This window comes from Candidatus Accumulibacter contiguus, from assembly GCF_012940005.1.
Taxonomy (GTDB): Bacteria; Pseudomonadota; Gammaproteobacteria; order Burkholderiales; family Rhodocyclaceae; genus Accumulibacter; species Accumulibacter contiguus.
Genome location: NZ_SPMX01000016.1, coordinates 1 through 55,686, shown reverse-complemented (window position 1 = coordinate 55,686; position 55,686 = coordinate 1). Strand labels below are relative to the sequence as shown.

The window sequence follows — 55,686 nt, the reverse complement described above, 5'->3', positions numbered from 1 at the left end:
GCGCTGGCTGTGCGACAGCTATGTCTGGCTGATCCGCGGTACGCCTTTGCTGTTGCAGATTCTGTTCGTCTGGCTGGCGTTTCCGGAGATCATGCCGGAGGGCGTCGAGCTGTCCGACTTTGCCTGTGCCGCGATTGCCCTGTCGCTGAACATCGGGGCGTACAACACCGAATGCGTCCGCGCCGGCATTCTCGCGGTGCCGCATGGCCAGGTCGAAGCCGCGCGGGCACTCGGCCTGACGCCCTTTCAGACCTTCATGGACGTGGTGTTGCCGCAGAGCATGCGCGTCGCGCTGCCGGCGCTGGCCAACAACCTGGCGTCGCTGGTCAAGGATTCGTCGCTGGCTTACGCGATCAGCGTCGTCGAACTGACCATGGTCGGCTACCGGATCCAGGCCGAGAGCTATCAGCCGATCCCGGTGTTCATCACCATTGCCGCCATTTACCTGATCCTGACCACCGCGTTTACGACGCTCACGGCGGCGCTCGAAGCGCAGCTCGATGTTGGCCAGAAGCGTTAGCAAGGGCGATGACATGAACAGCGAGGCCACACTCCGACCAATCATCGAAACGCGCAAGGTCGACAAGCGATTCGGTGCCTTCCATGCGCTCAAGGACGTTTCGGCGACCTTCTACGAGGGGCAGGTCACGGCCATTGTCGGGCCGTCCGGTTCGGGGAAGTCGACTTTCCTGCGCACGCTGAATCGCCTCGAAACGCATGATTCCGGCGAGATCATCATCGATGGCATCGTTCTCAACGACAATCTGAAGAATCTCGATGCCATTCGCCGCGAGGTAGGAATGGTTTTCCAGAGTTTCAATCTGTTCTCGCATCTGACGATCCTGCGCAACGTCGCGCTGGCGCCGATGCGCGTCCGCAAGATGCCCAGGGCAGCCGCCGAGGCCAAGGCGATGAACCTGCTCGAACGGGTTGGTCTGAAGACCCAGGCCAGCAAGTACCCGGTCCAGCTCTCCGGCGGCCAGCAGCAACGGGTGGCGATTGCGCGTGCCCTGGCGATGGACCCCAAGGTCCTGCTGTTTGACGAGCCGACCTCGGCGCTCGACCCGGAAATGGTCAACGAGGTTCTCGCCGTGATGCGCGAACTGGCTTATAGCGGCATTACCATGCTGGTCGTCACCCACGAGATGGGCTTCGCGCGCGAAGTCGCCGATCGGATCATCTTCTTCGACGAAGGCGTGATTCTCGAAGACACCACCCCCGACAGCTTTTTTTCGAATCCCGACCACGATCGTGCCAAGGCCTTCCTGTCGCAGGTTCGGCACGGCTATTAATGCGAAAGTCGCGTCAGCGACGCACAAATTGCCCAGCGGGAGTCAGTGGCGCGATCTGGACGACGACGATGCACACCAGAATCAGCGCGCAGCCCGCCATACCGCTGGCGTTGAGGCGATCTCCCATGAGCAGGAAACCGAACAGCGCCGCGAAAACGGTTTCCGCCGAGAGGATGATCGCCGCGTCGGCCGGCTGTGAATAGCGCTGCCCGACCACCTGTGCGGTGAAACCGATGGCCACTGAAATCACGCCGGCATAGACGATCGGCAGCCCTGCCTGGCGAATCCCGCTCAGGGTGATCGTCTCGCTCAGGCCAGCGGCAAGCAGGCTGATCACTCCGCAGATCAGGAACTGCCCGCAGGCAACCAGGAAAGGAGCGGCGATGCGCTCGGCGACGCGTCCGACAAAAAGCACATGCAAGGCCCAGAAGACGCTGCTGGCAATCACCCATAGGTCCCCGACCACCGGATCGATCCCCTGCGCGCCGGATAGCAGCCAGGTCCCGGCCAGGCAGCCGAGCGATGTCGGCCAGACCGACCAGTGCGGGCGGGTCCTGAGAATCAGCCACGCCAGCAGCGGCACCAGCGGCACGTAGAGGGCGGTGAGAAAGCCGGCGTTGGTCACCGTGGTGCTGGTGATGCCGATCTGCTGCAGCACCGCGCCGAGCATCAGCAACACGCCGAGGGCACTGACACCGAGGACATCGCCGGCCTGCGGTCGAGCGCCGCGCACCGACAGCAATCGCCATTCGCGCCAGGCCAGCGGCAGAACGATGCTGGCCCCGAGCAGGAAGCGAATGCCGGTGAAGGTCAGAGGCCCGACCCCCAACATTCCCTCTGCCTGGGCGACAAACGCCGAACCCCAGATGACGGCGACGGCGAGCAGCAACAGATTGGCTTGCGAGCGGTTCAAGTGGGCGTGTCCGTGAGCAATCGAAGGGGATGGCTCTGATCGGAAGAACTGCTCACGGTTGCACCTGGTCGATCAGCACGCGCAGATTCCGGCTGCCGGGCTTGACGCCGCTGAGGGTGCCGAAGAGGTCGCCGCTCGAACTCTGCGCCTGGCCCGCCCTGGCGACCCGCGCTTCGATGCGGATCGTGGCGAAATCCGAAATCTTCTTGCCGCCGGCGAGTGCCATCGAATCGTCGAACTGGAAGCGCAGCGGCAGGTCGGCAACGCTGGCGCGTTTGGCGGCGAGCGGCATGCGCGGTCCTTCCTCGGCGCGCGCAAAGACGAACAGCACGTCGCCGGGCTGGACCATGCCGGCGAGCTTGCCGCTCAGCGTCACCTCGCCACTGACTACGCCGGCGCTGGCGCCGGGTTTTGCGGTGCCGCTGGCCTGGGTGGCGGCGAACTCGCGCGCCTTGCCGATCGCGGCGGTGAGGGCATTGGCTTCCTCGGAGCCGGGTTCGACCAGTTCCAGGAGGCGCGACCAGTACTCGGCGGCGGCTGCGAACTGCTGGCGGTCGGTGGCCGCAGCGCCAGCCAGCAGCAGCGCTTGCGGTTCCCTGGGGTTGATCCGGAGGGCACGTTCGATCAGTTCGCTCGGCCTGCCCTGCAGGCTGCCGCCCTGGGTCTGCGCGAGGACATCGGCGTAGTCGGCGAGCAGGGCCGGGTCCTGGTCGACCAGGGGAGCGGCGCGTTCATAGGCCTTCGTTGCTTCCGGGAAACGTTCGAGCACCTTGTACGACCGGGCCAGCATCACCCATCCCTGGTGGTCGTCGGGGTTCTTCCGCAGCTTGTCGACGAGGCCGTTGAGCATGGCCTCGATCTGTTCGGGAGCGATGCGCGCCTGCCGCTGCAGCGGGTCGAGCGCGCGCGGCTCGCCGAGCAGCGCATAGCCGGCAGCAGCAGCGAGCGGGATGAGCACCAGCAAGGCCAGCGCGGTCTTGCGACTGCCGCCGTCGGCGGTCACCGGCGCGGCCGGCGTGGACACTTCTTCGAGCAGACGGCGTTGCAGTTCGCTTTTCGCCTGGGCGAAATCGGCCTCGGCGAGAGAACCATCGCGGCGCTCGCGTTCGAGTTCGGCAAGCTGGTCACGGAATATCGCCAGGTTCGCTTCGCTCTGGCCGGTGTTGCCCGAAAACCGTGGCGTGCGCAGCAGCGGTGGCAAGAGGAGGGCGATGACGGCGACGACCAGCAGGGCCGCGGCGATGAGGAAGGCGGTCATGCTTGTCCTTGCCGTGAATCCTGTTCGTGCAGCAGCGCTTCAGCGCGGCCTTGCTCGTCGGCGCTCAGAGGATGGTCGCTGATCGCCCGGTCGCGTCGGCGCAAGTAGAGCAGCAATGCCGTCAGGCCAGCGATGAACAGCAGGCCCGGGCCGAACCACAGCAGCAGCGTCGTTCCCTTCAATGGAGGCCGATAGCGGACGAAGTCGCCGTAGCGGCTGACCATGAATTCCATGATTTCGGCGTCGCTCCTGCCGTCCTGGATCAGCGTGCGAATTTCGCGGCGCAGGTCGTTGGCGAGTTCGGCATGCGAGCCGGCGAGCGACTCATTCTGGCAGACCAGGCAGCGCAATTCGGAAGAAATCGCGATCAGGCGCTTTTCGGTCAGCTCGTCTGCGGCGAGCGGCCGGGCTTCGCCAGCGTGCAGGGGGGGGCATGTGCAGGTTGAACACGGCGAGCAGCAGAAGCATCAGGAAGGGTCTCATTTCGACAGTTCCGAAAGCAGCGGCAGGATCCTGCCGGAGAAGACCTCGGGGGTGATCGGGCCAGTGTGCTTCATGCGGATGATTCCTGCCCGGTCGATGACGTAGGTTTCCGGTACGCCATAGACGCCGTAGTCGATGCCGGCACGGCCATCCATGTCGAGCACCGACAGCGTGTACGGATTGCCGTGCTTGGCGAGCCAGTCGGAGGCGCGTTCAATGGCCATTTTCCGTTCGCTGCCGGGGGGCAACTGGTCGATATCGATGCCGCCGTCGCCGCGCACTTCCTTGTAATTGAGGCCGATCAGCGGTACTGTCTGGCGCTTCGCCAGTTCGACCAGCAGTGGATGTTCCTGCCGGCACGATACGCACCACGATGCCCAGACATTGAGCAGCCAGACCTTGCCGAGCATCTCCTGCGGCGAGAACGACTGCGCGGGCGCGTCTAGGCGCGACAGCGAAAACTGCGGGGCCGGCTTGCCAAGCAGCGGCGAAGGCAGGTCGCGCGGGTTGAGCCGGAGGCCGACGGCGAGCAGCGCGACGAGTACGACGAAGCCGATCAGCGGCCAGAGAAATCGGTTCATGGTCCGTTCCCTACGCTTTCTGGGCGAGCACCGCGGCGGCGGCCGCAGCGGCGTGCGCGCCGGCGCGCGCCTGGACACGGTAGCGGCGGTCGCTGATGGCCAGCAGTCCGCCGATGCTCATCAGCACGCAACCGCCCCAGATCCAGTCGACGAAGGGCTTGTGGTAGACGCGCACCGCCCAGGCGGCATCCGGCCTGGCCTTGTCGATCGGCTCACCGAGCGAGACATAGACGTCGCGCAGGAAGCCGGTATCGATCGCCGCTTCGGTCATCGGCATCGATGACGCGACGTAGAAACGCTTCTCCGGGAACATCTTGCGCACCGCCACGCCGTCCTTGAAGAGGTCGATGTCGCCGACCAGCGCGCGGTAGTTCGGTCCCTGCTGCTGGCGAACGCCGTTGAAGAGAAAGCGGTAGCCGCCGACGCCGACGCTGTCCCCGACCTCCATTTTGACATCCTTCTCGGACTGATAGGCGCCAACCAGGGTGACGCCGACGACGAAGACGGCAATGCCGAGATGCGCCAGATGCATGCCGAAGAAGCTGCGCGGCTGCCGCAGTGCGGTGGCCAGGAAAGAGCGGCCGGCACGCGTCGCCTGCACGCGTTCGACACCATTGAGCAGGGCGCAAAGAACGATCCATGCCGACAGCAGCAGGCTCAGGGCGACCAGCGGCTTCCATTCGCCAAAAAGGAAGGGGGCGCCGCAGCCGACCAGGGCCGCCGCGAGAAAAGCCCAGCGCAGCGTGCGCGCGAGTTCGCCGACGCTGGCATGCTTCCAGCGCGCAAAGGGCGCAACGCCGATCAGGAACAGCGCCGGCAGCATCAGCGGCACGAATACCGCGTCGAAGTAGGGCGGACCGACCGAGAGCTTGCCGGCGCCGAGGGCATCGATCAGGAGCGGGTAGAGCGTGCCGAGCAGGACCGAGGCGCAGGCGACGACCAGCAGCACGTTGTTGGTAAGCAGCAGCGATTCGCGCGAGAGCAGGCCGAAGCGTCCGCCGAGACCAACCTTCGGCGCCCGCCAGGCGAACAGTGCCAGCGAACTGCCGATGACCGTTCCCAGGAAGGCGAGGATGAAGATGCCGCGGGTCGGGTCGGTGGCGAACGCATGCACCGAAGTCAGTACGCCGGAACGGACCAGGAAGGTTCCGAGCAGCGACAGCGAGAACGCCGAGATCGCCAGCAGTACCGTCCAGTTCTTGAAACTGCCGCGTTTCTCGGTCACCGCCAGCGAGTGCATCAGCGCCGTGCCGACCAGCCAGGGCATGAAGGAAGCGTTTTCCACCGGATCCCAGAACCACCAGCCGCCCCAGCCGAGTTCGTAGTACGCCCACCACGACCCGAGAGCGATCCCGAGCGTCAGAAAAATCCATGCCGCCGTGGTCCAGGGCCGCGACCAGCGTGCCCAGGCAGCGTCGAGCTGACCCGAGAGCAGGGCGGCGATGGCGAAGGCAAAAGCCACCGAGAAACCGACGTAGCCCATGTACAGCATCGGCGGGTGAATGATCAGGCCGGGGTCCTGCAGCAGCGGGTTGAGGTCGCGCCCCTCTTCGGCAGCCGGCAGCAGGCGCTCGAAGGGGTTCGAGGTGAGCAGGATGAAGCACAGGAAACCGGCGCTGACCAGGCCGAGAACGCCGAGCACACGCGCCACCATGGGCATGGGCAACGGCTTCGACAGCAGCGCCACGGCCAGCGACCACAGCACCAGCATCAGCATCCACAGCAGCAGCGAACCTTCGTGCCCGCCCCAGACGGCCGCGACACGGTACTGCAGCGGCAGCAGCGTGTTCGAGTGCTGTGCGACATAGAGCACCGAAAAATCGTTGTCGACGAAAGCGCTGCTCAGGCAGGCGAAAGCCGTCACCAGCAGCAGTGCCTGCGCGATCGCCGCCGGGCGGGCCAGGGCCATCCATGGCTGGCGGTTGAGGTGGGCACCGAGCAGCGGCAGCGTTCCCTGCGTCAGGGCGACGCAGAGCGCGAGGATGAGGGCGAAGTGGCCGATTTCCGGGATCATGGTCTTGTCGTCCTACGGTTTGAGGGTCCTGGCGGTGGCTTCCGCCGCTGCCTTGTTGGTTGCCGCGCGTTCGTGGGCATCGCTGACGGCCTTGGCGGCTTCCGGCGGCATGTAGTTCTCGTCGTGCTTGGCGAGCACCTCGGTGGCTGCAAAGACGCCATCCTCGGCGAGCTTGCCCTGCGCGACGACGCCCTTTCCCTCGCGGAAAAGATCCGGCAGGATGCCCTTGTAGGCGACGGTCATGTCCTGGTCGGTGTCGGTGACGACGAAGCGCAGGGTCACGCCGTCGGGCTGGCGCTGCAGCGATCCCTCCTTGACCATGCCGCCGATACGGAAGCTCTTGCCCCTGGGCGCTTCGCCGGCGGCCACCTGCGAGGGGGAAAAGAAGAACACCAGATTGCTCTGGAAGGCATTGAGCACCAGCGTTGCGACCAGGGCGAGAATCGCCAGACCGCCAACGATCAGAGCCATGCGTTTGTGACGTGGTTTCAATCCGGACTCCTGCGGGGACTGGCGCTGCTGCGCCGGGCTTCGGTTCGCTCGGCACGGTACTGGCGCTTGAGACGAGAGACGAGTTTCTTCCGACCCTGCAGCAGCAGGATCGGTTCCGCCAGCATCAGCAGCGCCATCACTGCCAGAGATCCCCAGACGTAGACGCCATGGTTGCCCATTGCCAGAAAGTCGGCGAGACTGTTCCAGTGTATGTTGAGCATTCTTCTACTCCTGCTCGGCGAGCAACTCGCGCACCCAGTCGGTGTGCCGCTCGCGCTCGAGCATGATGATGCGGACGCGCATCAGGGCGATGGCAATGCTGTACATCCAGCATGCCAGGGCGCACAGCAGCATGCCCCAGAGCATCAGCGTGGCCATGCTGGGTGCTCTGCTCAGGCTGACCGAAGCCCCCTGATGCAGGGTGTTCCACCACTTGACCGAAAAATAGATGATCGGAATATTGACCACGCCGACCAGCGCGAGGATCGCGCCGGCCTTGTCGGCGCGGCGGGGATCGTCGATCGAGGCCTGCAGGGCGATGAAACCGATATAGAGGAAGAGCAGGATCAGTTCGGAAGTCAGGCGCGCATCCCAGACCCACCAGGTGCCCCACATCGGCTTCCCCCACAGTGCGCCGGTCCATAGCGAGAGGAAGGCAAAAAGGGCGCCGGTCGGCGCCAGTGCCGAGGCCATCATCCCGGACAGGCGGAAGTTGAAAGCCAGCCCGATGGCAGCCCAGAAAGCCATCACCAGATAGATGAACATCGACATCCACGACGCCGGGACATGCAGGAAGATGATTCGATACCCTTCGCCCTGCTGCGCGTCGGTCGGCGCCAGCAGAAAGCCGATCATCAGCCCGAGCACGCCGAAGATCGCAGCGAGCGTCCAGAACCAGGGAATCAGCTTGCCAGCGAGCGGGTAAAAAGTCTGTGGGCTGGCGTATCTGAACCAGTTGATTACGCGCTTACTCATCTATTCCAGGGCTACTCTCAGGGCCGCGGCAGTCGGCCACGGCGCAAAAAACACGCCGCCCAGCGCGAGCGCGCCAAGCAGCGACAAATGGGCCTGCGGTCCGAGTCCGCTCAGCGTCGCATCCACTGCCCCGGCACCGAAGATCAGCACCGGGATATACAGCGGCAGGACCAGCAAAGACAGCAGCACGCCGCCGCCGCGCACGCCGAGCGTCAGCGCTGCGCCGATCGCCCCGATCCCGGACAGGGCCGGGGTGCCGATCAGCAGCGACAGGGTCAGCACTGCCAGCGCGTCGCCGGCCAGGTCGAACTGAATACCCAGCAGCGGTGCCAGCAGGACCAGTGGCAGGCCGGCCACCAGCCAGTGCGCGACGACCTTGCCGAGCACGATCAGCGCCAGAGGCTGCGGTGCCAGCGCCAGTTGTTCAAGCGTGCCGTCGCGGTGATCGTCGGCAAACAGGCGCGGCAGCGAGAGCATCGTCGCCAGCAGTGCGGCGACCCACAACACGCCTGGCGCAAGCCGGCGCAGTTGCTCCGCTTCGGGTCCGACGCCAAGCGGGAACAGACTGACGACGATGATGAAAAAAAACATCGCCGCGACGATGTCGGCCTGCCTTCGCATTGCCAGCCGCAGGTCGCGACCGATGACGGCGCGGATCGATTGTAGCATCAAGGACAACCGCTATTGTGCTGTGTCATCGGCGCCGAGCCACAACTCGCGCAGCGCAGCGGCCGGTACGGCAACCGCCTGGTGGGTGGTCAGGACAGCCAGACCGCCGCGCTGCAGATGCGCACCGATCAGGCCGGCGACCAGTTCGATCGCGGCCGCGTCGAGCGCCACATAAGGTTCATCGAGCACCCACAGCGCGCGCCTTTCATGTACCAGACGGGCGAGCGCGGCGCGGCGCTTCTGCCCTTGTGAAAGGTAGCGGCAGGCGAGGTCGGCGCGGCTGCGCAGTCCGAGCTGTTCGAGGGCATCGAGCGCCGCGTCCTCGTCGAGCGTTTCCTGCGCCAGTGTGGCCGACGACCGGATATTCTCCAGCGGCGTCAGTTCCTCCTTGATCGCGTTCTGATGGCCGAGGTAGCACAGTTCGCTGCGGAACTCGTCGCCGAGCTTGCCGATCGGCTGGCCGCGCCAGTGAATGTCGCCGCTGGCCGCTGGCGTCAGACCGCACAGCATGCGCAGCAGGCTGGTTTTTCCCGAACCGTTCTTTCCCTGTAAATAAAGCATCTCGCCGCCTGCGAGCCGAAAGCTGACGCCGGCGAAGAGGCGACGTTCGCCGCGTACGCATTCCAGATTTGAAGCTTCGAGCATGCAGAGGGTGATCCGGGAAGTGGTCAAGACCGGCGAGGGCATATTGTGAAGGCGGGAGTTTAGCCCCGGATTGATGAAAATCAAAATCGATTCAGTGGCTTTGGGTATTGTTCACTGGGTTCTTCCGGGAGCGTGGCAGTGGAACAGGGTGTTCTGCAGTTGACACTGGCGTGGGACGGCAAAGAAATCGTCTCGGCCGAGATCGTTTCCACCCGGCCCATGCTCGCCGGAGCCCTGCGTGGGCTGCCGGTGGCGCGAGTTTCCGAGATCATTCCGCGCGTTTTCAGTCTCTGCCGCAATGCTCAGGATGCTGCTGCGCGCTTGTGCGTGCAGGCGGCGCGCGGTGAGCGGGCCGCGGTCGATGACGCCCGTGATCCGACTTTGGCGGTTGCCATCGAGGCGATCGTCGAACACCTGTACCATTTGTTGATGGTCTGGCCGCCACTGCTGCAGAAACCCTATCGAGCCAACCGGATCCAGGAGTTCGGCGCCTGGCGCAAGCGCCTGCAGGCGGTCGTCGATGCCGCTGCGGCTGCGGCACTCGGTGTCGATCTCTCGAACTGGCTAAACGAGCTGGAAGCGCCGCCGTTTGCCGATCGGGTGGCCGCCGCCGCGGTCGCGCTGCTGCCACAACTCTCTGCCGCCGAGTGGGCAGCGCTGATCGATCATGAGGATTTCGCCACGCAGCCGACCTTTGCCGGCCAGGCCGTGGAGACCGGGGTTCTGGCTCGACACGCCGGCGAACCCGGGGTGGCCCTCCTGCTTGCCGGTGGCCAGCGCGTCCAGGCCCGCCTGGCAGCGCGCCTGCTCGAACTGCGCTGGCTGACGGCAGGTCTCGTCGAACCGTCGCGCCTGTCGGCCCTTGTCGATGCCACGGCCATCGCGGTCGGTTGCGGTCTGGCGCGCGTCGAAACTGCGCGGGGTACCTTGCTGCACCGCATCGAGATCGCTGCTGACTGCGTCGAGCGCTATCGGATCATCGCGCCGACCGAATGGAATTTTCATCCGCAAGGCGCTTTTGTCCGCGAGATGTCTGGCTGTCCGGCACAGACCCGTGACGATGCGCGGATCCGGGCTACTTGCCTGGCCCTGTCACTCGATCCGTGCGTTCCCTTCGAAATCAGGATCGTCGATGCATGAAATGTCACTGGCCATGAGTGTGTTGCAGATCGTCGAGGACGCTGCGCGCGCACAGTCGTTTCAGCGCGTCCGCCTGGTGCAACTCGAAATCGGTGCGCTGGCTGCTGTGGAAGCCGAAGCGATGCGCTTCTGCTTTGCTGCGGTCAGCCGCGGGACGCTGGCCGAAGGCGCCACCCTGGAGGTAATCGAGGTGCCCGGCCAAGGTTTATGCTTTAATTGTAATATGACGGTGCCACTTGCGGCACTGTACGACCCCTGTCCAGCCTGCGGCGGGCATCCGGTTCAAGCAACCGGGGGTACCGAGATGCGGGTGAAGGAACTGGAAGTCGAATAACAATGAGGAGACAGCAAAGATGTGTACCACTTGCGGTTGTGGCACCGGCGAGATCCATGTCGATGGCAAGGCTTTGTCCGAGCCCGAGAATACACAAGCAGCCCACCCGGCACACGCTTCACCGCCGCTTCGCGAGGGCGCCGAGCAGCTTCCTGCCGGGATGAGCTACAGCGCCGCTGGCGCTCGGCATGGGCAGGCCCATTCCCACGCCGATGGCCGGCGGCATGTTCATGCGCATGACCATGAGCACGCAGCTTCCCACATGCATGTGCACGGCCATGCGCACGCCTCGGCAGCGGCGCAGGCGCCGGCAACGACGCCGTCGCGGCTGATACAGATCGAACGCGACATTCTCGCCAGGAACGATGGCTATGCCGCCGAAAACCGCCGGCGCTTCGACGAGCAGGGGATATTCGCGCTCAATCTGGTATCCAGCCCCGGCTCGGGAAAAACCAGCCTGCTCTGCCGCACCATCGAGGCACTTCAGGAACAACTGCCGATCGCCGTCATCGAGGGCGACCAGCAGACCAGTCGCGACGCTGAACGCATCCGTGCCACCGGCGTTGCCGCGCTGCAGATCAATACCGGCAAAGGCTGCCATCTCGACGCCCATATGGTCGGCCATGCCTTGCACGAACTGGCTCCAGCCGACGATTCGCTGCTGTTGATCGAGAATGTCGGCAATCTCGTCTGTCCGGCGGCTTTCGATCTGGGTGAAGCCTGCAAGGTCGTGATCCTGTCGGTCACCGAAGGCGAAGATAAACCGCTCAAATATCCGAACCTATTTCATGCGGCCTCACTGATGCTGCTCAACAAGATCGATCTGCTGCCCTACGTTTCCTTCGATAGCGATCTGGCGATCGCTTATGCCCGGCAGGTCAATCCGGCATTGCAGGTGATCCCTTTGTCGGCGACGACGGGGGAGGGCTTGGAGCAGTGGCTGGCCTGGCTGCGGGCCGGCTGCAGCGCACGCCGGCAGCAGAAACGGGTGACGATGGCATCGCTGCAGCGCCGTATCGCCGAACTCGAAGCACGGCTGGCTGCAGGAGGCTGAGATGTCCGAGCCCATCGTTTGCCAGAACATCCGCGTCAGCGGTGTCGTTCAGGGCGTCGGTTTCCGCCCCTTTGTCTGGCGGCTGGCCAGGGAACTGGGTCTTGTGGGCTGGGTCCGCAACGATTCACGCGGTGTCGAGATCGAGGTTCGCGGCGCGGCCGCACAGGTGCAGAGTCTCGTCGATCGACTGGAGCAGGACGCGCCGCCGCTGGCCCGGGTCAACTCGGTGACCGCCCGCGATACGGCACCGGCACGCATCGGCAAAGATTTCGTGATCATCGACAGCCGCAGTGGCCGGGCCGCGACGATGATCGGACACGACACGGCGGTCTGTCGCGAGTGCCTGACCGAGATGTTCGACCCCGGCAGCGCGCGCTGGCGTTATGCCTTCACCAATTGCACCAATTGCGGACCACGCTACACCATCAGCCGCGGCCTGCCCTACGACCGCGTACGCACCAGCCTCAAACCTTTTGCGATGTGTCACCGTTGTCAGTGTGAGTACCGGCGGCCCGAGGACCGGCGTTTTCATGCCGAGGCCAATTGCTGTCCGAAGTGCGGACCACAGATGTTCCTGCTCGACGGCGAGGGACACCGCCTGCCCGATGACCCGATCAGCACGGCCCTGACCCTGCTGCTGCAGGGAAAGATTCTCGCCATCAAGGGCCTGGGCGGTTTCCATCTGGCCTGCGACGCGCGCAACGCGGTCGCCGTCGCTTTGCTGCGTGAGCGCAAGCAACGTGACGAGAAGCCCTTTGTGGTGATGCTGGCGAATGCCGCTTCGGCCGCTCCGCTCGTCCAGATCGGCGTCGGCGAACCGGGTCTGATGGCCCTGCCTACACGCCCGGCGATCCTGCTCCGCAAACGCGGCAGTTGTGACGAGGCGCTGCCCGGTGTCGCCCCAGGCCTTGCCTGGCTTGGCGTCATGCTGCCATACACGCCGGTGCAGTTTCTGCTCTTCCACGAAGCGGCAAAACGTCCAGCGGGTGTCGGCTGGCTGGAACGATCACAGGACCTCGCGCTGGTGATGACCAGTGCCAACCCCGGTGGCGAACCGCTGGTGATCGGCAACGGCGAAGCCCTGCTGCGTCTCTACGGGATCGCCGATGCTTTTCTGATGCACGACCGCGACATCGTCACACGTTGTGACGACAGCGTCGCGAGGATCACCACCGGCGGTCTGCAATTCATCCGTCGCGCACGCGGCTACACGCCACGCGCGATCAAGTTGCCGGTCTCTGGTCCCTCGGTACTGGCAGTCGGCGCCTGGTTCAAGAACACCGTCTGTGTGACTCGCGGCGATGAAGCCTTCGTTTCGCAGCATATCGGCGACCTCGACAATGCCGCCGTTTGCGATTTCCTCGAGGAAAGCGTCGCGCAGTTGCTGAAACTGCTGGGCGTCGAACCGGCGATCGTGGCGCACGACCTGCACCCGGATTTCCACTCGACGCGTTTTGCCGCCGATTTCGCCATGCAGCGTCGCCTGCCGCTGTTGGGCATCCAGCACCATCATGCGCATGCGGCGGCAGTGCTCGCCGAACACGGCATGCAAGGCGCGAACCTGGCGCTGTCGCTCGATGGCGTCGGCCTGGGTACCGATGGCGCGGCTTGGGGCGGCGAATTGTTGCGCGTCGACGGCGCCCGCTTCGAGCGTCTCGGCCATCTCTCGCCACTCGCGCTGCCGGGTGGTGACCGCGCGGCCAACGAGCCGTGGCGGATGGCGGCGGCGGTGCTGCACCAACTCGGTCGCAACAGCGAAATCGGCGAACGTTTTGTCGGTCAGCAGGCCGCACCGGCCGTCGCGCAGATGCTGGCCGGCGACATCCATTGTCCGCTGACGACGAGCATGGGCCGGATTTTCGATGCCGCCGCCGGCTTGCTCGGCATCCGGTCGGTGATGGCCTACGAAGGGCAGGCGGCGATGTTCATGGAAGGCCTGGCGCAGTGTTACGGCGACATTCTGCCGCTCGATCAGGGTTGGCGGATCGAACGGGGCCGCCTCGACCTGTTGCCGCTGCTGGCGGCGCTGGCGGATGAGAAGAGCGCCGAGCGTGGCGCCGCGCTGTTCCACGCCACGCTGGCCGCGGCCATCGCCGACTGGGTGCGAGTCCTGGCGCCTGACGAAAAGACGGTGGTCGGCAGCGGCGGCTGTTTCCTCAACCAGGTCTTCGTGCGTGGCCTGCGCGCTCGCCTCGGCGCGCAAGGGATAAAACTCGTTGAAGCGCGCCAGGTACCGCCCAACGATGGCGGACTGTCGGTCGGTCAGGCGTGGATCGCCCTGCAGCATCTGCTGGGTCGTTAATGTGAAAGGCGCGTATGCGACTCACGAATCTCCCTCCCCCTCGCGGGGGAGGGGTCGGGGGGAGAGGGAAACGGTCATGACTTTCATGATCGGGGGTGCCTGGAAAAGTCATGACCGTTAGAGGAGTAGAGCATGTGTCTTGCCCTGCCCTGCCGGATCGTCGAACTGCGACCCGATGACCAGGCGCTGATCGACATTGCCGGAGTGAGCAAGGAGATTTCGCTGGCGCTCGTCGAAGACGTCGCAGTCGGTGACTACGTCATCGTACACGTTGGCTACGCGCTGACCCGGCTCGACCCCGAAGAAGCAGAAAAGACCCTGGCGCTGTTTGCCGAATTTGGCGAGGCAGCTTTGCGGGAGGCTGGTGTTAAGATGGCCTCGCCGATGTGATGTTCTCACGATCCGTGCGGAAGCACTTCATGGTCATCGCCCGCTTCCTGCAGCGCGTATCAGGCCGAGGCGCTGAATTGAATCGCATCAGGCCTCGAAAACGATACGCCCGCCGACCAGCGTCATGCGTGTCCGGCCGCTCACTTCGTAACCCAGGAAGGGCGTGTTCTTCCCCTGGCTGCGCAGCGCTTCCGGGGTGACACGCCAGGACTCGTCGGGGTCGAAGAGGCAAATGTCGGCCGCACTGCCGATGGCCAGCGAGCCGGCCTCGATACCGAGAATGGCGGCCGGATCACAGGTGATGCGGGCCAGCGCCAGCACCAGCGGCAGCTTCGCCTGTTTTGCCCAGAGCAGTGTCAGCGGCAGCAGGAGCTCGAGTCCGCTAGCCCCGGGCAGTGCTTCGGCAAACGGCAGTTGCTTACCATCCGCGTCGACCGGCGTGTGGTCCGAACAGATCGCCGCCAGTCCGTCCCGGACGGCGACGCGCAGCGCGTCACGGTCGCTTGACGCGCGTAATGGCGGGTCAAAGCGTGCATTGCTGTCGAAGTAGCCGATGTCCATTTCCGACAGATGCAGGTGATGGATCGAGACGTCGCAGGAGACCGGCATGCCGGCATGTCTCGCGGTACGGATCAGGGCGACGCCGGCGGCCGACGACAGCCGCGAAAGATGCAGGCGAACATTGGTTTGCGCTGCCAGTTGCAGTGCCGTGGCGATGGCGACGGTTTCCGCAGACACCGGGATGCCGGTCAGCCCCAGCCTGGACGCGACCTCGCCATCGTGGGCCACTCCTTCGCGTGCGAGAAACTGGTCCTGTGGCCGCAGGCGCACCTTGTAGCCGAAAGTGGCGGCGTACTGCATGGCACGCAGCAGCAACTGCGTGTCGACGATCGGATGCTTGGCCTGTGAGAAGCCGATACAGCCAGCGCGCGTCAGGCTGTTCATTTCGGCGAGCTTCTCGCCCGCCAGTTGCTGAGTCAGCGCACCGATCGGATAGACCCGCGCCAGGCCAAGCGTTTCGCTGCGCCGGACGAGGCGCTCGACGAGTCCCGGTTCATCGAGCGGCGGCTTGGTGTCGGGCGGGCAGGCGAGTGAGGTCACGCCACCGGCGACCGCTGCGGCAAGTTCGGTTTCGATGCCGCCTAGGCGGGTGGATAGATCGACCAGGCCGGGGCAGGCAATCAGCCCTTTGGCGTCGATCTGACGTTCCGCAGCGAAGCCTGTCGGCGGCTGTCCGATCGCGGCAATGCGTCCATCGACGATGAACAGATCGAGGCAGGCATCCAGGCCGTTTTTCGGGTCGATCAGATGGGCGTTCCGGAGGTGGAGGAGTTGCTCGTTCATCGTTCAGTTTCCCGCCAGAATGCCCATCACCGCCATGCGCACCGCAATGCCGAAGGTGACCTGCGGCAGGATCACCGCCTGCGGCCCGTCGGCGACATCGGAGTCGATTTCGACGCCACGATTCATCGGCCCCGGATGCATCACGATGGCATCGGGTTTGGCCAGCGCCAGCATCGCCGGTGTCAGTCCGTAGCAGTGGAAGTATTCGCGCGCCGACGGCAGCAGCGCACCATTCATGCGTTCGTTCTGCAGGCGCAGCATGATCACCACATCGCAATCGCGAAGTCCTGTCCGCAGATCATGGCAGACCCGCAGTCCCATCTTGTCCATGGCCGTCGGTAACAGCGTTTGCGGGCCGATGGCGCGCACCTCGGCAGCACCGAGCGTGGTCAGCGCGTGAATATCCGAACGCGCTACACGGGAATGCAGGATGTCGCCGACAATCGCCACCACCAGATTGTTGAAGTCCTGTTTGTAGTGACGGATGGTGTACATGTCGAGCAGGCCCTGCGTCGGGTGGGCGTGGCGCCCGTCGCCGGCATTGACCACATGTACATCATTCCGCCCGAGGCGGCGCAGGTGGTCGGCGATCAGGTGTGGTGCACCGCTGGCGGCGTGCCGGACGACGAACATGTCGGCGTGCATGGCCACCAGATTGTCCACCGTGTCGAGCAAGGTCTCGCCCTTGGCGGTCGAGGAGCGCGTCACGTCGAGGTTGATGACGTCAGCGGAAAGTCGCTTGGCGGCAATTTCGAAGGTAGTGCGCGTGCGCGTGGAATTCTCGAAGAACACATTGAAGACGCTTTTGCCGCGCAACAAGGGAACCTTCTTGACGTCGCGGTGCGAGACCTTGAGAAAGCTCGATGCGGTGTCGAGAATGTGATTGATCACTTCGCGAGGCAGGCCCTCGGTCGACAGCAGGTGTGTCAACTCGCCATTGGCGTTGAGTTGTGGATTACGCATGCGCATTCTCGGCCAGGCTCCACTGCAGGCGACCACTGGCGTCGGTCGAGAGCACCAGTTCCAGTGCTGGATCGAGATCGACTTTCCAGGGACAGAAATCGGCGCAGATCGGGAGTTGACGGCGACCGCGGTCGGCGAGAACAGCGAGCTGGATGCTGGCCGGGCGACCGTAGTCGAAAAGTTCGTTGATCGCCGCGCGCGTCGTGCGGCCGGTATACAGCACGTCATCGACGAGGATCAGTGGCCGGCCTTCGACATCGAAGGGAATCGAACTCGGCCGGACGCGTGCATGCAGACCCCTTGCGCCGTAATCGTCACGATAGAACGAGACGTCGATCAGGCCGATTTCATTGCGCAGCTCCAGGATTTCGCGCAGGCGCCTGGCCACCCAGGCGCCGCCACTGTGAATGCCGACCAGGACCGTGTCCGGTCGCAAGCGGGGTCGGATCAGTTCGGCCAGTTGGGCGCACTGCGCTTCGGCATCGGGGGAGGTCAATGGGAGGCATCGGTTTCGCGGTCATCCGAGTAATTTTGAAAGTCGCTTCAGCGACTCGGGAATCTCCCCTGGGTGCGGGAGATGGGAAGGGGGAAGAAATCGTTCATCAGCGTCTGGCGTTCACCATGGGTGTTCGTGGCCCGCTTCGGCCATGCCGTCAAAATAGCTCTGCAGAATCAGCTGGGCAGCCAAGGCGTCGAGACGCTGTTTTGCCCTGCGGGTGTCGTGCCCGGCGGCATGCAGGAGTTCCTGCGCAGCGCATGAGGAGAGCCGTTCCTCGGCATAATCGACGCGCAGTCCGAAGCGGCCACGCAGCTGGTTGGCGAAGCGAGTACAGCGAGCGGTCATGGCGTGTGGCGTGCCGTCGAGTGCGAGCGGCCGGCCAACGACCAGGCTGGCTGGTTGCCATTCCCGGATCAGGGTGGCGATGGCGGCGAATCGCTCGGCGTTGGCCTCGCCGTGCAGGGTGGTCAGGGGATGCGCCTGCAGCAGTTGCCATTCGCCAACGGCGACGCCGATGCGTTTTTCGCCGAAGTCGAAAGCGAGTACCGTGCCCGTGGTTTTTCTGGCTGGTTCAGGCATGGCCGGCGGCATCGGCGAGGTTGGCGAGATTGACGCCAAGCAGCTCGAGTGCCGACGCGAGTCTTTCCTCGTAGGGAGATTCAAAAAGGATGTCGAGCTTGGCGCGCACGGTCAACCAGGCGTTCTGTGCCAATTCGTGTTCAAGCTGGCCGGCAGCCCAACCGGCGTAGCCCAGTGTCACCAGCACATCCACCGGCTGGCCGCTACGGGCGACGGCCTGCAGGATGTCGCGTGAACTGGTGAGGCCGATGTGCTCGTTGATCACCAGCGTGGACTGCCATTTTCCGACCGGCCGATGCAGGACGAAGCCACGGTCGGTCTGTACCGGCCCACCGAAGAAGACCGGCAACTGGGCGAAGCCCTCGGCCTGCAGGGGAATGTCAATTTTTTCGAGGAGCGTTCCCAGGCTCATGTCGATCGGTCGATTGACAATCACGCCAAGCGCGCCGCGATTGTTGTGTTCGGCGATATAGACCAGGGTCTTGGAAAAAAAAAGAGTCCACCAGTGCCGGCATGGCAATGAGAAAATGGTCCGTGAGATTGATGCTGTACATGGCCCTATTCTAATCGGCAGCGGCGCCTGACACAAAGGTAATCCATGATGGGGAATGCGATTCTGGTCTGGTTTCGGCGCGATCTGCGGGATTTTGATCACGCGGCGCTCTGCGAAGCGCTGCGGCGTGGCTGCCGCGTCTATTGCGCTTTCGTCTTCGATCGCGAGATCCTCGATGCGCTGGAGCCGCGCCGCGATCGCCGCGTCGAGTTCATTCGCGAGTCGCTGGTCGAGCTGGATCTGGCGCTGCGCGTCCGCGGCGGCGCCCTGATCGTACGCCATGGCTGGCCGGTCAGCGAAATTCCGAGCCTGGCAAAGGCGCTGGCCGTGACTGCGGTGTTTACCAATCGCGATTATGAACCGCAGGCGAAGAAACGCGATGCCGCGGTCAGGGCGGCCTTGCAGGCGCAAGGAATTGCCTTCGAGTCGTTCAAGGATCAGGCGCTGCTCGACGGTGACGAAGTGCTGACCCAGGCCGGGCGGCCCTACACCGTGTTCACCCCTTACAGGAAAGCCTGGCTGAAGCGTCTCAGCGACGATGACTGGCAGCCCTACGCAGCCGGAGACGGGAGGCTGGCAGCGCTGCCGGGCGCCGGCGGTGTACCGACGTTGGCGGAAATCGGCTTTTCCGGCAGCGATCTGCGAGCGCTGGGCATCGTGCCGGGGATGTCCGGCGGCCGGCAGCTCCTGGCCGATTTTCGTCTGCGTATGGCGCGTTACCACCAGCAGCGTGATTTTCCGGCACTGCAAGGGGGTTCGTATCTCTCGGTTCATCTACGCTTCGGGACCGTCTCGGTTCGCGATCTGGTGGCCCAGGCGATGGCTGCCGGTGCCTTGCGCGCCGCTGCCGAAGGGGCTGCGACCTGGCTTTCCGAACTCATCTGGCGCGACTTCTACTTCATGATTCTTGACCGTTTTCCGCAGGTTTGCGAGCGCGCGTTCAAGCCGGCGTACGACGCGATTCGCTGGGAACAGGGGCCATCGGCGGATGCGGCCTTTGCTGCCTGGTGTATGGGACGCACCGGTTTTCCGCTGGTCGATGCCGCGATGCGGCAGCTCAACGGTACAGGCTACATGCATAACCGCCTGCGCATGCTGACCGCTTCGTTTCTGATCAAGGATCTGGGCATCGACTGGCGGCGCGGTGAGGCCTATTTTGCGCGCCAGCTCAACGATTTCGATCTGTCGGCCAACAACGGGGGTTGGCAATGGGTGGCGTCCAGCGGCTGCGATGCACAACCCTATTTCCGCATCTTCAACCCGGTGACGCAATCGCAACGCTTTGACCCTGCCGGCAGGTTCATTCGCCGCTACCTGCCGGAGCTGGCCGCTGTCCCCGACCAGTTCCTGCATGCGCCATGGCGGATGAGTCTGCCCGAGCAGGAGGCTTGCGGCGTGCGGATTGGCCGCGATTTCCCGGCGCCGCTGGTCGAGCACGCGCAGGCGCGGCTGCGGACCCTGCAACGCTACGCCGTGGTCAAGCCTGGCGCTGCTCCCTGACATGTCCGGCCACCAGGCGCAGTAACTCCTCTTCCTGATAGGGCTTGCCGAGATAGTGATTGACTCCCAGCTCGATGGCGTATTGACGGTGTTTGTCTGCCGTTCGCGAGGTGATCATGATGATCGGGACCATGCACAGGCGGTTGTCGGCACGCACGTTGCGGGTGAACTCGAAACCATCCATGCGCGGCATTTCGATGTCGACCAGCAGGACGTCCGGGACCAGAGCAAGCAGTTGTTCGAGCGCATCGACGCCGTCCTTGGCGGTCATCACCTGGTAGCCTTCACGTGCCAGCAGACGACTGGTGATCTTGCGCACAGTCAGCGAATCGTCCACGATCATGACCGTCGGCACGGTGGCGGTGACGCTGTCCGTGGCCACCGGTTGACGAACGGTTGGCACCGGCGAGACCGCGCTCACCGTGCGATCGCGGCTGGCCAGGGCAATCGGGTTCAGGATCAGCACCACCTGGCCATTCCCGAGAACGGTCGCGCCATCGACGCCGATCACCCGTGCCAGTTGGGGTCCGATGTTCTTGACGACGATTTCCTGATTGCCCAGCAGTTCGTCGACCTGCATCGCGATTCGCTTGCTGCCGCTGCGTAGCAGCAGAACCCAGTACTGGGAATGTTTCTCCGGTAGCGCACGGGTTTCGCCGAGAAGGTGAGGCAGGTAGCTGAAAGGATAATGGTTTCCGGTCCAGACGGCTTCCCTAGCGTCACGAATGCGGGCCAGCATCTGCTCCTTGAGATCGAGTACCTGCTCGATCATGGCCGAGGGGATCGCGTACTGCCGATTGCCGGAGCGTACCAGCAAGGCCTTGGTGACTGCCAGGGTGAGCGGCAGGTACAGGCGGAAGGTCGTTCCCTGGCCTGGGCTCGACAGCACTTCAATGCGGCCGCCCAGGCTGCTCACTTCGCTCTTCAGTACATCCATGCCGATGCCACGCCCGGAGAGACGCGACACCTCGCTGGCCGTCGATATTCCCGGCGCAAAAATCAGGTCCACCACGCGCGTCGGATCGCGGGCTTCTTCCTCGGTCAGCAGACCGGCGAGCAGACCGCGTTCGCGCAGCCGGTCGAGATCGAGGCCGGCGCCGTCATCGGCGAAAGAGAGAATGATCTCGTTGCCTTCCTGTGTCAGCTTCAACGAGATCTCGCCAATCTCGGGCTTGCTCCTGGCCAGGCGCGTGGGCGTGTCTTCGAGGCCATGCACGACGGCGTTGCGCAGCATGTGTTCAAGCGGCGCCAACATTTTTTCGAGAACCGTTCGGTCGAGTTCGAGTTGGGCACCCTGGATTTCCAGGTTCGCCCGTTTGCCGATTTCCTTGCCGGCCTGCCGGACGATCCGGTAGAGACGATCGGTAATGCTGCTGAATGGCACCATGCGCACCGACATCAGTTCCTGCTGCACTTCGCGGTTCAGACGCGCCTGCGAGACGATGGCCGCGTTGGCGTCGTCCAGATTCTTGAGCAGATTCTGCTGCACCGTGGCGACGTCGTTGACGGATTCGGCCATCATTCGCGTCAGTTCCTGGAAACGCGTGAAGCGGTCGAATTCCAGGGGATCAAAATCGGCGTGCTGTTCAGCGCTCTGCCCGACACGTGACTGCATTTGCAGTTCGGCCTGGATTTCGATGTCGCGCAACTGCCGGCGCAGACGGATGACATTCTCGGTCAGGTCGAGCAGCGATCCCTTGATGGCTCGCATCTCGCCTTCAATCCGCGAGCGGGCGATCGACAACTCGCCGGCTTCGTTGACCAGCCGGTCGATCAGGTCGGCACGCACCCGCAGGGTGGCCCGTTGTGCGGCCGCTTCGCTGTCGACTTCCTGCGGGCCGGCGGCAGCACCCTGTTCGGAAGCCGGGACCGGCTGGTCGGCGGCGTGTTCGGCAGCCAGTTCCGATGCCGCCGCGTCGGATATCTCGACGGGCGCATCTGCAGATTCACCATGCTGCAGGCGCTCGACAATCTGCACGATCACGTCGAAGGCATTGTCGATGTCGTCGATCAGTTGCAGCGGCGCACTGCTGGCCTCCTGTGCTTCCTGCATGCGCGTTTCAATGGCGTGTGTGAGTTCGCCAAGATTCATCGCGCCGGCCATGCGCGCGCTACCTTTGAGCGTATGGAACAGTCGCGCCAGTCGGCGCACGGCTTCACCGTCAGAGGGATTGCTGCGCCAGGCGTGTAACTGTGTGGCAATGTTCTGGTTGAGATCGAGCGCTTCCTCAAGAAACAGTGGCAGCAGTTGCTCGTCCAGTTCGTCGTGCAGTTGCGGGGCTTCGACCGCGGTGCTCGTCGGGCTGGCGCCAGGCGCTACGGCTGCGGTACCCTTTCCGGCAGCGACTGATTGCGGCTCGCTGGTCGCTTCCAGAGCTTCCGGTTTTTCGACGACCAACTCCGGATACAGCGTGTCGAGCATCTCGACCAGGGTGGGTGCCGCTTCGGGCTCATGTTGGCGAACCACATCCGACAGCATCAAGGTGAGTGCGGCGATTGCCTGCTGGACGCAGGCAATCGCTTCGAGGCTGTCGGGGTGTGCGGTGTGATTGCGGCGCAACAGCGCCATTTCGAGTGCGTGCGCCAGGATCTTGACCGGTGCTATGCCGACGGTTCCGGAGATGCCGGCAAGGGTATGCGCAGCCCGGTACATTTCGTGCGTTGTCGGGGCGGCCAGGTCTGTTTCCAGGACCGCGAACTCGCGCTGCAAAGTAGCCAGGTGAGCACTGGCTTCTTCGTTAAAGATCTCGGCCAGTGCCGGAGCGATCGAAAGCTGTGTGCGGGTTTCCTGTACAGCGAGGTGGACCGCTGCCGATGTCGCCTGGCTGGTTTCCTCTGGAAGAGCGGCTGGCGCAGCCTCCGCAAGGCTTTCGCTCGGCGCTGCTGCAGCGGCCTCGCCGGGCAGCGGCAACAGGACGCCGGTTTCGCTGCCGTCGCGAAGGGAATTGGCCAAAGCGACCATGCTCGTTACATCAGGTGCGTGGCCGCGCCTGGTCTTGAGATGCTCGACCCACGCGAGAAAGACGCGGTAGGCCTGTTCAAGCAGGTCCAGGAGGATTGGCGTGACTTCCTGTTCCTGTCTTAACCAGAGGTTGAGAACCTGTTCTATCGACCACGCCGCTTCGCCGAAATCCTTGAGCCCGACCATCCGGCCGCTGCCTTTGAGGGTGTGCGCGGAACGACGGATGGCAGTCAGCAATTCCACGTCATGGGGTTGCTCATGCAGCTGGCGCAGGTTTTCATGAGTCCTGGCCAGGACTTCGTCGGCTTCCTCAAGAAAGATTTCGACCAGCTCGGCATCGACTTCCTCGGTGGTGGCCTGTGCGAGCTGGATGGTTTCTGCCGATGGCGGGGGAGCTTCCGGTGTCTGCGGCTTGAGCTTCGCCATGGCCGCGTCAATCTGCTGTGCGGCGTCACCGCCAGCAGCCAGCGCCGAGAGTACATGTTTGGTTTGCTGCCCGAGTTCCTTGTCGGCGACCAGATCGGCATCTTTCTGCAAGGCCGTCAGATTTTGTCGGAGCTCCTGGCGCAGCCCGGCATCGCTGGGCTGCTCCTTGAGGGCCACCAGCAAGGCGTGCGTATCGCGCTTTTGCTGCTCCAGTTCCTGCTCGACGCTTGCCGCCGTGTCGTCCACCTTGTGGACCACGGCCGCCTGCATCTTGCTGACGAAAGTCGCGAAATCGCTTGCGCCGTGCTGCATGGCATCGACGAAGAAACCAACCAGCGACAGTTGCTCGGCAACGTTTTCGAAGTCGGTCACTCGCGGTACGTAGTCCGCTTTCGAGAAGCATGCGATGTCTTTCGCACACTGCTGCAGAACGGCCACTGCATCATCGTGGCGCATCATGGTAAGCGCACCGATGACCTGTCGCAGCGGGGTTTCCAGTCCGTTCAGATCGGCACGTTTTTCGGCATCGCGGAAAAAGCCATCGAGAACCTGCTCGATTTGTGCGAGGTTGTTGGTAATCTCCCTGGCGACCTGGGCAACGAGCATCCTTTCCTGTGCCAGGCGTGACATTTCGTCGAGTGACGGCAACTCCGACTCTGGTCGCGGTGGGTTTCCGGCAATACAACCCTGGAGCCGCTCGACCATCACATCCACCTGGTGCGAGAAACTGCTGCCCAGGTACTGGATGTTCTCCTGCGCGTTCTGGGCGAGCAGGATGGCCGTCGCGGTTTCCATGGCCAGCGCTTCGGTATGGCGAGACGGGCTTTGCGTCAGCAGGCCGGCAACCTCGGCAATGGCTTGCACCAGACGGCGATAGTCGGCGTGACCCAGTTCTTCGACCAGCGTCGACAGCGTACTGGTATGGGTCCTGAACAGAGGCAGAACCTGCGTTGTTCCGGCGCAGAACCGGTTCCAGGTTTCTTCGGTGGCAGCAATCGCTTCACGCAAGCGACGGCGTACGGACTCCACTGCGACCGGCGCCGCACTGATCGCGCCGGGTATCAAGGCCGCCAAATGGTAAGCTTCCTGGACTTGGCGTACGAGGGGATCGTCGCTGCGAGCCTTGCCGACCAGATACAGCGCATCGCGCATCAGGCGCTCGGCGACATTGCTCGAACCTTCGAGGAGTCGGCGAGTCTGCAGGTCGATGCGGCTGCAGAGTTGCCGGGCATCCGCATCTGCCGGCAAGCTGTGTTCGCCCAGGGCGGTCAGGAAAGCCGTGGCGATCCACCAGAACGAGCGCGCCGATGGTGTTTCCTGGATGGCTGCGATCCGTTTGACGGCGTTGAGCATTTCGGCCACGCCCTGGTCGTCCTTGGGTGTGCGCAACCACGCCAGCAGGCCGTGCTGAAAATGTGCACGTTGCTGATGGAGTCGGTGTGCAAACTCGCCACGGCGGTGTTTCGGCACCGGGCCGGTACGTTGGGGTGGCTGGACGCTGAGGTCGGGGTAGAACAGATCCGTCGCGAAGACACGTTCCCGCCCGCGTGCCGACTGCACTTCTCGGTACAAAGGCAATAGCCGGAGTGGCTGGTTCGGTTGGCCGCTGATCAGATCATCAAGGTAATGGCGAAGCGCCGCCAGCGCGCTTTGTGCAAGCTGGACAGTAGCTGGGGTGGCGGGACGCTCCTGCAGTTCGATGGCCTCCAGCAGCGACTCCAGTGCTTCGGCAAACTGGGTCACACCATCCAGGCCGACGATCGTCAGGGCGCCCTGCACCTGGTGCAAATGGGTGCGGCAGAACCGGATTTGCGTGCGGTCGCCGCTCCCATCGGCAGCGCTCGCGGTGAATTGTTGCAGTGCCGTGTCGCCTCGTTCGAGGGCGAGGTCGATCTCGCTCTTGACCCAGGTCAGCGGGCCGATATCGAAGTCCGTCGGAGCATTCATCTGAGTTTCAGGACACCTTGAAGCCGGCTACGGAACCCTTGAGCTCGGTCGCCAGAGCAGCCAGTTCGCCGATGGCCATCGCCGTTTTTTGCGTTCCTGCCGTGGTTTGCCCGGTGACCAGCAATATCTCCTGCATTTTGCGGGCCACCTTGGTCGCCGAATCGGCCGCCTGGCGGGTGGCGCCGGAGATGTTCTCGATCAGTGCCGTGAGCGTTCTCGAAACCTCACCAATCTCGGCCAGCGCCTGACCCGCCGCATCGGAAAGCCTGGCACCCTCGACCACGCCACGGGTCGATTCCTCCATTGCCGAGACCGTGTCCTGGGTGTCGGTCTGGATGGTTCTGACGATCGCTCCGATCTGTTTCGTCGCCTCGCCCGAACGCTCGGCAAGGCGCTGCACCTCCTCGGCAACGACCGTGAAGCCGCGCCCCGCTTCCCCGGCAGAAGCAGCCTGGATGGCGGCATTGAGTGCCAGTACGTTGGTCTGTTCGGTGATGTCCGAAATGAGTTCGACGATCTCGCCGATTTCCTGCGAGGACTCACCGAGGCGCTTGATGCGTTTGGATGTCTCCTGAATCTGCTCGCGGATCTTGTTCATGCCCTTGATCGAGTCTTCCACGGCCCGCGCACCCTTGCCGGCTGCAGCCAGGGACTGGCGTGCCACGGTTGCCGATTGTTTCGCGTCGCCGGATACGTTGGTCATCGAGCTGGCCACGGCCAGGACCGACTGGCCGGCCGCCTTGATCTCGGTGGCCTGGCGCTCGGCGGCAGCAAGCAATTCGGCGGAGGTCTGCTGGGCGATCTCGGTTGCCAGCGTCACCCGTCTGGCCGCATCGTTGATGCGGCCGACGAGTACCCGCAGCTCCTCGATCGTGTAGTTGATCGAGTCGGCGATGGCGCCGGTGATGTCCTCGGATACGGTTGCGGTCACCGTCAGGTCGCCGTCGGCGAGGTCGCCGAGTTCGTTCATCAGACGCAGGATGGCATCCTGATTCTGGCGGTTGAGAAGATCGGTTTCATGGCGGCGTTGTTCGGCCTGTTCGGTCTGACGCTGGCTATCCGCGAGGTAGGTTTTGCCCAGCAGAAACACCAGCGAGATGGCCAGAAGGATCAGAACCAGCAGCGCCAGGCCATACGAGGTACGTTGCATGAAACTGCCATGGTAGGCCTGTTCCAGTTGGTAGGTGTTGGTAAGCAACTCTTCACTGTCGCGGAAGATTTGCGAACCGGCCAGTTTGGCGATGGTCAGTTTCTGCATGTTGCCTTGGATGCCGCTAACGGCGGTTCGATACTCTTCAAAGCTGGCATCGAGTGCGTTGAGTTTCTGCCGGGTATCCGCATCCGTCGTCGGAGCGATGCGCAAGGTTTCACTTCCCTTGATCAGCGCTTGTATGGTGTCGCGAAAGGTGTTCGTGTCCTTGCCCAGAAGGAAGCCGACTTCCGTGTCGATGGCATCACCCAGCAGCAGCGCACTGGCGTTTTTCGCGATCCGCTGGGTCAGCATCACCAACAGGTTGGCCGCCGCAATCTCTCGGATGCTGGCACTGCCCTGCAGCTTGAGCGCAGCGACCTGTTGAGACAGTTCGAGCAACTGGGGATTCTTGTCGTTGATGGCGGCGACATCCTTGCCCAGCGAGATCAGGCTCTTTTCCATTTCGAGCAGGAGCGAAGCATTCTTGTCGGTCTTGTCCCAGATCTGTGCCACCGTCTGCAACTGCGGCTGTACGCCACTTGGCGAAGGTGGCACTTGCGTGCCTGTCAGTTCTCCACCATTGGTCAATCGTTCCAGGTTGGCGCCGAAGCTGTCACGCGATTCGCGGACCTGCTTGAATGCGACCGAGTCACCCAGCAGTGCCAGGCTCGAAGCCTTTGCCAGGCGCTGAGAAAGCATGCGCATCTCACCGGCGGTCGCAATGTAGACCGTGTTATAGGCCGCCTGACGGTCGTCGCGATAGACGAGGACAGCAATCACCAGCATTACCAGCACCAGACAGCCGCCAAGGATCTGGAGTTGTTTGATCACCGGCAAGCGGTTCAGGAAGGGCAGCAAGAAGGGGATCGTCCCTTTGCTCACCGGTTCCCCGGAATCGATCACGGTACGAGCCAAAAGGGTCTCGCTTGCCGCCGCTGTCATTCGAGACAGGAAAGGGGACAGGAAAGCCGGTAGCTTGGGTTTGAACGTCATCTTGCTTCTCCGGTTACACTTTCTCGACGGTGCAAATCACGGTCGTTGAGGATTTCTTGGTACGCAAGCGGCTCAAGCGCCAATATCCATGAACGCCTCGTCAGCCAGTAGTTCACGCACCTTGAGTTTGTTCCAGCGACGCCCTTCGTTGTCCGAATAGGCTTCACGTGCCCAGTCCGGCACGCCTGACGCAGCGGTTTCGGGAGTCAAGGCCTCGATATTGCGCAGGCCGATCATGCGCGTGACGAGCAAGGCCGCATTGCTGCCATGACGGGTACCAATCAAGAGGAGTCGCGAGCTGGTGTTCTGGGGCGTCGCTTCCTTGCCCAGGAAGGCGGACAAATCCACCACCGAGTACAGATTGCCGCGAATGTTGGCGATCCCTGCGAACCAGGGTTTGGTCAGGGGAACCTTGGTCAGGGGGGTCAGCGGGATGATTTCGCCCGAGTCTGCCAGGTCGAGCAGCCAGTAGTCTGGACCGGCCTGAATTCCCAGCAGGCCAGCCGAACTCTGATTACTGGTGCCGGCCAGCCGTGCCGCGAGATAGGACTGAAATTCATGCAGGCTGATCTTCTTGGCCATGACCGTTAGAGCGCTGCGATTTTGGCCAGCAACTCCGGGCCATTGACTGGTTTGACCAGGTAATCCTGGGCACCCTGGCGCAGGCCCCAGATCTTGTCCGTTTCCTGGCCTTTGGTGGTGCATACGATGACCGGAATGTTCTTGGTCGCCGGATCGCGGGTCAGGGTTCGGGTGGCCTGGAAGCCATTGAGGCCGGGCATCACCACGTCCATCAAGATCAGGTCCGGCAACTCGCTCTTCGCCTTGGCAATGCCTTCTTCACCGCTCTCCGCGGTAATGACCTCATAATCATGGCTGGTCAGCAGGACCTTCAGCACATGACGTTCGGTCGGCGAATCGTCTACGACGAGGATTTTCTTGATAGTCATGGCCTGTCCGTTCCCGTAGCTGCCTTTCAAGGAGTTTGCTTCATTCGGCGGCTGCCGGAGCAAAAGTCGCGACCGTTTGCAGCAGACTGTCTTTAGTGAATGGCTTGGTCAGATAATGGTCCGATCCGACCATGCGGCCACGAGCGCGGTCAAACAGACCGTCTTTCGACGACAGCATGATCACTGGTGTGGTACGAAAGCGCTGGTTCTTCTTGATCAGGGCGCAGGTCTGGTAGCCGTCGAGGCGCGGCATCACGATGTCGCAGAAGATCACTGCGGGCTGGTGATCGGCGACCTTGGCCAGCGCGTCGAAGCCATCTTCCGCGAGCAGCACTTGACAGCCGGCCTGCACAAGAAAAATTTCCGCGCTGCGTCGGATCGTATTACTGTCATCGATGACCATGACCTTGACGCCGCGCAGGTTTGCAGCTTCAGCCAATTCTCTCCTCCAGACTATCCCGGATCGTTGATTTATGGGAGTTCCGGTTCGCGCATGATTTTGCGCCAGCGGCTACTATAACGCATTGTCTTCAGATTTCGACCATTTCGAAGTCTTCCTTGCGCGCCCCGCATTCCGGACAAGTCCAGTTGATGGGTACATCCGGCCAGCGCGTGCCGGGTGCGATGCCTTCGTCCGGCAGGCCTTTGGCTTCTTCATAGATGAAGCCACAGGTCAGGCACATCCAGGTACGATAGGGCTCATTGCTTGCTGTGTTCATAGTCTTTATCGGTTTTCGGTTAGAATCGAGAAGAAAATTCACGAATTCTAGCCAAACCTTGCTTCTTCCGCCAAGATTTTGTCGACGGTAGCTCCTGTACGACGCCTGTTTGCTCTCATGAACCTACACTCTCTACCCCTGCCGCCGCCCATCGTTCTCACCTTCTCCGCCAGTGACCCCTCCGGAGGTGCCGGGATGCAGGCCGACTTGATGACCCTGTCTTCGCTTGGCTGTCATCCCTTGTCCGTGGCGACGGCGCTGACTGTGCAGGATACTGTCGGCGTGGGCAGTATCCTGGCAGTCGATGCAGATTGCGTCGAGGATCAGGCGCGGACGCTACTCGAAGACATGCCGGTCGCCGTTTTCAAAATTGGCCTGCTCGGCAGCATCGAGAATATCGCGGTGATCGCCGAAATCCTCGCAGACTACCCCGGCATCCCACTGGTTCTCGATCCCGTGCTTGCCTCCGGGCGTGGCGATGAACTGGTCGACGAGGAAATGATCGCCGGCTTGTGCGAATTGCTGATGCCGCTGACGACGATACTGACACCCAATTCTCTCGAAGCACGTCGACTGCTGGATGGCGACACGGATGATGAACCGCGGACACTGGTCGAATGCGCAGAGATCCTGCTCGACCTGGGTTGCGAGTACGTGCTATTGACCGGTACCCACGAAAACACCGCGCGCGTGGTTAATAGCCTCTATGGCAAGAGGTTTGGCCTGCTGCGCAGCGATGCCTGGGACCGCCTGCCCGGCAGCTACCACGGTTCGGGTTGTACTCTCGCCTCGGCGATTGCCGCGCATCTGGCGAGGGGCTTGTCGGTGGAGCAGGCGGTAGAGGCCGCCCAGGAATATACCTGGCAATCGCTGGCCGCTGGTTTTCGACCGGGAATGGGCCAATTCATCCCGGATCGCTTCTTCCAGATCCGCCGCCGTAGCGGTATGCTGAATGCCTGAAGCGGTCGGCAAACCCCTGCGTGGTCTCTATGCGGTCACGCCCGAAGGCCTGCCCTTGAACACGCTGCTGGCGCAGGTCGAGGCGGCCTTGCAGGGGGGCACGGTCCTCGTTCAGTACCGGGACAAGAGCCGTGATCCTGCCCGGCGGGCCGCCACGGCACGCGCGCTGCTGAGCCTCTGCAGAGGATTCGGCGCGCGCTTGCTGATCAATGACGACCTCGCGCTGGCGCTGGCGGTCCATGCCGACGGCGTACATCTTGGGGCCGCTGATGGGGAGTTGCCGGCGGCCCGGCAGGCGCTTGGCGCCGGTGCCTTGCTCGGCGCCTCTTGTTATGACGATTTCGAACGTGCTCGCGTGGCGGTGTCGGCGGGTGCCGATTATGTTGCTTTCGGAGCCGTCCATCCTTCAGCAACCAAGCCGCTGGCCAGGCCCGCACCACTGTCGCTGTTCACCCGCTGCCGCAGCGAACTACGGGTGCCGGCCTGCGCCATCGGAGGCATCACCGTGGACCGGGCCAGGCCCCTGCTGGCCGCCGGTGCCGACCTGCTGGCGGTGATCAGTGATTTATTCGAAGCGCCTGACGTGACGGCACGTGCGGCGGCCTATCAACTACTGTTCGAGGAAGATCACCGTGAGTTCTTGCAGCGAGCAACTTTTTGAACGCGCGCAGCAGCGCATCCCTGGCGGCGTCAACTCACCGGTTCGGGCATTTCGCTCGGTCGGCGGTACGCCGCGGTTTATTGCCGCCGGTAGCGGCGCGCGCGTGCGCGATGTCGATGGCCTGAGCTACATCGATTACGTCGGATCCTGGGGGCCGTTGATCCTCGGGCACGCGCATCCCGAGGTGGTCACCGCCGTTCAACAGGCGGCGCTTGCAGGACTGTCCTTCGGGGCACCGACGGCAAGCGAGGTCGAGTTCGCCGAACTGCTGTGCGAGTTGCTGCCTTCGCTGGCCATGGTTCGTCTGGTCAGTTCCGGAACCGAAGCGACGATGAGTGCGATCCGGCTGGCGCGCGGCTTCACCGGGCGTGACCTGCTGATCAAGTTCGAAGGCTGCTACCACGGCCATTCGGACAGCCTGCTGGTGAAAGCCGGTTCGGGGATGCTGACTTTCGGCAACCCGAGTTCCAGCGGCGTACCGGCCGACTTTGTCAGGCACACCCTGGTTCTCGACTACAACGACAGCACCGGACTCGAAGCGGCGTTTGCCGAGCACGGGCCACGCATCGCCGCGGTGATCGTCGAAGCCGTCGCCGGCAACATGAACCTGATCGCGCCTCAGCCTGCTTTCCTCCAGAGCCTGCGCGAGCTGTGCAGCCGCCACGCTGCCGTACTGATTTTCGACGAGGTGATGAGCGGTTTCCGCGTCGGCGCCAGGGGGGCGCAGGGCCTCTATGGGGTCACCCCGGATCTGACGACTCTGGGCAAGGTGATCGGTGGCGGCATGCCGCTTGGCGCTTTTGGTGGCCGGCGCGAGATCATGAGCCAGATCGCACCGCTGGGTCCGGTGTACCAGGCGGGCACCCTGTCAGGCAATCCGGTGGCGGTCGCCGCCGGTCTGGCGACGCTGAAACTGCTGCAGGCGGAGGATTTCTACGAGTCCTTGAGGCAACGCACCCGGCAACTCACCGACGGGCTGGCTGCCGCCGCCGGCAGGCATGGGGTAGCGTTCTCGGCGCAGGCGATTGGCGGCATGTTCGGGCTGTACTTCCGTTCCGAGTGCCCGCAGAGCTACGCCGAGGTGATGGAGTGCGACACGCAGGCTTTCAATCGCTTTTTCCACGCGATGCTCGACGCCGGCCATTATTTCGCGCCTTCGGCCTTCGAAGCCGGCTTCGTATCGGCGGCGCATAGCGAGTCGGATATTGCCGCGACCGTCGCTGCCGCAGAAGGGGTTTTCAGCAGCTGGTGACGAGTGCTCTACGGACTGGGCGGCGCTGCTCGTCGCCGGGATCGCCAGTCTCGAATCGGTGACGTTAACCGGCGAACGGCTTTACGAATGCTGGATCAGGCAGGCTGGATCAGGCAGCCCTGCGGTTCTCCGCACGCGGGCGCTTGGGTTGTCGCTTTTCGAAGAGACGCAGGCCGAAAAACATGATCGATCCGACCACACCCATGCCGAGAAAAAAAACCCGTGTAGGCGAGTGGCATCGGCCAGTCGAGCGCCTGCGCCATGCTTGAAAACTCGGACATGCCGCCGGCGCCGGCGAGGACGTTGATCGGCATGAAGACGACGCTGAGCACCGTCAGCCGTTCGATTTTCTTGTTCTGGTTGATGTTGATCGCGCTGTCCGTGGCGTCCATCAGGAAGTTGATCTTGTTGAACAGGAAAGCAGTATGTCCGTCGAGAGATTCGATGTCGCGCAGGATCTCGCGCACATCGAGCTGTTGGGCGTCCGACAGCAACTTGCCACGCAACAGGAAGGACAGGGCGCGCCGGGTATCCAGCACGCTGCGGCGCGTGCGTCCGTTGAGATCCTCGGCCTCGGCAACGGCGGCGAGGATTTGCGATGCCTCGACGTCGGTGACATGCGACCGCAGCACCTGTGTGCCGGCCTTCTCCAGTTCTCCGTACACATCTTCCAGGGCGTTTGCCGAGTATTCGACATCTGCCGCGTAAAGGTCGATGAGAACGTCCTTGCCGTCGGTGACGTAGCCGGGTCGAGTGCGCGCCCGTGCCCGCTGCAGGCGAAACACCGGCAGTTCCTCGGTACGCACGGTAAACAGGATTTCGTTGTGGAGAATCAGAGCGACCGGAACATTGCGTGACTCGTCCCGGGTGTCGAGCAGGAAGTCGGAGTGCAGGTGTACCTCGCCGTCGTCCTCCACATAGAAGCGCGCACTCGCTTCGAGGTCGGTCAGGGTGAGCGGGTCGGGCACCTCGACGTCGAACATCTCGCCGATCCAGCCGCGGATTTTCTTGGTCGGGGCAACGAGATCCACCCAGATCGGGTGGACGTTCTTCAGGTCCTCCGGACCGGCCACCGAGATCTGGCGCAGTCTGCCTTCACGCAGTTCGAAAGCAGTGATCGTCGTTTTTTTCGTTGCGGTAATGGCTGTCGTCGATCAACTCCTCGAGGACATCATCGGAGAGGAGTGCCAGGATCGGGTCGGCGCCTTCCTTGACTTCATCCCAGACCACCAAACGCTCATTGGGGTCCAGCGATTCCAGAATGTAGGCAACTTCTTTCGGGGGCATCCGCTTGAGTTTCTCGCGAAGTTCCTTGCGATACTGCTGTTGAATCTCCGGGTCGAGTTCACTCTGGTTGGGTCCATCCTGCTCGGGAACGAGGTCTTCGACCAGTTTCTGCAGCGAGAGCAGGGAGCGCACCTCGGTGAGGTGCACGTCGGCGATGCCCTTTCTCGGTGTCATGACAGGAGGTTGCAGCTTTTGGTCTTCGCCCATAGAAGGACTCCCGGGTGACTGGATGCCAAAGCGCACCATTCTAGCACCGGCGGGTTCATCAGGGATAGAGTTCAGGTGGTTTTCCCTGCGTGCCCAGCAATTTGCGGTCAACGAGGCGACTGAAGCATTGCAGCGCTTGTCAGTGCTCAGCAAATCAGATACTTGGCGCCTGATCTTCTATCAGATCTGCCGCATAGGCAGGATTGGCGGCTGCAGGGCTGGTTTCCGGCCATTGAAACGGGCTGAAAGCCTTTCTGGAGGCGTCTCCACGCCTGCGAATCGGCAGCGCACACAAGAGACACTGGACCACGCAAATCCCAGCGCTTAGACTCTACGGCTCAATCATTTTTCATGGGAACTACTGAGGAGCCCTCCGTGCTGCAGAGGGCTCCTCAGTCGTTACCACTTTTCATGCATATTGACTTTGGGGGGAATCGCCATGCACATCAACGTGGAAACCAAGCCGGCTACCTTGAACACCTACGACTCGAGGAAAAAACGGCTCGTCGAAACCATTGATCGCCTCTATCACCGCGACGCCCGGGGCTCTTTGCAGAAAATGATCGCGCGCATCCACCCCGCTGACATGGCAGCGATTCTCGATGAACTGCCGCCCGAGCATGTCGTCGATATCTTCCACACGATCGGCGACAAGGAATTGGGTGCCGAAGTCTTCAGCCAGATGGGGCCGCACTTGCGCACGCAGGTAATGACCGAATCGCCGGTCGAGAAACTGGCGGCGCTGCTGGAACATATGCAGCCCGATGACCTCACTGACCTCGTCGGCGAACTGCCGGAGGATCAGCGCGCCGAATTGATGGCCATGCTTGGCCGCGACAGCAAGTCGGAAGTCGAAAGTCTGCTGAAGTACGACCCGAACAGCGCCGGCGGCATCATGACCACCGAGTTCTTCTCGCTGCCGCACAGCCTTACCGTGGAACAGGCGATCGAGAGCATTCGCAGCCGCGAAGATGTCGAGATGGTCTTCTATCTGTATCTGACCGACGAGGAGGGGCGGCTCGTGGGTGTCGTTTCGCTGCGGCAATTGCTCCTCACCCGGCCCGACACGGCTCTGCGCAGCATCATGAACCGGCGCGTGATCAAGGTGAATACGGATGCCGACCAGACCACCGTCGCACTGCTGGTCGACAAGTACCGCTTGCTCGCCATTCCCGTGGTTGACCAGGACGATATCCTGGTCGGCATGGTCACCGTTGATGACGTGATCGACGTCATCGAAGAAGAGACGACGCGGGACATGCTGAAGATGGCCGGTACCAGCGAATCGGAAACGTTCACCCACTCGGCGCTCAAGGTGGCCGGGATCCGCCTGCCCTGGCTGCTGGCTGCGTTCATCGGCGGACTCGCCGCGACGATGGTGATCGAGAAATACGAATCGATCCTCGCCCAGGTGCTGGTGCTGAGCGCTTTTTTGCCGGTCATCATGGGCATGGCCGGCAACGTCGGGGTGCAGTCCGCTACCGTTGCCGTGCGTGGTCTGGCAACCGGTGCGATCGACGTCAGGGACACGCTGCCGCTGGTACTCAAGGAGTTGCGTGTCGGTCTGGTGCTGGGCGGGTTCTACGGCGTGATCCTGGCAGCATACGGCTACTTGATGCACGACAGCCTTCAGCTTGGGCAGGTCGTCGGCCTGACGATCCTCGGGAACATGACGGGCGCGGCCTTGCTGGCGGTGCTCCTGCCGATGATTTTCCAGCGCCTGAAGGTCGACCCAGCGGTTGCCACCGGCCCGTTCGTGACCACGGCAATCGACATTCTCGGGGTTCTCAACTACTTCGTGATTGCGAGCTGGATCTACAAGCTCTGAGCGCTGCGGCGCCAGGGAGGTGGCAGCGGCGTGGCTTGGATCGACGACGACTGCTTCGTCCTTGTTGCCGCTTCTCATTGGCCCTACAATGGCGCCCGCGATGCTGCGTTGCGGCAAGCGTCAAGGTCACCGGGAGGAAGTTGAGCAAGTTGTCGATGGGTTAATGTAAAAGCTAAGGTTCCTGGAGGGGTAATGACCGCAACAAGCGCGCCGCACGGCGAACAGTCAGGTCTGGCGGCCACCGCACTGGCGGCCATGGGCGTCGTCTTTGGCGACATCGGCACCAGTCCGTTGTACACCGTCAAGGAAGTCTTTGGCGGTCACCATCCGCTGGCCGTTACCGAAGCCAATGTGCTGGGCATCCTCTCGCTGGTGTTCTGGGCCTTGACGATCACGGTTTCTTTGAAGTATGTCCTGTTCATCACCCGTGCCGACAACAAGGGGGAGGGCGGCATCATGGCGCTGACCGCGCTGGCACTGCGGACCGCGAATGCGTCGCCGCGGATTCTCTGGCTGATGTCGGCTCTGGGGATTTTCGGTGCCGCACTGTTCTACGGCGATGCCGTGATCACGCCGGCGATGTCGGTGCTCTCGGCGGTCGAGGGACTCGAAGTGGTCACCCCTTTGCTCACACCCTACATCCTGCCGACCACGATTGCCATCCTGATCCTGCTGTTCTTTTTTCAGCGGCATGGCACGGCGGCCGTCGGCGCGCTGTTCGGCCCGGTAATGATGTTCTGGTTCGCCACCCTCGGCGCTCTCGGCCTGTGGAACGTGATTCAGTATCCCTCGGTTCTGGCCGCGATCAATCCCTGGTACGCGCTCGCCTTTGTCATCGAGCATCAGGGCCTGGCTTTTCTGGCGCTGGGTTCGGTGGTACTGGCAATCACCGGTGGTGAAGCGCTCTACGCCGACATGGGCCATTTTGGCCGCCGTGCCATCAAATGGGCCTGGTTTTCTTTCGTTTTCCCGCTGCTGTACCTCAATTACCTCGGTCAGGGAGCGCTGATCCTCAACGATCCGAAAGCGATCGAGAGTCCCTTCTTCCTGATGGCACCCACTGAAATATTGCTGATTCCGCTGGTCGTTCTGGCCACAGTGGCCACGGTGATCGCCTCGCAGGCGGTGATTTCCGGTGCCTTTTCGCTGACCAGCCAGGCCATGCAGCTCGGCTATTGTCCGCGCATCCAGATCAAGTTCACCTCGGAGCGTGAAAAGGGCCAGATCTATGTTCCGAACATCAACTGGCTGCTATTGATCACGGTGATCATCGTCGTTCTCGGTTTCCGGTCTTCGTCGAATCTGGCTTCGGCTTATGGCATCGCCGTCACGCTGACGATGATGATCGATACCATCCTCGCCTTTGTCGTCGTCCGCGCCCTGTGGAAGTGGAGTTGGCCGCGTGCGGCGCTGTTTCTGGTATTTTTCGTCGTCGTCGACTTTGCTTTTTTCTCGGCCAATGTGATCAAGATCCTCGATGGCGGCTGGTTCCCGCTGACGCTGGGTTTCTCGGTGTTTGCCCTGCTCTCCACCTGGAAGCTCGGTCGCAAACTGCTGTATGAGAAACTCAAGCAGGACTCGATACCCCTGGATGCCTTCATTACCAGTCTCGCTACCGGAGGACCCTTGCGTGTCGAGGGGACCGGTGTCTTCATGACTGCCGACCCCGGGAGCGTACCGCGTGCGCTGCTCCATAACCTGTATCACAACAAGGTGTTGCACGAGCGGGTGGTACTGCTCAATGTGGTGACTGAAGATGTGCCGCATGTTCCCGAAAACGAGCGCGTCCGCGTCGAAGCGCTGGAGTCAGGATTTCATCGGGTATACGTCCGCTATGGTTTCAAGGACGACCCCGACCTGCCGTATGCCATGGATCTGTGCGCAAAGCAGGGACTGGACTTCGAGATGATGGAGACCTCGTTCTTCCTCGGTCGCGAGACGGTCGTCGGCATGCCGATTACCAGGCGTTCGCGAATGGCAAAATGGCGGCAGATCCTGTTTACCTGGATGTTCCGCAACGCCGATACCGCAACGGCTTTCTTCAAGCTTCCACCCAACCGGGTCGTCGAACTCGGCGCCCAGGTCGAGCTGACGTAGTTCCTCCAGATGACGATCCGTCGATTGCAGGCAGGGCAGGGGATGTCAGACCGATCAGGGAGTCGCGGGCAACTACCGGGTGTAATGCGCTACGCAAGACGGTTCACGGCCGTTCTGGCGATCGGCGTGGCCGCCAGCGCCATATCGGCCGACAATCTGCCGCCGGCACCCGAAGAATTGGGCAGCATCCGTCGCAATGCGCAAGGTCAGCTGGAAGTGGTCAGGACGCCGCCGGCGAGTCAGACCAGTGCCTTGTCGGCGCAGGATGATCTGCTTGCCGGCAAGGAAGCTGCTCAGGGCAATGCCCTCGAAAAGAAAATGCCGGGTGCTGCGGCGAGTGGCCGGACCATCGTCGTCGGACCACAGGAGCCGGTGACCAGCATCAAGGAAGCGGCTCGCATCGCTCGTGACGGCGACACTGTCGAGATCCGGTCGGGCGAGTACCGGCAACAAGCGGTGGTCTGGACGCAAAACCGGCTCACCATCCGAGGCACCGGCAAGCGCCCGCTGCTGATTGCCGATGGGGACAGCGCGGAAGGCAAGGCGCTATGGGTGGTACGCAGCGCCGAGATGTCGATCGAGAACATCGAGTTCAGGGGAGCGCGCGTCCCGGATGCCAACGGTGCCGGGATTCGCCTGGAAAAGGGCCATCTGAAAGTCATCCGCTGCGCGTTTTTTGACAACGAAATGGGCATTCTGACCAGCAATGCTGCGGACTCGGTGCTCGAGGTGGAAGACAGCGAGTTTGGCGAGGCGCCGAAGTATTACACTGGTGCGCTGCACCACCTCCTCTATGTCGGAGCGATCGCCCGCCTGAGCGTCAGCGGCAGCCGCTTCCAGCAGGGCTTTCGTGGGCACCTGATCAAGTCGCGGGCACGCGAAAACTCGATCCTGTACAACCTGCTCGTCGACGGTACCGGTGGCAGTGCTTCGTACGAACTGGAGTTTCCGAATGGCGGTCTGGCCTGGGTGATCGGTAACGTCATCGGGCAGAGCGCGACGACGGACAATCCGGACCTGATCTCCTACGGTGCCGAGGGCCAGCGCTGGCCAGACAACGCGCTCTATCTGGCGCACAACACGCTGATCGACGACAAACTCGATGGCCGATTCCTTCGCGTCTGGACCAGTCGCATGCCGCCGGGGACCGAGGTCTGGGCCATCAACAACCTGCTCGTCGGGCGCGGCACTTTTGCGCCGCAAGCGCCCGGTCGCTATGATGGCAACCAGGTCGTTGACCGATCCATGCTGGTCGATGTGCATGCGCTGCCCTTCGCCTTGCCGAGCAACTCGCCGCTGCGCGGAAAAGCCAGGCCTCCCGGCTTCGTTCGCGAGCAGAGTCTGACGCCAATCGCGGAATTCCATCTGCCCGCCGGAACGCGTCTGCTGCCGCTCGGGAAACCACTGTCGCCGGGCGCGTTGCAGTAACACGGTAGCGAATCGTAGCAGCAACGATTCTCGGTAGCAGCGATCAAAGGTGTCTGTCTGCGCCCTCTCCAGGAGAAGCCATGCCAGCGTCCATCGAACAAGCCGACACTATGGCGTCGGGAGAAACATCCATCCCCTCCGAAGCCGGTACCGCAGCGGCCAACTGGCAGCCGGTCATGCACGACGAGCCTACCTCTCCTGACAGCGCACCCGCAGCACCGCCGGGGGGCACGCTCATTCGCTGGCAGTATGAGGGAATGCGCTCCGCTCTGCTGCTGAAACCCCGCTGGCACCTACTGCACGCGCACCCGCTGGCCATTCTCGGTCTGCTGTGCTTTGGCGTCCTGCTGTCGCTGCTGGTACAACGCCTGTGGATCGTTGGACCGGCGAACTTCAACTGGTCCCCGCTGCTGACGGGATGGCTGGTCCCGGCGGCAACGGCATGGGCCTGCTATGCGCTGCTGCATCGGACGGAAGCGGTCGAAGCCACGCTCGCTCCCAGCGCCGCGCACCTCTTCGGCCTCCTGGCGGCGCAAGGGGCTTTGCTGTCGGCCCTCTTCGGCCTCGCCTGGGCTGCCTTGCTCCGCCTGGGCTACGACGAGTCCTCGTTGCCGCCGTTGGCACACCGGGCATTGTGGATCGGCGCCTGGTTCTGGCTGGGCCTGGCGCAGACGCTGACCCTGTGGCGTGGAACCCGGCGCAAGGGGCAAGCGCTGCTCTTGGCCGCGGCGCTGCTCGCGCTGGCCATCGCCGAAAGCGAGGGCGAACGCGACACGATGTGGATCGCCGATGCCTCGGCCACAGCATCGGAACAACGGCCGGCACGACTCCGACTGACACAGGAACTGATGGAGCGGCAGCCGCACTTGCTCAGCGAGCGCCTGCAAGCGCTGCGGCCGCAACGCAAGGGCGTGGTCGATCTCTATGTCCTGACCTTCGCACCCTACGCCTATGAAGACGTCTTCCGCCGCGAAAGCGCGCTCGTTGCCGGCGTGATGGAGCAGCGCTTCGACGCCGCGGGACGCACGCTGCAACTCGTCAACCACGTCGATACGAGCAACGAATGGCCGTGGGCGACGCCACTGAATCTGCAACGGGCGATCCGGCACATCGCGCGACTGATGGACAAGAACGAGGATATCCTCTTTATCCACCTCACCTCGCACGGTGCCCAGGACGGCAAGTTGTCGGCGAACTTCTGGCCGATGAGCGTCGACGCGGTGACGCCACAACTGCTCAAGACCTGGCTCGACGAGGCCGGCGTACGCCATCGTGTGGTGTCGGTTTCCGCCTGCTATTCGGGAAGCTGGATCCAGCCGCTGCAGGACGACGGTACGCTCGTGATGAGCGCCGCCGACGCCGAGCACACGTCGTACGGCTGTGGCCGCAAGTCGGATCTGACCTACTTCGGCAAGGCCATGTACGAAGAACAACTGCGCCACGCAACGCGTTCGTTCGAGCAAGCGCATGCCGCCGCGCGAACGCTGATCGACGAGCGCGAACAACAGGCCGGCAAGAACGACGGCTATTCCAACCCGCAGATCGCCGTCGGCGACGGCGTGCGCAAACAGCTCGAAAAGCTGCGCCGGCGGCTGGACGCGGGCTGAGGATCGAGCCGTTGATGCAGTAACGCTAGCTCAAGCGTGACAGCAGGCTGAGAAATTCCTCGGCATTCTGGAAACCGACGACGCGCAGGCCTTCGATCTCCTGGCCATTCCGGTCGAAAAAAATCAGTCCCGGCGGACCGTAGAGCTTGAAGCGTTGCAGTAGCGCCTGGTCGGCATCGGAGTTGGCCGTCACATCGACCTGCAGCAAGGTCCAGCCAGCGAGCCTGGCGTGAACGCGCGCATCGGTGAAGGTAAAACGTTCCATCTCCTTGCAAGATACACACCAGTCGGCATAGAAATCGAGCAGCACCGGTTTGCCTGCCGCCGCAATACGGGTTTCGAGTTCGGCCAGTGAGCGCACGCGCGTGAACGCCAATGGCCTGGATTCACTCGCCGCGTTGCTGCGCAGTACCGACAGCGGTTGCAGCGGGTCGCGCGAGCCGGCCAAGGTGCCGAGCAGCATCGCCGCACCGAACAGCAGCATGACGATGCCAATGCCTTTCCAGAAACGCTGCCAGCCTTTGGCGTGTGGCGGCAGGGGGTCGAGCGCGTGCAGGTAGATCGCCGGAACGATCAGCAGCAGTGCCCAGGCCAGCATCTGCACGACCACCGGAATCACTGGCGAAACGAGCCAGACTGCGGTGGCCAGCAGGATCACGCCAAAGGTTTTCTTGATGGCTTCCATCCACGCGCCGGACTTCGGCAGCAGCGTACCTGCCGACATGCCGACCGCGAGCAGCGGCACACCCATGCCGAGTCCCATCGCGAACAGTGCCGCAGCGCCGAGCGCGGCGTCACCGGTCTGGCCGATATACAGCAGGGCACCAGCCAATGGCGCGGCAACGCAGGGGCCGACGATGATTGCCGACAGTGCGCCCATCGCCGCCACACTGGGCAACGAGCCGCCATGCAGGTGGCTGGCTTCTTCCGAGACCCGGCTTTGCAGAACGGTGGGTAGTTGCAGCTCATAGAAGCCGAACATCGACAGCGACAAGACTACAAAGATCGCGGCAAAAGCACCCAGCACCCAGGGGTTTTGCAGCGCCGCCGTCAGCAGTGTGCCGGTCAGCCCGGCAGCGACCCCGGCCGCCGCGTAGGTGACCGCCATGCCGATGACGTAGGCCAGCGACAGCGCGAAGCCGCGTGCGTGCGACACGCCATGCCCGTTGCGGCCGGAGCCGACAATGATGCTGGAAAGAATCGGAATCATCGGGAAGACACAGGGGGTCAGCGACAGCAGCAGTCCGAAGCCGAAAAAGCTGCCGAACAGTACCCAGAAGTCGGCGTGCTTGAACAACTGCGCGATGCGTCCCGACTCGTCGGCGAGCGGGCCTTGCATCGGCGGCGCTGCCCGCGGCACTTCTGCCGCTGCAGCTGTCCTATCGGGCAGTTGCAGGCCGAGTTGCTGCTGCTGCGGTGGATAGCAGATGCCGGCATCGGCGCAGCCCTGCGAAGTCACCTTGAGGATCAGCGGCAGCGGCCCCGAGCTGTTACGCTCGACCGGCAGGCGGATGACCGCCTGATCGTAATACACTTCGACCTTGCCGAAGGTCTCGTCATGTTTCTCCTTGCCCGGCGGCAGAATCGCCTTGCCGAGCTGCACCGTCGACGGCTCGGCGGCGAAACGGAATTTGTCGCGGTAGAGGTAGTAGTTTTTGGCGATCTCGAAGCGCACTTCGATGCTTTGTCCGTCGACTGCGCGGACGCTTGGCTGGAAGGCGACGGCCGGGTCGAGGAACTCCTCGGCGGCTGCCAGAGTGCTCAGCAGGAAGGCGAACACGATGAACGCGAAAAGGAACGGTGAGAACAGCAGCCTGAAGGTCATGGTGGGAGCCTTGCAGAGGTCAGTCGGAGCTGCGCGTTTCGCTGTCCACCCAGGCGAGATACGCCGGCAGCCCCTGCACCACTGGCAGTGCGATCACTTCCGGCAGCGAGTAGGGGTGGTGGCTGCGAATCGCCGTTTCGAGTGCGGGATAGCGTTCGCTGCTGGTCTTGATCAGCAGCGGTACCTCATCGGCCGTTTCGATTGTTCCCTGCCAGCGATAGACCGACCGGCACGGAGCCAGGATATTCACGCACGCCGCCAGCCGTGCCTCGACGAGTGCGTTTGCCAGCGCTTCGGCAGCAGGTCGGTCGGGCAGATTGGTCAGGACGAGCAGGGTGGTCACGGGGCGAATTCTACTCCTCCACTCCTTCAGGTCACCGGCACATTCGGCGTTGCGCCTGTCGGGTCGGCGAAAAACAGGTCGGGTCTGCTACGCTGACCCGACCTGGGAGTCCTGGGCGGGCTGGAGGACGTGGATTGCGTCGGCCACGGTCACTCCTGCCGATGAGTGATGATCGGGAAGGCGCGTCGCCCTTATGCCACCTTGACTTCGACCTTACGCGGCTGCGCGTGCTCTGCTTTGGGGATCAAGAGCTTCAGCACACCGTTCCTGAACTCGGCGCTGACCTTGTTGGGGTCGAGTTCCTTGGAGAGGGTGAATACCCGCCGGTAGCGCGACAGGTTCACTTCGGTGTGGCTGGCCTCGATGCCGCCGGGCATTTCCAGATCGATCTCGCCTTCGATCGTCAGGGTGTCGGCTTCCACCTGCAGATGGAGCTTGTCCCTGGGAACTCCAGGGAGATCGGCATACAGGGTGATTCCCGAAGCGTCCTCGATGACGTCGACCGGTGGGAGCAGGGTCGTTTCATCGCTGGGGCTCGGTTTCGTGACTTGGCTGTGCTCGGACATCTTCGATCCTCCTTATTGAATGGTGATGCGGCGTGGTAGCGCGGACTGCTTGCGGGCGACGCTGATGCGCAGCACGCCATCGGTGTACTTCGCGTCGACGAGGTTGGGATCGATATCGTCGGGTAAGGTCACCACGCGCCGGAAACGGCCCTCGAAACGCTCGTCGATATGCACCGTGGCGTCTTCGCCGGAGGGCTGCCGCTGGCGCTCGCCGGCAATGATGAGCATGCCTTTCTCGATCTGCACATCGAGACTGGCTGCGTCGATGCCGGGCGCGAAGGCATAGATGTCGACGGATTGCTGTGTGCCACCGACGTTCATCGCCGGGAAGCCGCCGCGGGCGATGCCGCGAATGCTCGGAGAAAGACGAAAATTCTGCTGCATCTCACGCTGCAGCCGATCCAGTTCCGCAAACACGTCGCGGGGAAACAGAGAGCGATAGATCATGTTGAATCCTCCATAATGGGTGAGGGCGCCACGACTGGCGCTGCATAGCGCAGTTGGGGGCGGTTCGGCAGACTTCAATATCCGGATTCGCAGTGCTTCAGCGGAATTGGCTATTGTTGTACGATTACCCTTGTCGATTGAGGATCATGTATGGAATTCAAGGACTACTACCAGATTCTCGGAGTCCCGCGCGACGCCACGGCGGAGGAGGTCAAGAAGGCCTTCCGAAAACTGGCGCGCAAGTATCACCCGGACGTTTCCAAGGAAGCGGATGCCGAAACACGCATGCAGGAACTCAACGAGGCGAATGCGGTGCTCTCGGACCCGGAAAAACGCGCCGCCTACGATCAGTTGGGACGTGGCTACCAGCCTGGCCAGGAATTTCAGCCGCCACCTGATTGGGATGCCGGCTTCGAGTTTTCGGGGCGAGGTTTTTCGCCGGGCGAAGCGGGTGATTTCTCCGATTTCTTTGCCGAACTGTTCGGTCGACCACACGCTGCGCACGGCTTCAGTGCCGGCCAGCGTGCGCACTTCCAGGCGCGCGGCGAGGATCATCACGCCAAGGTGCTGCTCGACCTCGAAGATGCCTTTACCGGAGCGACCCGGCAGATCTCGTTGCGCGCGCCGCGCACTGACGCGCAAGGCCGCGTCGTGCTGGAGAACCGCACGCTGAACGTCCGGATCCCGCAAGGCGTGCACGCCGGTCAGGTGATTCGCCTGGCCGGGCAGGGCGCACCGGGAATCGGTGGTGCAGCGGCCGGTGACCTGATGCTGGAAGTGCGCTTCAGGCCGCATCCGCGTTTTCGCGTACAGGGCCGTGACCTGCATCTGACGCTACCGGTCGCGCCTTGGGAGGCAGCCCTGGGTGCGGTGGTGACGGTCGACCTGCCGCAGGGCAGCGTCAAGGTACGCATCCCTGAAGGCGCGCAAAGCGGCCGGCAATTGCGGGTGCGCGGCAAGGGAATTCCGGGCGCGCAAGCGGGTGACCTGTTGCTCGACATCCAGGTGGTGCTGCCACCCGCGGATACGGCGAGGGCGCGCGCACTCTACGAAACCATGGCGCGGGAACTCGCCTTCGACCCGCGCCAGCAAGGGAGGGTCTGAGTGATGCGTGACGAGGAAATCCTGATCGGCAGCCTGATGGACAGTAGCTGGCTGACCCTCGAACAACTGGCTGCGGCGTGTACCGTCGAACCAGGCTGGCTGCTGCGCCACATCGAGGAGGGGCTGTTCCCGCACGCCGAGAGCGTTGCCGGCGTGTGGTGTTTTTCCAGCCACAGCCTGCTGCGCGCGCGGCGCATGCGGCAACTCGAACGCGATTTCGATGCCGTTCCCGAACTGGCTGCGCTGATGGCGGATCTGCTCGAGGAACTGGACGAGCTGCGCGCCCGCCTCGGTGTTGCTGAGTGAGTTTGACGGTCACTGGCGGCTGCGTGGAGTCTTCGCCCTGGTCGGCGGGCGCCAGCTCAACAAGCGGTCCTAAGATTGCATTAAGAATGTCGAGATAGGATGGCGTCCGTGCCTGCGGTTTCGCCCAAAGCACCGGGGTCGCAGGCCGAAGTTTTCACCATCCTCCATTCTCCATGAAAGACCGATCAGATGAACAAGCCTACCGTATTTACCGCCGCCGCCCTGCTGCTCATCGCTAGCAGCTTTGCCGGCAGCACTTTCGCCGCCGACAGCAAGACCGCCGCCCCTGCGGCCACGGCCCCGGCTGCCGCCACCGCTCCCGCGCCAGAAATCAGCAAGGAGCAGGCGGTCGAAATGGCGCTCAAGGCGCACCCTGGCACGGTGACCAAGGCCTATGAAGACACCAAGAAGGGCAAGAAGACCTGGGAAGTCAAGATCAACGGCAACGATGGCAAGAAGTGGGAAGTCCATTACGAAATCAAGTCGGGCGCTCTGGTCTCCGAAGAAGGCAAATAAGCATCCGCTCGTCGTCAATCAGCTGATCCATTCACGCGCTTTCTTGCTGCCGGCAGGGAAGCGCTGTCACAAGCATTGCAAATCATGAGCACTCCAAGCGATTCGACCGAAATCCCGGTCTGGGACCCGCTGCTTCGCCTGTTCCACTGGACACTTCTACTATGTTTCTGCACGGCTTACCTTTCGGAGGGCGAGTGGTTCGAAGGCCTCCAGGACCGATTGGATGGCGAGTTGCTGCAGGTCGTGCATGTCTGGGCGGGCTATGGGCTTGCCGGGCTGTTGCTGTTTCGCCTGCTCTGGGGCTTCGTCGGCCCGCGCTACGCCCGCTTCAGTGACTTCGTCTGCCGCCCCGGTGAAATCCTCGCTTATCTTTACGCGGTGCTGACGCTGCGCGCTCCCCGCCACCTCGGACACAACCCCGCTGGTGGGGCGATGATCATCGCCATGCTGCTGGCCTTGACTGCGACCGTCATCACCGGCCTGGCGCTGTACGGTGCCGACAAGGGGTTGGGACCGCTGGCGGGATGGCTCGCCGGGAGCAGCGACACCCTGATCGACGCCATCAAGGAAGCGCATGAAGTGGCCACCAACGGCACGCTGCTGCTGATCGCCGGCCATCTGCTCGGCGTCGCTTGGGAAAGTCTTTTGCACCGCGAAAATCTGGTGCGCGCAATGATCACCGGGCGCAAGCGTGCCTGAAATCGTTGCTGGCGGCGATCACTTGTCGCCGGCAGGACAACAGGCGTCCCTCTCGGGACGCCCCTTGGTGAATCGCGGCCTATCCGACTTGCTGGCGTCTGCACGGCCGCGACGCCATGCTTGCTAGCCGGCGAAGTTCTGCTCGGCGAAGTGCCAGTTGGCGAGTTTGCCGAGGAAGGTTTCGACGAACTTCGGGCGCAGGTTGCGATAGTCGATGTAGTAGGCATGCTCCCAGACGTCGATACACAGCAGGGCCTGGTCGCCGGTAGTCAGCGGCGTGCCGGCAGCGCCCATGTTGACGATGTCCACCGAGCCGTCGGTTTTCTTGACCAGCCAGGTCCAGCCCGATCCGAAGTTGCCGACGGCGGAAGCCTGGAAGGCTTTGGCGAAGTCCGCGAAGGAACCCCATTTGGCGTCAATGGCTGCTGCCAGGGCGCCAGTCGGTGTACCGCCGCCGTTGGCTGACAGGCAATTCCAGAAAAAGGTGTGGTTCCAGACCTGCGCCGAGTTATTGTAAATCCCGCCTGCCGGTGCTTTCCTGACGATCGCTTCGAGGTCGAGTGCCTCGTATTCACTCCCCTTGATCAGATTGTTGAGGTTGGTCACGTAGGCCTGGTGGTGCTTGCCGTAATGGTATTCCAGGGTTTCCTGCGACATGTGCGGAGCAAGGGCGTCGATGGCAAAGGGGAGTGGCGGCAACTGATGTTCCATGGATGTTCTCCGTTAGGCTCGTTATGGGGCGAAATAAGGACGACGTGCAAACCTGTTGCGAGGGTTTCTGCGTTCTGCCTGGCTGCGGGATTCTATTCGGGGCTTGTGGCGCTGGCAATGGCAGGCGCTGCGAAAGCGATGCCATCGTCTTCGAAAACGGTCAGTACTGCCGCCTCGGCGCGTCCACGCTGGAAGAAGACAGCAATCTGCTGCCCAGGTTCCAGGACTTTGCTCTCGCGAACGATCTGTCCCTGTGCGTTGCTGACAACACAGTAGCCGCGGGCGAGTACCGCCGCCGGATTGAGGTGCGCGAGGCCGGCTGCCAGGCGATCGAGGTCGGCGTACCTGGCCTGCGTTGTCGTCTGCCAGGCGCTGCACAGCCTCGCTGCCAGCGCTTCGAGGTGGCCGGCCTGGCGCACCGGATCGGGGCGGCTCAGCAGCAGGCGACGGGTGACGCTGACCAGTGTCGCCCGTGCCTGCGCACTGGCTTGCAGCAGGCCAGCGCCGAGGCGGCGCTGCAGCTTGTGCAGATGGTCCTGGTGGCGTGCCAGATACTGCGCCGGGCGCTGCAGTCGGTGCGCGAGCCAGTCCAGTTGCTGGCCGCGCTGGTTGAGATTCTGCTCGATCTGGCGGCGCAGGGCAAACCGACAGGCAGCGAGGCGGGCGAGCAGCGCGGCCTGTTCGGGTGCGGCCAACTCGGCGGCAGCGGTGGGGGTTGGCGCGCGTTGATCAGCAGCGAAATCGGCAATGGTGAAGTCTGTTTCATGACCAACACCGCTGATCACCGGCAGCGGACAGGCACGTATTGCCCGCGCCACGGCCTCGTCGTTGAAAGCCCAGAGATCTTCGATGCTGCCACCACCCCGACATACGATCAGCAGTTCGCATTCCCGACGCTCGCCGGCGCAGCGAATGGCTGCGGCGATCTGAGAGGCTGCGCCATCACCCTGTACCTGCGTCGGGTAGATGACGATGCCGACCTGGCCGGCACGGCGTCTGAGCGTGCTCAGCACGTCGTGCAGCGCCGCCGCCTGCAGTGAAGTGACGATGCCGACGCGACGTGGAAACGCGGGCAGGGGGCGCTTGGCAGTGCTGTCGAACAGGCCTTCGCGTGCCAGCTTGTCCTTGAGGCGAAGGAACTGATCGTAGAGGTTGCCGATCCCGGTGCGGCGAGCCGCTTCAACAGTGAGCTGGAAATCGCCGCGTACTTCGTAGAGTGTCACCAGCACGCATGCCTCGATGTGCTGGCCGTTCTCCAGTCGCCAGCCGAGCAGTTGCGCGCGGCTGCGGAAGAGGACGCAGCGAACCTGTGCGGCGCTGTCCTTGAGCGAGAAGTAGACGTGCCCGGAAGACGCATGGCTGAGATTGGACACTTCTCCAGCCACCCAGCAGAGGGGAAAAGCCGCTTCGAGCCGCTCGCGGGCGAGGCGATTGAGCAGGGAAACCGGGATCACCGGCAGCGGTGTGGCCAGGTCGGCGCTGTTGGGGAGAAGGTCTGGCATGCGGGGATTCTACAGGGCTGACGGGTCTTTGCGTCAGCAGGTGTGCGGGCATGGCAATCACATTCTGCAGCGGCGATTGGCGATGGTGATTCGCCTGCTCGCTGCACGCATTCCCGGCAGGGATGAAAATACCTTCTGTGATAAGCACTTGGCCGTTTCACCAACAGGCTACCGGCATGGTTGTCCACAGATTCTGTGGAGAGGGAACGATTCGCGACGAAGTCGATTCGGGACTCCAGGGCTTGCTGCAAACGCCGGTGCAGGCTAAAGTGCCCGTCTGTGTAAATCTCCCGGAGGAAAACGTGTTTTCCATCGTTCAGGCTGCTGGCTGGCCCATCTGGCCCTTGCTTCTGGCGTCGATCATCGCCGTCGCACTGATTCTCGAGCGTCTCGTGGCGCTGCGGCGCAGCAAGGTCGTACCGCCTGGCCTGCTGCAGAGGGTCGTCACCGAGTACCGGCAAAATGGGGTGAACGTTGCCATGGTCGGCGATCTCGAGAACCACTCGCCGCTCGGTCGCGTCCTCGGTGCCGGTTTGCGCAACGTCGGCAGTTCGCGCGAGATCATGAAGGAAGCGATCGAGGAAGCCGGTAGTGTCGTGTCGCACAATCTCGAACGCTACCTGACGACGCTGGGGACGATTGCATCGATCAGTCCCCTGATGGGCCTGTTCGGTACCGTGGTTGGCATGATCGAGATTTTCGGGTCACAGGCACCGAGCGGCAGCAACCCCATCCAGCTCGCACACGGCATTTCGGTGGCCCTGTACAACACCGGTTTCGGGTTGCTGATCGCGATTCCAAGCATGATCTTCTGGCGGCATTTCCGCGCGCTGGTGGATAGTTTCGTCGTCGAGATGCAGCAGCAGGCGGTGCGTCTGGTCGAGGTTCTGCACGGCCAGCGCAATTCCTGAGGGACTGTCATGAACTTTCGCCGCGGTCGCGCCAGTGACGTGCCCGAAATCAACCTGATCCCGCTGATCGACGTGCTGCTGGTGATCATCATCTTTCTGATGCTGACCACCACCTACGCCAAGTTTTCCGGTCTGGAGATCAACCTGCCGACCGCCGATGCCAGCAAACAGACAGAGACACCCAACGAGATCAACGTCGGGCTGACGGCTGCCGGTCAGGTGTTGGTGAACAAGGTGCCGCTGGCCACGGTCAGCGTACAGGCGATCAGCGAAGCCTTGCGGCGGGCAGCCGGCGACACCAAGGAACCGGTGATCGTGATCAATGCCGATGCCAAGGCCAACTATCAGAGCGTCGTCGATATCATGCAGGCGGCGCAGACTGCCGGCTATCCGCGGATTTCCTTCGCTACCCAATCCCCGCACTGATGGCTCGTGCCGGCATGGCGCAGTGTCTGACTGGCTGCTGGTACCAGAGCCGTCTGGCGCTCGTGCTCTGGCCCTTGCTGCCCTTCTCCTGGCTGTTCGGCGGGCTGGTCGTACTGCGACGCTGGCTGTACCGCTCCGCTCTGCTGCGCTCATATCGCCTGCCGGTGCCGGTGGTGGTGGTCGGCAACCTGACCGTTGGTGGCAGTGGCAAGACACCATTGGTACTGTGGTTGGTGAGCCGCTTGCGCGAGCAGGGCTGGCGGCCAGGCATCATCAGTCGTGGCTACGGCGGTAGTGACGGGCAGGTGCGGCCGGTGGACGCGTCCTCACAGTCTTCCCTGGTCGGTGATGAACCCTTGTTGCTGGCCAGGCGCAGCGGCGTTCCGGTCTTCGTCGGCCGCGACCGCCCTGCCGCCGGGCAGGCCTTGCTGGCGGTTCACCCCGAATGTGACGTGATCGTCTCCGACGACGGCCTGCAGCACTATCGCCTGCAACGCTCGATCGAACTGGTGGTTTTTGACGGACGCGGCGCCGGCAACGGCCGGCTGCTGCCGGCCGGCCCCCTGCGGGAATCCTTGCGGCGTCTGGCGGGTGTGGGCGCCGTGGTGTGGAATGGCCCGCCGGAGAGCCGGGTGGTGGACGCGGCTCGCCACTCGCCGCAATTCGACATGCGCCTGGTCGGCCAGCATTTCGTTGCCGCGAGCGGAGAACAGCGCCGCTGCGCTGTCGCCGACCTGCAGGATCGCAAGCTGTATGCGATTGCCGGGATCGGCGATCCGCACCGCTTTTTCCGGCAGTTGCAAGCTCTCGGGCTCAAGTTCGCAGCGCATCCCTTTCCCGATCACCATCCCTATCAGGCCAGCGATCTCACCTTTGCCAGCGACGGGGTACTGCTGATGACCGAGAAGGATGCGGTAAAATGCGCATCGCTGGTCACCGGCGAGGCCTGGGTACTGCCGGTCGAGGCGGTCATCCGTTGTTCACAACCCGGCCAGGCAACCCTGTTCGAGACCATTCTGGAGAAACTGCATGGACGCACGCCTGCTTGACATTCTCGTCTGCCCGATCTGCAAGGCCAATCTCGAATATCGCAAGGCACAATCAGAACTGCTGTGCAAACCCTGCAGACTGGCTTTTCCAATCCGCGACGGGATCCCGATCATGCTCGAGGAGGAAGCGCGACAACTCCTGAGCGACGGGACATGACTGCTGCAAATGGCAGCCGAGGGGTTGAAAGTGCTTGTCGGGGAAAGGATGTCGGGGTGGTGATGCGCTTCAAGGTCGTCATTCCTGCGCGTTATGCCTCGACACGCTTACCGGCCAAGCCCTTGCTCGATCTCGCTGGCAAGCCGATGGTGGTGCGGGTGGCCGAGCGTGCGCTGCTCTCGGGAGCCGAGGAAGTGGTGGTGGCGACCGACCACGCGGAAGTGGCGGCGGCTGTCGAGCGGCACGGTCTGCGCGTCCTGCTGACCCGGGCCGAGCATGCGAGTGGCACCGATCGTCTGGCCGAGGTGATCGAATCGTCGGGATGGCATGACGACACGATCGTGGTCAATGTGCAGGGCGACGAGCCCTTGATCGATCCAGCCTTGATTGTCCGTGTGGCCGTTGAACTGGCAGGGAGTGGTGCCGAGATCGCGACACTGGCGCATCCGCTGTCGGAAGCGGCTGAATTTTTCAATCCGAACATCGTCAAGGTGGTCCTGACGGCAAGTGGCGATGCCCTGTATTTTTCGCGTGCGCCGATTCCCTACGCGCGCGATCACTTTGCTCGCGAGGCCGGCGGCGAGACCTTGCCGATCGGGATGCTCGCTTATCGGCATATTGGCCTGTACGCCTATCGCGCGCATTTCCTGCGCACCTACACTGGCCTGGCTCCCTCGCCGCTGGAAAGCCTTGAAGCGCTCGAGCAGTTGCGCGCCCTGTGGCACGGCCTGCGCGTCCGTGTGGCGATTGTCGATGATCTGCCGAGCGCAGGCGTGGATACCCCTGAGGATGCACATCGCGTGCAGGAATGGTTCAAAAACGTTTGACCGTACGCGCATTTGAGGGTAAGTTTCGGCCTGTTGATCACGACAGCGTTCTGCCGCAGCGCGGTAGCTGGAGTGCAAGTATATGAAGTCTTGGATAAACCGCTTGATTTGATTCTCTCCGAAGGCGAACCATGAAACTCATTCTGCTCGGCGCTCCAGGTGCTGGCAAAGGCACTCAAGCCCAGTTCATTCGTGAAAAATTCGGCATCCCGCAAATCTCTACCGGTGACATGCTGCGTGCAGCGGTGAAGGCCGGTACGCCCCTCGGAGTCGAGGCGAAGAAGGTCATGGATGCGGGTGGACTGGTGTCGGACGAAATCATCATCGGTCTGGTCACGGATCGACTGCAGCAGGAGGACTGCCGGAGCGGTTATCTGTTTGATGGTTTCCCGCGCACCTTGCCGCAGGCCGAGGCGATGAAGGTCGCCGGCGTGGCCCTCGACTACGTGCTCGAAATCGACGTCGCCGACGAAGAGATCATCGAGCGGATGGGCGGACGGCGCGTGCATCCGGGTTCCGGCCGTACTTACCACATCCGCTTCAATCCGCCGAAGCTGGCCGGAAAAGACGATGTCACCGGCGAGGACCTCATTCAGCGCGACGACGATCAGGAAGAAACGGTCAGGAAGCGGCTGCAGATCTATCATTCACAGACCAAGCCGCTGCTGGAGTACTACCGCGCCTGGGCAGCGACGGGTGATCCCAGGGCGCCAAAGTGCCGCAGAATCGCTGGTGTCGGGGGTGTCGACGAGATCATGAAGGCAGCTTTCGAGGCCTTGCAGTAAGCGCCATCGATGACCGTGGCGGGGAAACATCTTCCGGGTTTGAACGTTGTTTGTTTCGTGTAGTACTGGGGTCAATCCGGCTCACGGGGATTTTCCGGGGAGTCTGGGTCACTTTAAAGAGGGAGGTTGCTTATGTCGTCAGCTTTGATGTTCGCGCTGGTTTGCGCTGTCATTGCGGTGCTTTACGGTGCCGCAATGACCAAGTGGATTCTTTCGTTGCCAGCCGGCAACCCACGCATGCAGGAGATCGCCAAAGCCATTCAGGAAGGCGCTTCTGCCTATCTGGCCAAGCAGTACACGACGATCGGTCTGGTCGGTGCCGTGCTCTTTGTGCTGATCTGGTTTGCGCTCGGCAAACTGATGGCCGTCGGCTTTCTGATCGGTGCGGTGCTTTCGGGCGCCACCGGCTTCATCGGCATGAACGTTTCGGTGCGTGCCAATGTGCGTACTGCCGAAGCCGCGCGCAGTGGCATTTCCGCGGCGCTCAGCGTCGCTTTCAAGGGTGGTGCGATTACCGGCATGCTGGTCGTCGGCCTCGGCCTCCTTGGCGTGGCCGGCTACTACGCCTTTCTCAAGGGTACTGGCGCTGACTTCCAGCACACGGTGGAACCGCTGGTCGGTCTGGCCTTCGGCGGATCGCTGATCTCGATCTTCGCTCGTCTGGGTGGTGGTATCTTCACCAAGGGGGCAGACGTTGGCGCCGACCTGGTCGGCAAGGTCGAAGCCGGCATCCCGGAGGATGATCCTCGTAACCCGGCCGTCATCGCCGACAACGTCGGTGACAACGTTGGCGACTGTGCCGGTATGGCCGCCGACCTCTTCGAGACCTATGCGGTGACGGTGGTGGCGACGATGGTGCTCAGCGCGATGATGCTCAAGGGTGTCGTCGGTGCCACCGACAACCTGATCGTCTACCCGCTGGTGCTCGGTGGCGTGTCGATCATTGCTTCGATCATCGGCTGTTTCTTCGTCAAGGCCAGCGATGGCGGCAAGATCATGAACGCCCTCTATCGGGGCCTGGCGGTGGCCGGCATACTGGCCTTGATTGCCTTTTATCCGATCACCACCATGCTGCTCGGCGATGGCATCACCCTCGCCGATGGCAGCCTGATCAGTTCGATGAAAATCTTCTGGGCTGCGGCGATCGGTCTGGCGCTGACCGGATTACTGGTCTGGATCACCGAGTACTACACCGGTACCGATTTCTCGCCGGTCAAGCGTGTCGCCGAAGCTTCGACTACCGGCCATGGCACCAACATCATCGCCGGCCTCGCGGTTTCGATGAAGGCCTGTGCCTTGCCGGTGATCTGCGTCTGTGCGGCAATCTACATCACCCATGCGCTGGCCGGCCTGTATGGCATCGCCATTGCTGCCACCTCGATGCTGTCAATGACCGGCATCATCGTCGCGCTGGATGCCTATGGTCCGATCACCGACAACGCTGGCGGTATCGCCGAAATGTCCGGTCTGCCGAAGTCGGTGCGTGACGTGACCGACCCGCTCGACGCGGTCGGCAATACCACCAAGGCGGTCACCAAAGGCTATGCCATCGGTTCCGCGGGTCTGGCCGCGCTGGTTCTCTTCGCCGATTACACGCATGCGCTGGAAACCCAGTTTGGCGGCAGCTTGCGTTTTGATCTTTCCGATCACATGGTGATCATCGGTCTCTTCCTCGGCGGCCTGATTCCCTACCTCTTTGCCGCCATGGCGATGGAAGCGGTGGGCCGGGCGGCCGGTGCGGTGGTCGTCGAAGTTCGCCGGCAGTTCAAGGAAATCAAGGGCATCATGGAAGGCAAGGCCAAGCCCGATTACTCGCGCGCCGTCGGCATGCTGACCGTCGCAGCGATTCGGGAAATGATCGTTCCCTCGCTGCTGCCGGTGCTGGTGCCGGTAATTGTCGGTCTGCTGCTTGGCCCGAAAGCGCTCGGTGGACTGTTGATGGGGACGATCATCACCGGCCTGTTCGTCGCCATATCGATGACCACCGGTGGTGGTGCCTGGGACAATGCCAAGAAGTACATCGAGGACGGCCATTTTGGTGGCAAAGGCTCCGATGCCCACAAAGCGTCGGTGACCGGCGACACCGTCGGCGACCCCTACAAGGACACGGCTGGTCCGGCGGTCAACCCGCTGATCAAGATCATCAACATCGTTGCCCTGATGATCGTCCCCTTGATGGTGCCGCCTGCCTCGGTGGCCAAGCCCGTCGCGGCGGCTGCGGTGGCGGTACCGGCAGCCAAGCTGTACTTCGCGATGGGTGCGGCGGAAATCCCGGCCGACGCTGGCAAGACTCTCGAAATCGTCGTTGCCTATGCCAAGGACCATCCGGCTGCAAAGCTTGCCATTTCCGGATTCCACGATCCGAGTGGCAGTCAGGCGGTCAACGAAGAGGTCGCCAAGAAACGCGCAATCGCCGTCCGTGATGCCCTGAAGAACGTCGGTATCGCCGAGGAACGCATCGAGCTCAGGAAGCCTGTGGTCACCACCGGTACCGGAGATCCTGCCGAGGCCCGTCGCGTCGAAGTCAGCGTGCAGTAATTTTGGCAGATTCTCTGCCCATATCAAGGAAAAAGGCCGCTTTGCGGCCTTTTTCGTGTCCTCTTGCAAGACCCCGTGCGTCGGCTACCCAGCGTTCAGCAATGGATTGAGGGTGTACGTGCCGGTCAGACGGACCTTCCCGGAGCCCTTGAGGTAAGTCGTTGATTCATGGCAAGAAACCAGAAAATCGGCAAAAATGTAGGCATGTAAATATAATAATAGCTATTTACAAACAATGTGCTATTGGCTATTATTGTCGGCATGTACATCGCCCGCGTCCCCAACCGAAAGTCCAGGCCGGCCATCCTGCTTCGCGAGTCCTATCGCGAGGGAGGCAAAGTCTGCACACGAACCATCGCCAATCTGACGAACTGGGCACCGGAACGAATCGTCGCCATGGAACGTCTGGTGAAGGGCGAATTCGACGACTGGTCGGGAGAGATGACCAGCGGCGAGATTTTTGGGGTGCTGTTTGCCC

Annotated in this window: 55 protein-coding genes and 1 pseudogene (1 of these 56 only partly in view); 27 read left to right on the top strand and 29 right to left on the bottom strand. The window is 62.8% G+C overall.

The genetic code is table 11. The annotated features are described in order from the left end of the window. Both E4Q08_RS07505 and E4Q08_RS07500 read left to right on the top strand, forming a co-directional pair. Positions 1-520, top strand: the 3' portion of a protein-coding gene (locus tag E4Q08_RS07505) for an amino acid ABC transporter permease (RefSeq protein WP_169069901.1). 239 nt of this gene lie to the left of the window's left edge; the window shows 520 of its 759 coding nt (coding positions 240-759); its start codon lies beyond the left edge, outside the window; its stop codon occupies positions 518-520. 13 nt (positions 521-533) lie between these two features. After that, entirely contained in the window at positions 534-1,292 is a 759-nt protein-coding gene (locus E4Q08_RS07500) for an amino acid ABC transporter ATP-binding protein (protein ID WP_211203346.1), read from the top strand. A 13-nt stretch (positions 1,293-1,305) separates the two neighbouring features. Here E4Q08_RS07500 and E4Q08_RS07495 read toward each other — a convergent pair whose 3' ends face one another. From E4Q08_RS07495 to ccmA, 10 genes are all read right to left on the bottom strand, one after another. Then, the gene (locus E4Q08_RS07495) at positions 1,306-2,205 is read right to left on the bottom strand and encodes a DMT family transporter (RefSeq protein ID WP_169069900.1); all 900 of its coding nucleotides are present in this window, start codon (positions 2,203-2,205) and stop codon (positions 1,306-1,308) included. A gap of 52 nt (positions 2,206-2,257) precedes the next feature. Continuing rightward, a complete protein-coding gene (gene ccmI, locus E4Q08_RS07490; RefSeq protein ID WP_169069899.1) occupies positions 2,258-3,463 on the bottom strand; it encodes a c-type cytochrome biogenesis protein CcmI in 1,206 nt (401 codons plus the stop codon). Continuing rightward, positions 3,460-3,849 (bottom strand): cytochrome c-type biogenesis protein, encoded by a 390-nt coding sequence (locus E4Q08_RS07485; protein ID WP_372703559.1) that lies wholly within the window; start codon positions 3,847-3,849, stop codon positions 3,460-3,462. Before E4Q08_RS07485 ends, ccmI begins: the two co-directional genes overlap by 4 nt. Before the next feature lie 93 nt (positions 3,850-3,942). After that, positions 3,943-4,527 (bottom strand): DsbE family thiol:disulfide interchange protein, encoded by a 585-nt coding sequence (locus E4Q08_RS07480; protein WP_169069898.1) that lies wholly within the window; start codon positions 4,525-4,527, stop codon positions 3,943-3,945. 10 nt (positions 4,528-4,537) lie between these two features. Next, positions 4,538-6,541 (bottom strand): heme lyase CcmF/NrfE family subunit, encoded by a 2,004-nt coding sequence (locus E4Q08_RS07475; RefSeq protein WP_169069897.1) that lies wholly within the window; start codon positions 6,539-6,541, stop codon positions 4,538-4,540. Between the two features lie 12 nt (positions 6,542-6,553). Further along, positions 6,554-7,033 carry a cytochrome c maturation protein CcmE gene (gene ccmE / locus E4Q08_RS07470; RefSeq protein WP_169069896.1) on the bottom strand — a complete coding sequence of 160 codons (480 nt, stop codon included), beginning with the start codon at positions 7,031-7,033 and terminating at the stop codon, positions 6,554-6,556. Beyond that, positions 7,030-7,254 carry a heme exporter protein CcmD gene (ccmD, locus tag E4Q08_RS07465; RefSeq protein ID WP_211203345.1) on the bottom strand — a complete coding sequence of 75 codons (225 nt, stop codon included), beginning with the start codon at positions 7,252-7,254 and terminating at the stop codon, positions 7,030-7,032. The genes ccmE and ccmD overlap by 4 nt, the downstream gene beginning before the upstream one ends. Positions 7,255-7,258: 4 nt before the next feature. Next, positions 7,259-8,008 (bottom strand): heme ABC transporter permease CcmC, encoded by a 750-nt coding sequence (gene ccmC, locus E4Q08_RS07460; RefSeq protein WP_169069895.1) that lies wholly within the window; start codon positions 8,006-8,008, stop codon positions 7,259-7,261. Beyond that, positions 8,009-8,677 carry a heme exporter protein CcmB gene (gene ccmB / locus E4Q08_RS07455; protein WP_034919750.1) on the bottom strand — a complete coding sequence of 223 codons (669 nt, stop codon included), beginning with the start codon at positions 8,675-8,677 and terminating at the stop codon, positions 8,009-8,011. It lies immediately after the preceding gene. A 12-nt stretch (positions 8,678-8,689) separates the two neighbouring features. Continuing rightward, positions 8,690-9,322: a cytochrome c biogenesis heme-transporting ATPase CcmA gene (gene ccmA / locus E4Q08_RS07450; protein ID WP_169069894.1), complete on the bottom strand. Its 633-nt coding sequence runs from the start codon at positions 9,320-9,322 to the stop codon at positions 8,690-8,692. A 138-nt stretch (positions 9,323-9,460) separates the two neighbouring features. Here ccmA and E4Q08_RS07445 point away from each other — a divergent pair, with 138 nt between their 5' ends. From E4Q08_RS07445 to E4Q08_RS07425, 5 genes are all read left to right on the top strand, one after another. After that, entirely contained in the window at positions 9,461-10,462 is a 1,002-nt protein-coding gene (locus tag E4Q08_RS07445) for a nickel-dependent hydrogenase large subunit (protein ID WP_169069893.1), read from the top strand. Further along, entirely contained in the window at positions 10,455-10,796 is a 342-nt protein-coding gene (gene hypA, locus E4Q08_RS07440) for a hydrogenase maturation nickel metallochaperone HypA (RefSeq protein WP_034920174.1), read from the top strand. Before E4Q08_RS07445 ends, hypA begins: the two co-directional genes overlap by 8 nt. A gap of 19 nt (positions 10,797-10,815) precedes the next feature. After that, complete coding sequence (gene hypB, locus E4Q08_RS07435; protein ID WP_034920176.1) at positions 10,816-11,850, top strand: hydrogenase nickel incorporation protein HypB; 1,035 nt, start codon at positions 10,816-10,818, stop codon at positions 11,848-11,850. A gap of 1 nt (position 11,851) precedes the next feature. Next, the gene (gene hypF / locus E4Q08_RS07430) at positions 11,852-14,152 is read left to right on the top strand and encodes a carbamoyltransferase HypF (protein WP_169069892.1); all 2,301 of its coding nucleotides are present in this window, start codon (positions 11,852-11,854) and stop codon (positions 14,150-14,152) included. Between the two features lie 132 nt (positions 14,153-14,284). Beyond that, positions 14,285-14,542 carry a HypC/HybG/HupF family hydrogenase formation chaperone gene (locus tag E4Q08_RS07425; RefSeq protein WP_034920180.1) on the top strand — a complete coding sequence of 86 codons (258 nt, stop codon included), beginning with the start codon at positions 14,285-14,287 and terminating at the stop codon, positions 14,540-14,542. Between the two features lie 87 nt (positions 14,543-14,629). On the opposite strand, the gene E4Q08_RS07420 is transcribed toward E4Q08_RS07425, so the two are convergent. The 5 genes and pseudogenes from E4Q08_RS07420 to E4Q08_RS07400 form a co-directional block, all read right to left on the bottom strand. Next, entirely contained in the window at positions 14,630-15,886 is a 1,257-nt protein-coding gene (locus E4Q08_RS07420; RefSeq protein ID WP_169069891.1) for a dihydroorotase, read from the bottom strand. 3 nt (positions 15,887-15,889) lie between these two features. After that, positions 15,890-16,849, bottom strand: a complete 960-nt coding sequence (locus E4Q08_RS07415) for an aspartate carbamoyltransferase catalytic subunit (RefSeq protein WP_034910797.1) — start codon at positions 16,847-16,849, stop codon at positions 15,890-15,892. Further along, positions 16,842-17,345 carry a bifunctional pyr operon transcriptional regulator/uracil phosphoribosyltransferase PyrR gene (gene pyrR / locus E4Q08_RS07410; protein ID WP_169069890.1) on the bottom strand — a complete coding sequence of 168 codons (504 nt, stop codon included), beginning with the start codon at positions 17,343-17,345 and terminating at the stop codon, positions 16,842-16,844. The genes E4Q08_RS07415 and pyrR overlap by 8 nt, the downstream gene beginning before the upstream one ends. A 120-nt stretch (positions 17,346-17,465) precedes the next feature. Then, a complete protein-coding gene (gene ruvX / locus E4Q08_RS07405; protein ID WP_169069889.1) occupies positions 17,466-17,927 on the bottom strand; it encodes a Holliday junction resolvase RuvX in 462 nt (153 codons plus the stop codon). Beyond that, a pseudogene (locus E4Q08_RS07400) lies at positions 17,920-18,481 on the bottom strand (YqgE/AlgH family protein). Before E4Q08_RS07400 ends, ruvX begins: the two are co-directional and overlap by 8 nt. A gap of 47 nt (positions 18,482-18,528) precedes the next feature. On the opposite strand from E4Q08_RS07400, the gene E4Q08_RS07395 reads away from it, so the two are divergent. Further along, positions 18,529-19,980 carry a cryptochrome/photolyase family protein gene (locus tag E4Q08_RS07395; RefSeq protein ID WP_169069905.1) on the top strand — a complete coding sequence of 484 codons (1,452 nt, stop codon included), beginning with the start codon at positions 18,529-18,531 and terminating at the stop codon, positions 19,978-19,980. Here the strand turns inward: E4Q08_RS07395 and E4Q08_RS07390 are convergent. The 6 genes from E4Q08_RS07390 to E4Q08_RS07365 form a co-directional block, all read right to left on the bottom strand. Further along, on the bottom strand, positions 19,958-25,315 hold the full coding sequence (locus tag E4Q08_RS07390) for a hybrid sensor histidine kinase/response regulator (protein ID WP_169069888.1): 5,358 nt from the start codon (positions 25,313-25,315) through the stop codon (positions 19,958-19,960). The two genes, E4Q08_RS07395 and E4Q08_RS07390, sit on opposite strands and share 23 nt — an antisense overlap. A 7-nt stretch (positions 25,316-25,322) precedes the next feature. Then, the gene (locus E4Q08_RS07385; protein WP_169069887.1) at positions 25,323-27,500 is read right to left on the bottom strand and encodes a methyl-accepting chemotaxis protein; all 2,178 of its coding nucleotides are present in this window, start codon (positions 27,498-27,500) and stop codon (positions 25,323-25,325) included. A 72-nt stretch (positions 27,501-27,572) separates the two neighbouring features. Continuing rightward, positions 27,573-28,082, bottom strand: coding sequence for a chemotaxis protein CheW (locus tag E4Q08_RS07380; RefSeq protein WP_169069886.1), 510 nt, complete (start codon positions 28,080-28,082; stop codon positions 27,573-27,575). A gap of 5 nt (positions 28,083-28,087) precedes the next feature. Next, a complete protein-coding gene (locus E4Q08_RS07375) occupies positions 28,088-28,450 on the bottom strand; it encodes a response regulator transcription factor (protein ID WP_034916360.1) in 363 nt (120 codons plus the stop codon). A 40-nt stretch (positions 28,451-28,490) separates the two neighbouring features. Continuing rightward, a complete protein-coding gene (locus tag E4Q08_RS07370; RefSeq protein WP_211203344.1) occupies positions 28,491-28,853 on the bottom strand; it encodes a response regulator in 363 nt (120 codons plus the stop codon). A gap of 127 nt (positions 28,854-28,980) precedes the next feature. Next, the gene (locus E4Q08_RS07365) at positions 28,981-29,169 is read right to left on the bottom strand and encodes a rubredoxin (RefSeq protein WP_034916348.1); all 189 of its coding nucleotides are present in this window, start codon (positions 29,167-29,169) and stop codon (positions 28,981-28,983) included. A gap of 117 nt (positions 29,170-29,286) precedes the next feature. Between E4Q08_RS07365 and thiD the strand changes: the two genes are divergently transcribed. Genes thiD through hemL form a run of 3 tightly spaced genes read left to right on the top strand, consistent with a single transcriptional unit; the run spans position 29,287 to position 32,042 of the window. Continuing rightward, a complete protein-coding gene (gene thiD, locus E4Q08_RS07360; protein ID WP_169069885.1) occupies positions 29,287-30,129 on the top strand; it encodes a bifunctional hydroxymethylpyrimidine kinase/phosphomethylpyrimidine kinase in 843 nt (280 codons plus the stop codon). Next, positions 30,122-30,790 carry a thiamine phosphate synthase gene (thiE, locus tag E4Q08_RS07355; protein ID WP_169069884.1) on the top strand — a complete coding sequence of 223 codons (669 nt, stop codon included), beginning with the start codon at positions 30,122-30,124 and terminating at the stop codon, positions 30,788-30,790. The genes thiD and thiE overlap by 8 nt, the downstream gene beginning before the upstream one ends. Then, complete coding sequence (gene hemL / locus E4Q08_RS07350) at positions 30,762-32,042, top strand: glutamate-1-semialdehyde 2,1-aminomutase (protein WP_169069883.1); 1,281 nt, start codon at positions 30,762-30,764, stop codon at positions 32,040-32,042. Before thiE ends, hemL begins: the two co-directional genes overlap by 29 nt. 95 nt (positions 32,043-32,137) lie before the next feature. Here the strand turns inward: hemL and E4Q08_RS24515 are convergent, their stop codons facing one another. Continuing rightward, positions 32,138-33,115 (bottom strand): CorA family divalent cation transporter, encoded by a 978-nt coding sequence (locus tag E4Q08_RS24515; protein ID WP_308240083.1) that lies wholly within the window; start codon positions 33,113-33,115, stop codon positions 32,138-32,140. A gap of 22 nt (positions 33,116-33,137) precedes the next feature. Then, a complete protein-coding gene (locus E4Q08_RS24510; protein ID WP_248594759.1) occupies positions 33,138-33,503 on the bottom strand; it encodes a hypothetical protein in 366 nt (121 codons plus the stop codon). Positions 33,504-33,975: 472 nt separating this feature from the next. Between E4Q08_RS24510 and mgtE the strand changes: the two genes are divergently transcribed. From mgtE to E4Q08_RS07325, 4 genes are all read left to right on the top strand, one after another. Continuing rightward, on the top strand, positions 33,976-35,364 hold the full coding sequence (gene mgtE / locus E4Q08_RS07340; protein WP_169069882.1) for a magnesium transporter: 1,389 nt from the start codon (positions 33,976-33,978) through the stop codon (positions 35,362-35,364). Between the two features lie 192 nt (positions 35,365-35,556). After that, positions 35,557-37,461, top strand: coding sequence for a potassium transporter Kup (locus E4Q08_RS07335; protein ID WP_169069881.1), 1,905 nt, complete (start codon positions 35,557-35,559; stop codon positions 37,459-37,461). Positions 37,462-37,503: 42 nt separating this feature from the next. Then, a complete protein-coding gene (locus E4Q08_RS07330) occupies positions 37,504-38,889 on the top strand; it encodes a right-handed parallel beta-helix repeat-containing protein (protein WP_248594758.1) in 1,386 nt (461 codons plus the stop codon). 80 nt (positions 38,890-38,969) lie between these two features. Then, positions 38,970-40,496: a C13 family peptidase gene (locus tag E4Q08_RS07325; RefSeq protein ID WP_169069880.1), complete on the top strand. Its 1,527-nt coding sequence runs from the start codon at positions 38,970-38,972 to the stop codon at positions 40,494-40,496. 25 nt (positions 40,497-40,521) lie between these two features. On the opposite strand, the gene dsbD is transcribed toward E4Q08_RS07325, so the two are convergent. The 4 genes from dsbD to E4Q08_RS07305 all read right to left on the bottom strand — a co-directional run bounded on the left by dsbD (position 40,522) and on the right by E4Q08_RS07305 (position 43,677). Next, positions 40,522-42,321, bottom strand: coding sequence for a protein-disulfide reductase DsbD (gene dsbD, locus E4Q08_RS07320; RefSeq protein WP_034914573.1), 1,800 nt, complete (start codon positions 42,319-42,321; stop codon positions 40,522-40,524). A gap of 19 nt (positions 42,322-42,340) precedes the next feature. Then, the gene (cutA, locus tag E4Q08_RS07315; RefSeq protein ID WP_034914576.1) at positions 42,341-42,673 is read right to left on the bottom strand and encodes a divalent-cation tolerance protein CutA; all 333 of its coding nucleotides are present in this window, start codon (positions 42,671-42,673) and stop codon (positions 42,341-42,343) included. A gap of 182 nt (positions 42,674-42,855) precedes the next feature. Next, positions 42,856-43,230 (bottom strand): Hsp20/alpha crystallin family protein, encoded by a 375-nt coding sequence (locus E4Q08_RS07310; RefSeq protein WP_034914578.1) that lies wholly within the window; start codon positions 43,228-43,230, stop codon positions 42,856-42,858. Between the two features lie 12 nt (positions 43,231-43,242). Further along, positions 43,243-43,677 carry an Hsp20/alpha crystallin family protein gene (locus E4Q08_RS07305; RefSeq protein WP_211203343.1) on the bottom strand — a complete coding sequence of 145 codons (435 nt, stop codon included), beginning with the start codon at positions 43,675-43,677 and terminating at the stop codon, positions 43,243-43,245. A 150-nt stretch (positions 43,678-43,827) separates the two neighbouring features. Between E4Q08_RS07305 and E4Q08_RS07300 the strand changes: the two genes are divergently transcribed. The 4 genes from E4Q08_RS07300 to E4Q08_RS07285 all read left to right on the top strand — a co-directional run bounded on the left by E4Q08_RS07300 (position 43,828) and on the right by E4Q08_RS07285 (position 46,302). Beyond that, positions 43,828-44,781, top strand: coding sequence for a DnaJ C-terminal domain-containing protein (locus E4Q08_RS07300; protein ID WP_034914580.1), 954 nt, complete (start codon positions 43,828-43,830; stop codon positions 44,779-44,781). Between the two features lie 3 nt (positions 44,782-44,784). Next, positions 44,785-45,087: a chaperone modulator CbpM gene (locus E4Q08_RS07295; protein ID WP_034914583.1), complete on the top strand. Its 303-nt coding sequence runs from the start codon at positions 44,785-44,787 to the stop codon at positions 45,085-45,087. A 189-nt stretch (positions 45,088-45,276) separates the two neighbouring features. Continuing rightward, a complete protein-coding gene (locus tag E4Q08_RS07290; protein WP_034915421.1) occupies positions 45,277-45,603 on the top strand; it encodes a PepSY domain-containing protein in 327 nt (108 codons plus the stop codon). A gap of 84 nt (positions 45,604-45,687) precedes the next feature. Continuing rightward, entirely contained in the window at positions 45,688-46,302 is a 615-nt protein-coding gene (locus E4Q08_RS07285) for a cytochrome b/b6 domain-containing protein (protein ID WP_169069879.1), read from the top strand. Between the two features lie 123 nt (positions 46,303-46,425). Here the strand turns inward: E4Q08_RS07285 and E4Q08_RS07280 are convergent, their stop codons facing one another. Together E4Q08_RS07280 and xseA are read right to left on the bottom strand one after the other, a co-directional pair. Continuing rightward, complete coding sequence (locus E4Q08_RS07280) at positions 46,426-47,013, bottom strand: superoxide dismutase (protein ID WP_169069878.1); 588 nt, start codon at positions 47,011-47,013, stop codon at positions 46,426-46,428. A 92-nt stretch (positions 47,014-47,105) separates the two neighbouring features. After that, positions 47,106-48,515: an exodeoxyribonuclease VII large subunit gene (gene xseA, locus E4Q08_RS07275; RefSeq protein ID WP_034915414.1), complete on the bottom strand. Its 1,410-nt coding sequence runs from the start codon at positions 48,513-48,515 to the stop codon at positions 47,106-47,108. A 302-nt stretch (positions 48,516-48,817) separates the two neighbouring features. On the opposite strand from xseA, the gene E4Q08_RS07270 reads away from it, so the two are divergent. The 8 genes from E4Q08_RS07270 to E4Q08_RS07235 all read left to right on the top strand — a co-directional run. Beyond that, positions 48,818-49,426, top strand: a complete 609-nt coding sequence (locus E4Q08_RS07270) for a MotA/TolQ/ExbB proton channel family protein (protein WP_034915423.1) — start codon at positions 48,818-48,820, stop codon at positions 49,424-49,426. A gap of 9 nt (positions 49,427-49,435) precedes the next feature. After that, complete coding sequence (locus tag E4Q08_RS07265) at positions 49,436-49,852, top strand: ExbD/TolR family protein (RefSeq protein ID WP_034915412.1); 417 nt, start codon at positions 49,436-49,438, stop codon at positions 49,850-49,852. Between the two features lie 14 nt (positions 49,853-49,866). Then, entirely contained in the window at positions 49,867-50,901 is a 1,035-nt protein-coding gene (gene lpxK, locus E4Q08_RS07260; RefSeq protein ID WP_248594757.1) for a tetraacyldisaccharide 4'-kinase, read from the top strand. Then, positions 50,882-51,058 carry a Trm112 family protein gene (locus E4Q08_RS07255; protein WP_169069876.1) on the top strand — a complete coding sequence of 59 codons (177 nt, stop codon included), beginning with the start codon at positions 50,882-50,884 and terminating at the stop codon, positions 51,056-51,058. Before lpxK ends, E4Q08_RS07255 begins: the two co-directional genes overlap by 20 nt. Before the next feature lie 62 nt (positions 51,059-51,120). Next, positions 51,121-51,885, top strand: coding sequence for a 3-deoxy-manno-octulosonate cytidylyltransferase (kdsB, locus tag E4Q08_RS07250; protein ID WP_034910724.1), 765 nt, complete (start codon positions 51,121-51,123; stop codon positions 51,883-51,885). A gap of 131 nt (positions 51,886-52,016) precedes the next feature. Next, positions 52,017-52,670 (top strand): adenylate kinase, encoded by a 654-nt coding sequence (gene adk, locus E4Q08_RS07245; RefSeq protein ID WP_034910720.1) that lies wholly within the window; start codon positions 52,017-52,019, stop codon positions 52,668-52,670. 132 nt (positions 52,671-52,802) lie between these two features. Further along, on the top strand, positions 52,803-55,208 hold the full coding sequence (locus E4Q08_RS07240; protein ID WP_169069874.1) for a sodium-translocating pyrophosphatase: 2,406 nt from the start codon (positions 52,803-52,805) through the stop codon (positions 55,206-55,208). A 261-nt stretch (positions 55,209-55,469) separates the two neighbouring features. Continuing rightward, a partial coding sequence (locus E4Q08_RS07235) for an IS1634 family transposase N-terminal domain-related protein (RefSeq protein WP_505438013.1) occupies positions 55,470-55,686 on the top strand: 217 nt, incomplete at its 3' end.

Excerpts from the sequence above, each read along its gene's own strand:
- E4Q08_RS07475 (WP_169069897.1), bottom strand. The coding sequence starts at position 6,541 with ATGATCCCGGAAATCGGCCACTTCGCCCTCATCCTCGCGCTCTGCGTC.
- hypA (WP_034920174.1), top strand. The coding sequence starts at position 10,455 with ATGCATGAAATGTCACTGGCCATGAGTGTGTTGCAGATCGTCGAGGAC.
- E4Q08_RS07365 (WP_034916348.1), bottom strand. The coding sequence starts at position 29,169 with ATGAACACAGCAAGCAATGAGCCCTATCGTACCTGGATGTGCCTGACC.
- E4Q08_RS07380 (WP_169069886.1), bottom strand. The coding sequence starts at position 28,082 with ATGGCCAAGAAGATCAGCCTGCATGAATTTCAGTCCTATCTCGCGGCA.
- E4Q08_RS07415 (WP_034910797.1), bottom strand. The coding sequence starts at position 16,849 with ATGCGTAATCCACAACTCAACGCCAATGGCGAGTTGACACACCTGCTG.
- E4Q08_RS07500 (WP_211203346.1), top strand. The coding sequence starts at position 534 with ATGAACAGCGAGGCCACACTCCGACCAATCATCGAAACGCGCAAGGTC.
- E4Q08_RS07420 (WP_169069891.1), bottom strand. The coding sequence starts at position 15,886 with ATGAACGAGCAACTCCTCCACCTCCGGAACGCCCATCTGATCGACCCG.
- E4Q08_RS24510 (WP_248594759.1), bottom strand. The coding sequence starts at position 33,503 with ATGACACCGAGAAAGGGCATCGCCGACGTGCACCTCACCGAGGTGCGC.
- ccmB (WP_034919750.1), bottom strand. The coding sequence starts at position 8,677 with ATGCTACAATCGATCCGCGCCGTCATCGGTCGCGACCTGCGGCTGGCA.
- lpxK (WP_248594757.1), top strand. The coding sequence starts at position 49,867 with ATGGCGCAGTGTCTGACTGGCTGCTGGTACCAGAGCCGTCTGGCGCTC.
- kdsB (WP_034910724.1), top strand. The coding sequence starts at position 51,121 with ATGCGCTTCAAGGTCGTCATTCCTGCGCGTTATGCCTCGACACGCTTA.
- ccmA (WP_169069894.1), bottom strand. The coding sequence starts at position 9,322 with ATGCTCGAAGCTTCAAATCTGGAATGCGTACGCGGCGAACGTCGCCTC.
- E4Q08_RS07335 (WP_169069881.1), top strand. The coding sequence starts at position 35,557 with ATGACCGCAACAAGCGCGCCGCACGGCGAACAGTCAGGTCTGGCGGCC.
- E4Q08_RS07370 (WP_211203344.1), bottom strand. The coding sequence starts at position 28,853 with ATGGTCATCGATGACAGTAATACGATCCGACGCAGCGCGGAAATTTTT.
- E4Q08_RS07265 (WP_034915412.1), top strand. The coding sequence starts at position 49,436 with ATGAACTTTCGCCGCGGTCGCGCCAGTGACGTGCCCGAAATCAACCTG.
- E4Q08_RS07305 (WP_211203343.1), bottom strand. The coding sequence starts at position 43,677 with ATGATCTATCGCTCTCTGTTTCCCCGCGACGTGTTTGCGGAACTGGAT.
- E4Q08_RS07480 (WP_169069898.1), bottom strand. The coding sequence starts at position 4,527 with ATGAACCGATTTCTCTGGCCGCTGATCGGCTTCGTCGTACTCGTCGCG.
- dsbD (WP_034914573.1), bottom strand. The coding sequence starts at position 42,321 with ATGACCTTCAGGCTGCTGTTCTCACCGTTCCTTTTCGCGTTCATCGTG.
- ccmI (WP_169069899.1), bottom strand. The coding sequence starts at position 3,463 with ATGACCGCCTTCCTCATCGCCGCGGCCCTGCTGGTCGTCGCCGTCATC.
- xseA (WP_034915414.1), bottom strand. The coding sequence starts at position 48,515 with ATGCCAGACCTTCTCCCCAACAGCGCCGACCTGGCCACACCGCTGCCG.
- E4Q08_RS07295 (WP_034914583.1), top strand. The coding sequence starts at position 44,785 with ATGCGTGACGAGGAAATCCTGATCGGCAGCCTGATGGACAGTAGCTGG.
- ruvX (WP_169069889.1), bottom strand. The coding sequence starts at position 17,927 with ATGCCTGAACCAGCCAGAAAAACCACGGGCACGGTACTCGCTTTCGAC.
- E4Q08_RS07390 (WP_169069888.1), bottom strand. The coding sequence starts at position 25,315 with ATGAATGCTCCGACGGACTTCGATATCGGCCCGCTGACCTGGGTCAAG.
- hypB (WP_034920176.1), top strand. The coding sequence starts at position 10,816 with ATGTGTACCACTTGCGGTTGTGGCACCGGCGAGATCCATGTCGATGGC.
- ccmD (WP_211203345.1), bottom strand. The coding sequence starts at position 7,254 with ATGCTCAACATACACTGGAACAGTCTCGCCGACTTTCTGGCAATGGGC.
- E4Q08_RS07310 (WP_034914578.1), bottom strand. The coding sequence starts at position 43,230 with ATGTCCGAGCACAGCCAAGTCACGAAACCGAGCCCCAGCGATGAAACG.
- E4Q08_RS07330 (WP_248594758.1), top strand. The coding sequence starts at position 37,504 with ATGTCAGACCGATCAGGGAGTCGCGGGCAACTACCGGGTGTAATGCGC.
- thiE (WP_169069884.1), top strand. The coding sequence starts at position 30,122 with ATGCCTGAAGCGGTCGGCAAACCCCTGCGTGGTCTCTATGCGGTCACG.
- hypF (WP_169069892.1), top strand. The coding sequence starts at position 11,852 with ATGTCCGAGCCCATCGTTTGCCAGAACATCCGCGTCAGCGGTGTCGTT.
- E4Q08_RS07385 (WP_169069887.1), bottom strand. The coding sequence starts at position 27,500 with ATGACGTTCAAACCCAAGCTACCGGCTTTCCTGTCCCCTTTCCTGTCT.
- ccmC (WP_169069895.1), bottom strand. The coding sequence starts at position 8,008 with ATGAGTAAGCGCGTAATCAACTGGTTCAGATACGCCAGCCCACAGACT.
- E4Q08_RS07285 (WP_169069879.1), top strand. The coding sequence starts at position 45,688 with ATGAGCACTCCAAGCGATTCGACCGAAATCCCGGTCTGGGACCCGCTG.
- E4Q08_RS07325 (WP_169069880.1), top strand. The coding sequence starts at position 38,970 with ATGCCAGCGTCCATCGAACAAGCCGACACTATGGCGTCGGGAGAAACA.
- thiD (WP_169069885.1), top strand. The coding sequence starts at position 29,287 with ATGAACCTACACTCTCTACCCCTGCCGCCGCCCATCGTTCTCACCTTC.
- E4Q08_RS07425 (WP_034920180.1), top strand. The coding sequence starts at position 14,285 with ATGTGTCTTGCCCTGCCCTGCCGGATCGTCGAACTGCGACCCGATGAC.
- mgtE (WP_169069882.1), top strand. The coding sequence starts at position 33,976 with ATGCACATCAACGTGGAAACCAAGCCGGCTACCTTGAACACCTACGAC.
- E4Q08_RS07240 (WP_169069874.1), top strand. The coding sequence starts at position 52,803 with ATGTCGTCAGCTTTGATGTTCGCGCTGGTTTGCGCTGTCATTGCGGTG.
- adk (WP_034910720.1), top strand. The coding sequence starts at position 52,017 with ATGAAACTCATTCTGCTCGGCGCTCCAGGTGCTGGCAAAGGCACTCAA.
- E4Q08_RS07300 (WP_034914580.1), top strand. The coding sequence starts at position 43,828 with ATGGAATTCAAGGACTACTACCAGATTCTCGGAGTCCCGCGCGACGCC.
- E4Q08_RS07280 (WP_169069878.1), bottom strand. The coding sequence starts at position 47,013 with ATGGAACATCAGTTGCCGCCACTCCCCTTTGCCATCGACGCCCTTGCT.
- E4Q08_RS07375 (WP_034916360.1), bottom strand. The coding sequence starts at position 28,450 with ATGACTATCAAGAAAATCCTCGTCGTAGACGATTCGCCGACCGAACGT.
- E4Q08_RS07395 (WP_169069905.1), top strand. The coding sequence starts at position 18,529 with ATGGGGAATGCGATTCTGGTCTGGTTTCGGCGCGATCTGCGGGATTTT.
- E4Q08_RS07255 (WP_169069876.1), top strand. The coding sequence starts at position 50,882 with ATGGACGCACGCCTGCTTGACATTCTCGTCTGCCCGATCTGCAAGGCC.
- E4Q08_RS07290 (WP_034915421.1), top strand. The coding sequence starts at position 45,277 with ATGAACAAGCCTACCGTATTTACCGCCGCCGCCCTGCTGCTCATCGCT.